This window comes from Flaviflexus salsibiostraticola (genome assembly GCF_003952265.1).
Taxonomy (GTDB): Bacteria; Actinomycetota; Actinomycetes; order Actinomycetales; family Actinomycetaceae; genus Flaviflexus; species Flaviflexus salsibiostraticola.
In genome coordinates, this window is sequence record NZ_CP034438.1 from 2,118,300 (window position 1) to 2,175,748 (window position 57,449).

Annotated in this window: 49 protein-coding genes and 1 riboswitch (2 of these 50 cut by a window edge); of the genes, 23 read left to right on the forward strand and 26 right to left on the reverse strand. The window is 63.1% G+C overall.

Features of this window, described 5'->3' with window-relative positions; translation table 11 throughout:
• Positions 1-89 carry the 5' portion of a 23S ribosomal RNA methyltransferase Erm gene (gene erm / locus EJO69_RS09850; RefSeq protein WP_126041418.1) on the reverse strand. It extends 730 nt beyond the left edge of the window, so the window shows 89 of its 819 coding nt (coding positions 1-89); the start codon lies at positions 87-89; its stop codon lies off the left edge, out of view.
• Positions 90-1,502: 1,413 nt separating this feature from the next.
• On the opposite strand from erm, the gene EJO69_RS09855 reads away from it, so the two are divergent.
• Positions 1,503-1,919, forward strand: a complete 417-nt coding sequence (locus EJO69_RS09855; RefSeq protein ID WP_126041420.1) for a hypothetical protein — start codon at positions 1,503-1,505, stop codon at positions 1,917-1,919.
• Positions 1,920-2,081: 162 nt separating this feature from the next.
• The gene (locus tag EJO69_RS09860) at positions 2,082-2,999 is read left to right on the forward strand and encodes a hypothetical protein (protein ID WP_126041422.1); all 918 of its coding nucleotides are present in this window, start codon (positions 2,082-2,084) and stop codon (positions 2,997-2,999) included.
• 976 nt (positions 3,000-3,975) lie between these two features.
• Here the strand turns inward: EJO69_RS09860 and EJO69_RS09870 are convergent.
• The gene (locus EJO69_RS09870) at positions 3,976-4,596 is read right to left on the reverse strand and encodes a peroxiredoxin family protein (RefSeq protein ID WP_126041426.1); all 621 of its coding nucleotides are present in this window, start codon (positions 4,594-4,596) and stop codon (positions 3,976-3,978) included.
• Positions 4,593-5,540 (reverse strand): cytochrome c biogenesis CcdA family protein, encoded by a 948-nt coding sequence (locus EJO69_RS09875; RefSeq protein WP_126041428.1) that lies wholly within the window; start codon positions 5,538-5,540, stop codon positions 4,593-4,595. Before EJO69_RS09875 ends, EJO69_RS09870 begins: the two co-directional genes overlap by 4 nt.
• 778 nt (positions 5,541-6,318) lie before the next feature.
• Here EJO69_RS09875 and EJO69_RS09885 point away from each other — a divergent pair.
• Positions 6,319-8,355, forward strand: coding sequence for a heavy metal translocating P-type ATPase (locus tag EJO69_RS09885; RefSeq protein ID WP_211331419.1), 2,037 nt, complete (start codon positions 6,319-6,321; stop codon positions 8,353-8,355).
• A gap of 187 nt (positions 8,356-8,542) precedes the next feature.
• Here the strand turns inward: EJO69_RS09885 and EJO69_RS09890 are convergent, their stop codons facing one another.
• From EJO69_RS09890 to EJO69_RS09900, 3 genes are all read right to left on the reverse strand, one after another.
• A complete protein-coding gene (locus EJO69_RS09890) occupies positions 8,543-9,163 on the reverse strand; it encodes a DUF305 domain-containing protein (RefSeq protein WP_211331420.1) in 621 nt (206 codons plus the stop codon).
• Positions 9,164-9,623: 460 nt separating this feature from the next.
• The gene (locus EJO69_RS09895) at positions 9,624-10,745 is read right to left on the reverse strand and encodes a sensor histidine kinase (RefSeq protein ID WP_211331421.1); all 1,122 of its coding nucleotides are present in this window, start codon (positions 10,743-10,745) and stop codon (positions 9,624-9,626) included.
• A complete protein-coding gene (locus EJO69_RS09900) occupies positions 10,742-11,446 on the reverse strand; it encodes a response regulator transcription factor (RefSeq protein WP_126041434.1) in 705 nt (234 codons plus the stop codon). Before EJO69_RS09900 ends, EJO69_RS09895 begins: the two co-directional genes overlap by 4 nt.
• 297 nt (positions 11,447-11,743) lie before the next feature.
• Here EJO69_RS09900 and EJO69_RS09905 point away from each other — a divergent pair, with 297 nt between their 5' ends.
• Positions 11,744-12,040, forward strand: coding sequence for a hypothetical protein (locus tag EJO69_RS09905; RefSeq protein ID WP_126041436.1), 297 nt, complete (start codon positions 11,744-11,746; stop codon positions 12,038-12,040).
• Between the two features lie 30 nt (positions 12,041-12,070).
• On the opposite strand, the gene EJO69_RS09910 is transcribed toward EJO69_RS09905, so the two are convergent.
• Positions 12,071-12,649 (reverse strand): DUF305 domain-containing protein, encoded by a 579-nt coding sequence (locus EJO69_RS09910; RefSeq protein WP_211331422.1) that lies wholly within the window; start codon positions 12,647-12,649, stop codon positions 12,071-12,073.
• 212 nt (positions 12,650-12,861) lie between these two features.
• Here EJO69_RS09910 and EJO69_RS09915 point away from each other — a divergent pair, with 212 nt between their 5' ends.
• Positions 12,862-13,260, forward strand: coding sequence for a four-helix bundle copper-binding protein (locus EJO69_RS09915; protein WP_126041438.1), 399 nt, complete (start codon positions 12,862-12,864; stop codon positions 13,258-13,260).
• Between the two features lie 37 nt (positions 13,261-13,297).
• Here EJO69_RS09915 and EJO69_RS09920 read toward each other — a convergent pair whose 3' ends face one another.
• The 6 genes from EJO69_RS09920 to EJO69_RS09940 all read right to left on the reverse strand — a co-directional run bounded on the left by EJO69_RS09920 (position 13,298) and on the right by EJO69_RS09940 (position 20,164).
• Positions 13,298-13,873 (reverse strand): DinB family protein, encoded by a 576-nt coding sequence (locus tag EJO69_RS09920; protein WP_211331423.1) that lies wholly within the window; start codon positions 13,871-13,873, stop codon positions 13,298-13,300.
• A complete protein-coding gene (locus tag EJO69_RS12460) occupies positions 13,804-14,007 on the reverse strand; it encodes a pentapeptide repeat-containing protein (protein WP_211331424.1) in 204 nt (67 codons plus the stop codon). Before EJO69_RS12460 ends, EJO69_RS09920 begins: the two co-directional genes overlap by 70 nt.
• Before the next feature lie 39 nt (positions 14,008-14,046).
• Positions 14,047-15,120 (reverse strand): IS110 family RNA-guided transposase, encoded by a 1,074-nt coding sequence (locus tag EJO69_RS09925; RefSeq protein WP_126042269.1) that lies wholly within the window; start codon positions 15,118-15,120, stop codon positions 14,047-14,049.
• A 381-nt stretch (positions 15,121-15,501) separates the two neighbouring features.
• Positions 15,502-16,557 carry a TerC family protein gene (locus tag EJO69_RS09930; protein WP_126041440.1) on the reverse strand — a complete coding sequence of 352 codons (1,056 nt, stop codon included), beginning with the start codon at positions 16,555-16,557 and terminating at the stop codon, positions 15,502-15,504.
• A gap of 222 nt (positions 16,558-16,779) precedes the next feature.
• The gene (locus EJO69_RS09935; RefSeq protein ID WP_126041442.1) at positions 16,780-17,373 is read right to left on the reverse strand and encodes a TetR/AcrR family transcriptional regulator; all 594 of its coding nucleotides are present in this window, start codon (positions 17,371-17,373) and stop codon (positions 16,780-16,782) included.
• Between the two features lie 10 nt (positions 17,374-17,383).
• Positions 17,384-20,164 (reverse strand): MMPL family transporter, encoded by a 2,781-nt coding sequence (locus tag EJO69_RS09940; RefSeq protein WP_126041444.1) that lies wholly within the window; start codon positions 20,162-20,164, stop codon positions 17,384-17,386.
• A 177-nt stretch (positions 20,165-20,341) separates the two neighbouring features.
• Here EJO69_RS09940 and EJO69_RS09945 point away from each other — a divergent pair, with 177 nt between their 5' ends.
• On the forward strand, positions 20,342-21,313 hold the full coding sequence (locus EJO69_RS09945) for a DNA topoisomerase IB (protein WP_126041446.1): 972 nt from the start codon (positions 20,342-20,344) through the stop codon (positions 21,311-21,313).
• A gap of 1 nt (position 21,314) precedes the next feature.
• Here EJO69_RS09945 and EJO69_RS09950 read toward each other — a convergent pair whose 3' ends face one another.
• On the reverse strand, positions 21,315-21,788 hold the full coding sequence (locus EJO69_RS09950) for a heme-binding beta-barrel domain-containing protein (protein ID WP_126041448.1): 474 nt from the start codon (positions 21,786-21,788) through the stop codon (positions 21,315-21,317).
• Positions 21,789-21,844: 56 nt separating this feature from the next.
• Positions 21,845-22,408 (reverse strand): hypothetical protein, encoded by a 564-nt coding sequence (locus tag EJO69_RS09955; RefSeq protein WP_126041450.1) that lies wholly within the window; start codon positions 22,406-22,408, stop codon positions 21,845-21,847.
• 219 nt (positions 22,409-22,627) lie between these two features.
• Between EJO69_RS09955 and EJO69_RS09960 the strand changes: the two genes are divergently transcribed.
• Entirely contained in the window at positions 22,628-23,269 is a 642-nt protein-coding gene (locus EJO69_RS09960; RefSeq protein ID WP_126041452.1) for a dihydrofolate reductase family protein, read from the forward strand.
• A gap of 311 nt (positions 23,270-23,580) precedes the next feature.
• Here EJO69_RS09960 and EJO69_RS09965 read toward each other — a convergent pair whose 3' ends face one another.
• The 4 genes from EJO69_RS09965 to EJO69_RS09980 all read right to left on the reverse strand — a co-directional run bounded on the left by EJO69_RS09965 (position 23,581) and on the right by EJO69_RS09980 (position 27,422).
• On the reverse strand, positions 23,581-23,793 hold the full coding sequence (locus EJO69_RS09965; RefSeq protein WP_126041454.1) for a hypothetical protein: 213 nt from the start codon (positions 23,791-23,793) through the stop codon (positions 23,581-23,583).
• A 4-nt stretch (positions 23,794-23,797) separates the two neighbouring features.
• The gene (locus tag EJO69_RS09970) at positions 23,798-25,513 is read right to left on the reverse strand and encodes an NAD-dependent epimerase/dehydratase family protein (protein WP_126041456.1); all 1,716 of its coding nucleotides are present in this window, start codon (positions 25,511-25,513) and stop codon (positions 23,798-23,800) included.
• A 247-nt stretch (positions 25,514-25,760) separates the two neighbouring features.
• Entirely contained in the window at positions 25,761-27,170 is a 1,410-nt protein-coding gene (locus tag EJO69_RS09975) for a glycosyltransferase (RefSeq protein WP_126041458.1), read from the reverse strand.
• 3 nt (positions 27,171-27,173) lie between these two features.
• Positions 27,174-27,422, reverse strand: a complete 249-nt coding sequence (locus tag EJO69_RS09980; RefSeq protein ID WP_126041468.1) for a hypothetical protein — start codon at positions 27,420-27,422, stop codon at positions 27,174-27,176.
• A 337-nt stretch (positions 27,423-27,759) separates the two neighbouring features.
• Here EJO69_RS09980 and EJO69_RS09985 point away from each other — a divergent pair, with 337 nt between their 5' ends.
• The 4 genes from EJO69_RS09985 (at position 27,760) to dhaL (ending at position 31,220) form a co-directional block, all read left to right on the forward strand.
• Positions 27,760-28,494, forward strand: coding sequence for a PIG-L deacetylase family protein (locus EJO69_RS09985; RefSeq protein ID WP_126041470.1), 735 nt, complete (start codon positions 27,760-27,762; stop codon positions 28,492-28,494).
• A gap of 101 nt (positions 28,495-28,595) precedes the next feature.
• Positions 28,596-29,348, forward strand: a complete 753-nt coding sequence (locus EJO69_RS09990; protein WP_126041472.1) for a YggS family pyridoxal phosphate-dependent enzyme — start codon at positions 28,596-28,598, stop codon at positions 29,346-29,348.
• A gap of 237 nt (positions 29,349-29,585) precedes the next feature.
• Complete coding sequence (locus EJO69_RS09995) at positions 29,586-30,584, forward strand: dihydroxyacetone kinase subunit DhaK (RefSeq protein ID WP_126041474.1); 999 nt, start codon at positions 29,586-29,588, stop codon at positions 30,582-30,584.
• A 3-nt stretch (positions 30,585-30,587) separates the two neighbouring features.
• Entirely contained in the window at positions 30,588-31,220 is a 633-nt protein-coding gene (gene dhaL / locus EJO69_RS10000) for a dihydroxyacetone kinase subunit DhaL (RefSeq protein ID WP_126041476.1), read from the forward strand.
• 222 nt (positions 31,221-31,442) lie between these two features.
• On the opposite strand, the gene EJO69_RS10005 is transcribed toward dhaL, so the two are convergent.
• The 4 genes from EJO69_RS10005 to EJO69_RS12800 form a co-directional block, all read right to left on the reverse strand.
• A complete protein-coding gene (locus EJO69_RS10005) occupies positions 31,443-32,729 on the reverse strand; it encodes a DUF2254 domain-containing protein (RefSeq protein ID WP_126041477.1) in 1,287 nt (428 codons plus the stop codon).
• 96 nt (positions 32,730-32,825) lie between these two features.
• Positions 32,826-33,875, reverse strand: a complete 1,050-nt coding sequence (locus EJO69_RS10010; protein ID WP_126041479.1) for a zinc-binding dehydrogenase — start codon at positions 33,873-33,875, stop codon at positions 32,826-32,828.
• A gap of 195 nt (positions 33,876-34,070) precedes the next feature.
• Positions 34,071-34,325 (reverse strand): hypothetical protein, encoded by a 255-nt coding sequence (locus EJO69_RS10015; protein ID WP_126041481.1) that lies wholly within the window; start codon positions 34,323-34,325, stop codon positions 34,071-34,073.
• Positions 34,326-34,646: 321 nt separating this feature from the next.
• Positions 34,647-35,702 (reverse strand): GmrSD restriction endonuclease domain-containing protein, encoded by a 1,056-nt coding sequence (locus tag EJO69_RS12800; RefSeq protein WP_425454730.1) that lies wholly within the window; start codon positions 35,700-35,702, stop codon positions 34,647-34,649.
• Positions 35,703-36,006: 304 nt separating this feature from the next.
• Positions 36,007-36,122: riboswitch (SAM riboswitch) on the forward strand.
• Between EJO69_RS12800 and EJO69_RS10025 the strand changes: the two genes are divergently transcribed.
• Positions 36,108-36,587 (forward strand): hypothetical protein, encoded by a 480-nt coding sequence (locus EJO69_RS10025; RefSeq protein ID WP_126041483.1) that lies wholly within the window; start codon positions 36,108-36,110, stop codon positions 36,585-36,587. (Overlaps the previous riboswitch by 15 nt.)
• Before the next feature lie 253 nt (positions 36,588-36,840).
• On the forward strand, positions 36,841-38,244 hold the full coding sequence (locus EJO69_RS10030; protein ID WP_126042524.1) for an IS30 family transposase: 1,404 nt from the start codon (positions 36,841-36,843) through the stop codon (positions 38,242-38,244).
• A gap of 42 nt (positions 38,245-38,286) precedes the next feature.
• On the opposite strand, the gene EJO69_RS10035 is transcribed toward EJO69_RS10030, so the two are convergent.
• Positions 38,287-40,089: a helix-turn-helix domain-containing protein gene (locus EJO69_RS10035; RefSeq protein WP_126041485.1), complete on the reverse strand. Its 1,803-nt coding sequence runs from the start codon at positions 40,087-40,089 to the stop codon at positions 38,287-38,289.
• Positions 40,090-40,189: 100 nt separating this feature from the next.
• Here EJO69_RS10035 and EJO69_RS10040 point away from each other — a divergent pair, with 100 nt between their 5' ends.
• The 4 genes from EJO69_RS10040 to EJO69_RS10055 all read left to right on the forward strand — a co-directional run bounded on the left by EJO69_RS10040 (position 40,190) and on the right by EJO69_RS10055 (position 44,123).
• Positions 40,190-40,993: an N-acyl homoserine lactonase family protein gene (locus EJO69_RS10040; RefSeq protein WP_126041487.1), complete on the forward strand. Its 804-nt coding sequence runs from the start codon at positions 40,190-40,192 to the stop codon at positions 40,991-40,993.
• Between the two features lie 51 nt (positions 40,994-41,044).
• On the forward strand, positions 41,045-41,449 hold the full coding sequence (locus EJO69_RS10045; RefSeq protein WP_126041490.1) for an FmdB family zinc ribbon protein: 405 nt from the start codon (positions 41,045-41,047) through the stop codon (positions 41,447-41,449).
• Between the two features lie 73 nt (positions 41,450-41,522).
• Positions 41,523-42,641 carry an alcohol dehydrogenase catalytic domain-containing protein gene (locus tag EJO69_RS10050; protein ID WP_126041492.1) on the forward strand — a complete coding sequence of 373 codons (1,119 nt, stop codon included), beginning with the start codon at positions 41,523-41,525 and terminating at the stop codon, positions 42,639-42,641.
• Between the two features lie 3 nt (positions 42,642-42,644).
• Complete coding sequence (locus EJO69_RS10055; protein WP_126041494.1) at positions 42,645-44,123, forward strand: NAD-dependent succinate-semialdehyde dehydrogenase; 1,479 nt, start codon at positions 42,645-42,647, stop codon at positions 44,121-44,123.
• A gap of 25 nt (positions 44,124-44,148) precedes the next feature.
• Here EJO69_RS10055 and EJO69_RS10060 read toward each other — a convergent pair whose 3' ends face one another.
• Positions 44,149-45,204 (reverse strand): CHAD domain-containing protein, encoded by a 1,056-nt coding sequence (locus EJO69_RS10060; RefSeq protein WP_164519943.1) that lies wholly within the window; start codon positions 45,202-45,204, stop codon positions 44,149-44,151.
• Positions 45,205-45,333: 129 nt separating this feature from the next.
• Here EJO69_RS10060 and EJO69_RS10065 point away from each other — a divergent pair, with 129 nt between their 5' ends.
• The 6 genes from EJO69_RS10065 to EJO69_RS10090 all read left to right on the forward strand — a co-directional run bounded on the left by EJO69_RS10065 (position 45,334) and on the right by EJO69_RS10090 (position 56,137).
• Positions 45,334-46,959 carry a hypothetical protein gene (locus tag EJO69_RS10065; protein ID WP_126041498.1) on the forward strand — a complete coding sequence of 542 codons (1,626 nt, stop codon included), beginning with the start codon at positions 45,334-45,336 and terminating at the stop codon, positions 46,957-46,959.
• Between the two features lie 400 nt (positions 46,960-47,359).
• Positions 47,360-48,928, forward strand: a complete 1,569-nt coding sequence (locus EJO69_RS10070; RefSeq protein WP_126041500.1) for a type I restriction-modification system subunit M — start codon at positions 47,360-47,362, stop codon at positions 48,926-48,928.
• Positions 48,925-50,103 (forward strand): restriction endonuclease subunit S, encoded by a 1,179-nt coding sequence (locus tag EJO69_RS10075; RefSeq protein ID WP_126041502.1) that lies wholly within the window; start codon positions 48,925-48,927, stop codon positions 50,101-50,103. Before EJO69_RS10070 ends, EJO69_RS10075 begins: the two co-directional genes overlap by 4 nt.
• Positions 50,100-53,189: a type I restriction endonuclease subunit R gene (locus EJO69_RS10080; RefSeq protein WP_126041504.1), complete on the forward strand. Its 3,090-nt coding sequence runs from the start codon at positions 50,100-50,102 to the stop codon at positions 53,187-53,189. Before EJO69_RS10075 ends, EJO69_RS10080 begins: the two co-directional genes overlap by 4 nt.
• 170 nt (positions 53,190-53,359) lie before the next feature.
• Positions 53,360-54,946: a hypothetical protein gene (locus tag EJO69_RS10085; protein ID WP_126041506.1), complete on the forward strand. Its 1,587-nt coding sequence runs from the start codon at positions 53,360-53,362 to the stop codon at positions 54,944-54,946.
• Between the two features lie 255 nt (positions 54,947-55,201).
• Positions 55,202-56,137: a restriction endonuclease gene (locus tag EJO69_RS10090; RefSeq protein WP_126041508.1), complete on the forward strand. Its 936-nt coding sequence runs from the start codon at positions 55,202-55,204 to the stop codon at positions 56,135-56,137.
• A gap of 144 nt (positions 56,138-56,281) precedes the next feature.
• On the opposite strand, the gene EJO69_RS10095 is transcribed toward EJO69_RS10090, so the two are convergent.
• Positions 56,282-57,449, reverse strand: the 3' portion of a protein-coding gene (locus EJO69_RS10095; RefSeq protein ID WP_126041509.1) for a M3 family metallopeptidase. The gene runs 860 nt beyond the window's last position; the window shows 1,168 of its 2,028 coding nt (coding positions 861-2,028); its start codon lies beyond the right edge, outside the window — the gene reads right to left on this strand; the stop codon is at positions 56,282-56,284.

Here is a 57,449-nt window from a genome sequence, read left to right on the forward strand (position 1 = left end):
GCCACGAGCTGGAGGATCGTGGCGATGGTGGATGGGTCAGTCAGGAAGTTCTGGCCGTGCTCATGACGGCCGCCTCGATAGGTAGGCACTGGTTGCTCCGTGGTTGTTGCGGAGCCGGGCACGCTGAAAGAGCCGCCCGGCCGTGATCACCGGGGGCGGGAGCAACAACGCGTGGAGTGTGCTCGCCGCCGTCAGCGGCTGCGCAGACGCAGCGAAGCAGTGCCGTGGAACAACATGACGACCAGCGTAGGCGACCCCACCGCCACTCGGCGACCCAATAACCCGTCCATGCGTCAAAGACGCGCAGATCCGTATCGCCACAGGCCAGAACCGACTTGCAGGCCGTCCGTGCCCGACGAACCTCCACCTCCGCGGGTGACCCCATAGAGCTGCCACGCGTCTTGCAGATCGAGGACTGGCGCCCCCTGGGTGCCCCGATGATGCTGCACCGGGTGGTCGCTGAAGATGGCTGCATCGACCGGAACCGACCTGGTCGGCACCTCGATCTGCAAGAGGCGTGGCGTTGCTGAGCTGAGAACGAGACGAAGAGCTGTATTGAGCTTCCTGCACACCAAGTCTGAGGGGATACTCCTCTTGGAACCCGCACAATGCCTGCAACGAAGTCGCCGGAGTGCCTGCTGGTGATGAAGCTGCACGTCTCCCGGGATGAACGTGACATCGAAGACGCCGCGGGGCTGTTCGTCCGGCTCGACTAAACCACCGCACAAGACTGTATCGACGTCCTACCGGCCACCAACCCGGTGGGTCAATTGCTGTTCAGGCCCGCTACGTCGCCGAAGACATCGCAGGCTGCGCCAAAGTTCCGCGCGTCGGCGAAGGCGATGCGCCACCGTTGACCGCGGGGCCAACCGTGCTCCAGCCCGGCAGAAGCCCGGACCGTCGTCCCCCCGTTGCCGGACTTCGTCCACGAGCCAGACCGGCTCCCGCGTCGCGATCGGAGGATTGGTCACTCTGGCCCGGTCCCTAGCCGGGGTCAGCCTCGTTTCAGCCATGAGGCGTAGAAGCGCCAAAGCTCATCGACGCAAACCGTTCGGGAAGCTCCCGAACGCGTCTTGGCGTGCACATCCGCGAGCGTACATCGAAGCTGTTGCAGCGTTGAACAGGGCAGCTGCTTCCTGCCTTCACAACTTCGGAGGGCACGATGACTCCTCCGTAGTTCGCCAGAACGCAATACTTCTTCTCCCATGGTTCTGTTGATCAGTGCACTGTTGAAACAATCAAGACGCTCCGAGTGGTCCGTCTCCTGACGGCCACCACAGCGATACCCCTGTTGCCAACTCTAACTCTGATGCTAGGCGGGCGTGAGATGTCACTGCTGGAAACCTAGCGTGTGCGCCAGGCAGAGTTGGTGACGCCTCGGCATGTCATGCCCTAGGTCGGAAGTTCGGATGTGCCGGATCGTGCGATAGAGAACTTCAAACACGTTGAGGCGGATCAATCTGTTAGACTCGGAACGTAATGACGACGAGAGGAGGGTTTTGATGGGGTTCGAGGTGTTCGACAAGCGCATGGCACCGCTGGCGAAGGCTCCAAGCGTGACGATCCAGAAGAGAGGTATCTTCTCGATCAATCGCGTAGCTCACAAGCTGATTGAAGAGCCAGAGACGGTGGAACTGTTGTTCGACAAGGAGAACAAGGTTATCGCTCTGCGCCCTTCAAAGGAGCCGCACGCGTACTCGATTCGTCCGCAGTCGTCGCGGGACACTGGCCAGGTCATCTTGTCAGCAACCGCTTTCACTCAGTATTACGACATCGACACAAGCGTCAGCCGACGGTACAAGCCGTATGAGCAGGACGGCATGCTCTGCATCGATCTGACGGGGCCGAGTGCGGAGGTGCGTGGCAACCGTGCCAAGCGTGTAGAGCCAGCGGACTCAGAGGAGCCCGATGCGCGCTAGCTATAGAAGACTCTGGCCCGACCCCGGTGGTGCGGGATCAGGCCAGTACCGGCCCGAGGGCGCGGTGATGACTTGCTCAGTCACCTCTAGCGTACCGAAGTTTCCTGAGACGCGCTGTCTCTGCTTCTTCCTCGGGCTCCAAACCCAAGGAAGGAGGGCGTCATGCCCACCATCACCACCCACTACGGGATCACGGGTCCCGTTCCGTTCGTCGATGTGGAGGTCACGGCTGACAACCGTCTCTACGTCGACCCTCATGCGATCCGGCTGCGGAGGACACCCCAGCCGTTCGCCAATCAGGCGCTGGAGTGCGTCGACACGTTCACCCACCAGGTGACTGACAGCATCATCAAGGGGGCCGGGGCTACCGGCCGTCGGGGCGAAAGGCTGTTGCAGCGTTTCGTCGAGCCATGGGAGACCCGGCTCGGAATGTCTGCAAAGGGCTTCCACGGCCACGGGGGCGCTGACGTCGTCGGCACCTGGATCTGGGACGTGCTCAACAACGACGTGGAAGCGTTGGTTCGCGTTGGGATCCTCAAACAGATCGAGGACCTTCCGCTGTTCGTCGAGGGCGTGGATCGCGACATCACCTCCGACATCACCACGCGCATCATCTTCGGGCCGCTCGCGCAGTTCACCCAGCTGATGATCGACACGTATCCACAGTTCAACTCTGCTGGACACAAGACCCAGGCGTACCGCAAGCAGATCTGGAATCCGATCATCGGTGACTGGGACGAAGCGGACATGACACTCCCGGTGGTGGACGGAAAGCCGCTCGTGCTCGTCCCCCGGGAGTGGGCCCGCCCGACTCTCCTCATGTCCGCTACGCGCTACTACGAGACAAGTGTGTTGTCGTTTGCGCAGTTGGAGCAGGCGGTGAGGGCGTCGGATGGCAGGTTGATCAAGACCCCCAAAGATCGGCTCAAGAAGCAGTCGGGTCTCGGCCGCGGACGTGGCACCAACATGCGTATCACCATGCGGGCCTTCGACAACGCCGAGGATCTGCTCGCCACATTCAAGGCGTTCGTGGCCGAGCGTCTGGATAAGAACGACTCCGACGGACGGTCGGCCGCGTAGAGCACAGTGGAGGCGGTGAGGGTGCAGTAGCCGCCGGCATCCTCATCGCCGATACCTTGTCGCCGCAGCCTGTTCGGTGCGACGCACCGCCCGCCCAGGCTTACGAGTTCTTCGTCTGCTCCCATACCGTCACCCGGTGCACGCCGAACCGCTTCGCGATCGACAGGACGCTCTCTCCGTTGGTGCGGGCGGTTCGGATTGCGTCCACTTCTTCCGGCGTCAGTGGTGTTCGGGACCGTCGCGTTGGGTTCGAGACCGCCCCCGGCTCGGGCTCAGTCACCAACGGCCGTGCGCTCACGATGCCCGGTTTCGCCTGCTCCCACGCGGCACTCAGTCGCTCCAGCCGCTCCCACGTGTTCGGGCTGAGTCCACCGGCGTCCACCCAGGAAAGTCAGATGTCTGCCCCGCTTCGGCGGGGAAGACATCGTTCTGCCCCGCCAGGATTCGGAATCACCTGCGCGGAGTGTGCTTCTCCGCACGCCGACGGCAGTCAGTCTTCATTTCGCGTCGGCATGGCAGCGCCATGTCGTTGCCGCGCTGGGTCGACATTCAAGCAGAGCGGGGTGTGCTCGACTTGCGGACGCCCTTTATGCATGGGGTGCTGGCAGAGTTGCCGCGGCTCCGGATCCTTGCTGGCTCATTCGTACGTCGGTGGGTGCCTGCGTGAGGTCTTCGCCAGGTCTCTGGCTGCCGACGAGCAGCCACAAGATTCGACACGCGAGGCATCGGAGCCAAGAGGCCGCGATGCTCCGGTGGCAGTGAGAAGGGCACCCCACGTGAATCGCCGGCATGAGCTTCCATGTGTGACTGCGTCGCAGGCATCGTCGGCCAGGACGATGTCGATGCTGAATGCGCCTGCACTGGACCACGTGAGGCTGGCCGAAGCGCTGCTGGGGCCGCTCTGACGACGAGACAGCTTGGCCCAGACCCGCGCCTTGTCGCGGGTCTGGGCCCAATGGGGAGGCTCCGGTGGTTGTCAGCCCAGCCTGGATTCGGCCTCGTGAAGCAGGTCCGCGGGAGCGAGCCACATTGAAGGATAGTCGCCCTGCCAGACCTGAGTGCCCTCGGCGTCGATAAGGACGAACCCGTGTCCGGGGACGCCTGGATGCATACCGGTTCCGAGGGTCCCGTACGCTTCCGAAACGGTGCCGTCGTCCAGCAGGTAAGGAGTGGTCGCCCCGTAGCGCTCCATGTCGGGACGTATCTGCTCCGCAGTGTTCATCACGATGGGCAGGACGGTGATACCGGATTCGGCGAACCCCGGGTGCTTTTCGATCTCAGCCATCTGCACGGTGCACGAGCCGCAGCCGGCGCCTTCGTTGAAGTAGAGGATGACCGGCTGCCCGCGGAGGTCGGAGAGGGTGACGGTGGTCCCGTCTGTCGTCGGGAGTGTGAAGTCGGGAGCTGGCCGGGCGTCCTCGCTGCTGGATGTGCCGGACGTGGCAAGAGCGTTCGCAATGGCCACAATCACTGCGAGGAGAGCGAAAGTCGCAATGATTCTTCGGCGACGGGCCCTGCGCGCCGCCGCCTGCGCCGCCTCCGCGCGCTTCTGCCGTGCCAGGTGGTTCTCGCCGGTGCGGACGGTGGATTTCGTCATGGTGTGGTCAGTCCTTCGTTGTCATGGCTGGTGCGTGAGGCGGAGCCTTGCGAATCGCAGTCGTGAGCGGCCGGATGGACGCGGGTGCTCCGGTCGCGAAGCGTGAAAAGTACGAATGCGGCCGCCAATCCCAGGAGACCGGCACCGAGGAGCGGCTCGGGCAGAGGGCTGAGCCACTCCTGGAGCTGTCCCAGCGAAGAGGCAAGCCATTCACCCATCGCGGCTGGCATTGCCCCGCCCCCGGTCATCTCCGCGCTGCCCGCCAGAGCGATGACCCAGATTCCCATGACGGCAAATGCGATCGCGACAGTGAGATTGACGGTATTGGTGGCGAGCGTGCGGGAACCGAGACGGATTCTGATCAGGCGTGCCCGGAAGAGTCTGCGTTCGCCCAGGCGAGCCTTGTCCCAGACGAGGGCCATGACGAAGAGCGGGAACGTCATACCGAAAACGAACGCGAGGCCGAGGAAGACTCCGCCGACCGCGGAGCCGGAGAGCGCAGACAGAGTCATGACGCCTGCGAGGACCGGGGCGCAGCAGCTTGAGGCGATCCCAGAGAAGACACCGAGCGCGAAGAAGCTGGCTCCGTCTCCGCGGGTCGTATCCGGTGCGCGCAGGAAGCGGGGCAGTGACCACATTGTCCCGGAAAGGGAGAGGCCCGCCAGGGCGATCATGAGCAGGCCGCCAGCCCAGTAGAGCTGGGTGTGGTACTGGTTGATCGCCCCGGACAGCATGCTGACCCCGAGGGTGATGGGGACGAGAACCAGCGCCAGTCCTGCGGCGAAGACAAATGTCAGAGGCAGTATGCGCCAACGGCGGTTCTTCACTGCTCCCGCCAGGTAACTCGGGGCGAGGAAGACGATGCAGCACGGTGCGAACAGTGCGACCCCGCCTGCGAAGAAGGCCGCCAAGATGCTGCCGGTTGCGAGGAGCTCGGTTCCCATGGTCAGGCCGTTCTTGCGCTGCAGGACGAGCTCTGAAGAAGCTTCTCAAGTCGACGCCGGGGGAGGCGTCCACTGCTGAAGAACTCTCCGTCGACCAGGGCGAGAGGCGCCATTGGGGGCCGATGTCTCAGGATCAGTCTCTGTCCCTCGTCAGAGTCGCGCTCCACAGTTCGCACGACGAACTGAAATCGGGCGCCGAGGTCGGTCAGGGCCATTGCTGCGTCATCGCAATAGTGGCAGGCAGGAGCCTGAACAAGTGTTATCACGGGTTTCACTGACAAAGGACCTCTTCTCGATTGGTTGCTGTGCAATCCACTCCCGCCATCATGGGTCTCCTGATCGGGACATTCGGTCGCCGTTCTATGAAGATTTGATGAAGATCTGCAGTGAGAGCCCCTCAATGGGAATGAAGGTGTGCCGCGGGCCATTGCATCCCGTACAGATACCCGGTAGGGGTATACTTATATACCCCCTGGGGGTATAACTGGATAGGGATGAGGAGAGACTGATGGGTACATCTGACAACACGCATGCACAATCTCGGAACGGTCGGAGCGACCCAGATCATCGTCACGCGAACCCGACGACGCACGGACAGGCGATGCCGGCCGGTGACGCGGAGGTGGTGGACGCGATGAGCGCCGCGATTCACGACTCGGCGGCGCATAGCGGACACGACCAGCACGCGGGCCATGATGGACATCGCTCAGATGTGGCCGGAGCGCACGATGCCCACGGTGGGCACGATGCTCACGGCGGGCACGGAGACCATGTGGGTATGTTCCGCCGACTGTTCTGGATCATGCTGATCCTGGCGCTGCCCACGGTGCTTCTGAATGGCATGTTTGCCGATTTCCTCGGCTACGAGCTGCCTGATGTGGCGGGGATCGAATGGGTCTCTCCGGCGCTCGGGACGATCATCTATGCGTGGGGCGGGCGCCCCTTCTTGAGCGGCGCCATCGACGAACTGCGTGCGCGTAAGCCCGGAATGATGCTCCTCATCGGGATGGCCATCACGGTCGCCTTCATCGCCTCGCTGGGCGCCAGCCTCGGGATCTTCTCCCACGAGCTCGATTTCTGGTGGGAGATGGCACTGCTCGTGGTCATCATGCTTCTGGGGCATTGGCTGGAGATGCGATCACTGGCGCAGACGACGTCTGCGCTCGACTCATTGGCCGCGCTTCTGCCGGATGTGGCCGAGCGTGTCGAAGGTGATGAGATCGTCCCAGTCGCACCGAGCGACCTGCGACTGGGGGATGTCGTCATTGTCCGTCCAGGCGGACGGGTGCCGGCCGACGGTGAGGTCGTCGACGGCGGTGCAGATGTCGATGAATCGATGATCACGGGTGAATCCAAGCCGGTGCTGCGCACCGTCGGAGATCATGTTGTCGCGGGCACCGTCGCAACGGACAACTCGTTGCGAGTGCAGGTGTCCGCCATCGGGGATGACACGGCGCTTGCGGGAATTCAACGTCTGGTCGCAGAAGCGCAGGCGTCGACCAGCCGCGCACAGCTCCTGGCAGACAAGGCCGCCGGATGGCTCTTCTGGTATGCGCTGATTGCGGCGATCATCACGACCGTCGTGTGGGCATCGCTCGGCGTGCCGGAGAGTGCGCTCGTGCGAGCGATCACCGTCCTGGTCATCGCCTGCCCCCATGCCCTCGGTCTCGCGATCCCACTGGTCGTGTCGATATCCACCGAGCGCGCTGCGCGCGGAGGGGTCCTCATCAAGGACCGCGCAGCGATGGAGCGCATGCGCTCCGTGAACTCGGTGCTGTTCGACAAGACCGGCACACTGACCAAGGGTGAACCCGCAGTCACCGATTTGGCGGCTGCGGACGGATTCGAGGTTGACGACCTGTTGCGTCTGGCGGCGGCGGCGGAGGCGGAGAGCGAGCACCCGCTCGCCCGGGCCATTGTGGCCGCAGCCGGACACCGCGGCCTCGACGTTCCCCGTGCGACGGAGTTCCGCGCCGCGACCGCTGTCGGCGTGCGAGCCACCGTCGAGGGCCACGAGGTCCACGTCGGGGGGCCTGCGCTGCTGGCGCAGCGCTCCGCTCGCCAACTGCAGGAGAGCGCCACGTGGGCCCAGGCAGGTGCGACGGTCCTGCACATTCTGATTGATGGAGAGGTCGCCGGAGCGGTTGCCCTCGCCGATGAGGTTCGAGAGGAGTCCCGACAGGCGGTGGACGCACTGCATCAGCTGGGCATCCGTGTCGTCATGATCACCGGCGACGCAGAACCAGTCGCGCACGCGGTGGCGGCCGAGCTGGGCATCGATCAGGTCTTCGCCCAGGTTCGGCCCGAGGATAAGAGCGACAAGGTTCTGGAACTGCAGAAGGAGGGTCGAATCGTGGCCATGGTCGGCGATGGCGTCAATGACGCTCCGGCACTCGCACAGGCCGACGTGGGGATTGCGATCGGCGCTGGCACTGACGTGGCCGTCGGCTCCGCCGGGGTCATCTTGGCCTCAGACGACCCGCGTTCAGTGCTGTCGGTCATCCAGCTTTCGCGTGCGAGCTACCGCAAGATGAAGCAGAATCTCTGGTGGGCGGCCGGTTACAACATTGCTGCCGTTCCGCTTGCAGCAGGTGTGCTGGCGCCAGTCGGCTTTGTGCTGCCCATGGCGGTCGGTGCGGTCCTCATGTCGCTGTCCACCATCATCGTCGCCCTCAACGCGCAGCTGCTCCGCCGCCTGGACCTCAATCCGCAGGCCAGCACGGCAGCTGCGTACGGCGCCTGGAAGGCTCCCTCTGGTGACGTTGCAGAGACCGCACTGGAACATACGGAGGAGGTTGCGGTGCAGAGCCGTTGACTCCGGACCGCAGGATCCGACGTCTCTCGACAGTCTTAGCTGCTCGATGCTGGAGTGCCGACCTGCCACTGGCAGGTCGGCACTGGGGGCCATGCGTCGTCGAGGTCGGCATCATAGGTCACGCGCGTATCGGACGTGCTGATGCGGGATGTTCAATCCTCGGTATGGCCCCGCCGCAGGTGGGCGATCACAGAGACTTGAGCAGCTCCTCCATCTCGCCGATCTCTGCCTGCTGGTCATCGATGATCTTCCGTGCCAGGTCGAGCGCTTGAGGGTTCTGTCCGTCGGCGAGCTGATCCTCTGCCATGGCAACCGCACCCTCGTGGTGGGCGATCATGAGCTCCAAGAACCGGCGGTCGAAATCGGATCCGGTCCGTCCCTCGAGTTCCGTCATGGCCTCGTCCTGGCTCATTCCGCCCATGTCCATGCCGCTGTGGCCGCTCATATCCTCGTCCGCCGTGGTCTCTTCATCCCACGCCTCCAACCAGGCGGTCATCTCCGCGATCTCGGGCCCTTGGGCTGCGGAGATGCGCTGGGCGAGGTCTCGGACCTCAGCAGAGTCCGCCCGCTCGAGTGCGAGGTCGGCCATCTCGATCGCACCCTCGTGATGGATGATCATCATCTGCGCGAACATGGCGTCGACGTCATTGTGAGTCTGATCCACCTGACCATCCTGTGGACCGGTGGTCTGGGCAGCTGTCGTCTCGCTGGGTGTATCGACCGCGTCCTGCTGATCTCCGCAGGCGGCCACGAGCAGGGCGATGGAGAGGACGCCGGCACCGGCGGCGCGGCGGGTTGTGATCTTCACAGAGCGACTCCTTGAGTGTGGTGGTTGAAGCCGAGTTAACCAGCAGGCCAGCGACGCCTCCAGCTGAGCCAGACATCTTCATCGAATCTTCACAGAATTTCGTTGACGCCCTTGGGATGTCAATGGCTGAGGTTCGCGTGCCTTCAGAGTTTCTTCGTCAATCTTCTACCGAACGCTCCGGGGACGTGCGCGAAGGTTGGTGGCGAAGGAAGGGACGGACATATGACGGTCATGATCTGGGCCGCGCTTGCTGTCGTCATCCTGCTGTATGTCACTCTCGGCGTGTGGGCTGTGGCGGTGATTTTCCCTGTCCGTGCGGGCGACAGTGGGAGTGAACCCGATGCATGCGGACCCCCGCTGGGAGCTCCTCACCCGCCTGGTGAAGATGATCGGCGTACCGTCTGCCGTGACGGTCGGAGCGAGGTGGTGAGTCAGCGCTGACTGTTTTTCCACAGAGCGTTCACTGGACGTCTGGACGTGACCGAAGCGCAGGCAGAGTGACGGTGAATGCCGCGCCCTGGCCCGGTCCAGGACTGGAGGCGGAGACCATCCCCCCATGGGCGCGGACGATGGCGTCGACGACGGCGAGTCCGATTCCGGACCCGCCGTGGGCGCGATCTCGCGCAGCGTCGACTCTGTAGAACCGATCGAATAGGTGTGGCATATGTTCGGCGGTGATGCCGGCTCCGTTGTCCGTCACCCGAAGCACAATGTCGGGGCCCTCTTGGTCAGCGGTGAGCGTGACCTCGCCGCCTGCAGGAGTGTGCCGCAGAGCATTGTCCAAGAGGTTGGTCAACACCTGCGCGAGTCGGTCAGGGTCGGCCAGCACGCGCGCCTCCGACGCTGCCGCTGAGACTGCCCAGAGCAGTCGGACATCGTGTTCATCGAAGCGGCTCCGGGATGCCGCATGTGCGGCCGCCAGTTGGTCGGCGACATCGAGCTCTCGGCGGTGGACTGCAAGCACTCCCTCGTGTGCTGTCGTGACAAGTGCAATGTCCTCTCCGAGCCGAGACAGGCGAGAGACCTGGTCGCGCAGGATCGCGATTGTCTCCTCGTCGGCGTCTTGCACACCATCGAGAATTGCCTCGAGATAACCGTCGAGAACGGCCAGTGGAGTGCGCATCTCATGCGCGAGGTCTCCGAGCATCCGTGTACGGGTCACCTCGACCTCGGCGAGATCAGCCGCCATCGCGTTGAACGCCTGCGCCAGCTCATCAAACTCGCGTCCAAGCCCAACCTCCGGGACTCGGGCAGAATGATCGCCCGCGGCTACCGCGCGGGCCGCATCAGACGCTGCTGTCAGAGAGTGATTGACCCGCCGCGCCAGAAACAGAGACACCACGACTGAGGCGATTGCGGCTACCAGCAGAGCGCCCGCCCAGGACAGAGCGGAGGCAGATTGGAAGGCCTCCTCGGCATGTTGGACCACCGCCGGCTCGCTCGGTCGGCCCTGAACGAGATGGTCGTGGAAGATGGCGGGACCGATGACAGCGACGACGACCCAGGCGGTCACCCAGCCCACGAAAACAACCACTGCCGTGGCTGCAAGCAGCCGTGCAGCCAGCCCCGACAGCCGAGTCACTCGCCCGTCCCCATCCGGTATCCCACCCCGCGCACGGTCTTGATGAAGATGGGATACGCCGGGTCGTCGCCGAGCTTGCGCCGCAGATGGCCGACGTGAACGTCAACCAGGTGATCATCGCCCACCCAGCCCTCTCCCCAGACGGTCTCAATAAGCTGGCGTCGCGCGAACACCATGTGAGGCCGTGCTGCGAGGGCAGCCAGAACATCAAATTCGGTGCGGGTGAGGTGGACGGGCTCCCCGTTCACGCCCACTTCACGGCCGTCGACATCGATCGTCAGAGGGCCGAAGCGTTTGACGTCCGCGACTGGATCCACGTTCGAACGGGGTCGGCGAAGCATGGCTCGCGCCCTGGCAAGGAGTTCGCGCGGGCTGAACGGCTTTGTCATGTAATCATCGGCTCCCACGGAGAGGCCGATGAGTTTGTCCACTTCTTCCACCCGTGCCGTGAGCATAATAATGTAGCAGTCAGAGAACGTGCGTATGGTCCGACAGACCTCGACTCCATCCATTCCAGGCAGACCCAGGTCGAGGATGACCAGGCCTGGATCGAGCTCTCGTGCGAGGCTGATCGCCTCCCGACCGTTTCCTGTTGTCGTCACTTCGAATCCGTCTCTTTCGAAGTAGCTTGCAGCCAGTCGTGCCAAAGGTTCTTCGTCGTCGACGACTAGTACGCGCGGGAGCGTATCCACCGAATTCATGCCTCCATTCTCGCAAAACGCCCTGACTTTCGGTGAGCAGCACTCCTGAGGGACCGAGTCATGCAGAACTGGCTGAGTTTGGCCTGTCCTGAACTGGACCGGCAGTGCAAGGGCTGACTGCAGGTCCATCTTCGACAGTCGACCTCGTGGCAAGGGACGCGAGCTTTCTCGAACTCTCCTCGTGTGCGCTCAGCAGTGAGAGCGAACAGAATCAAGACATGCACATCCGAGGCGCCGTATGTTGAAGAAGAGCCGCGGGTTCACTCGAATCCGCCTGCGACTCTAGAAGGATCAGTCATGAATGATAACCGCCGCTCGACATCGCGTACACTCACGATCATTGCTTTACTCGTCATCTTCACCGTCGGCGCATGTGCCGCAGGGCAGAACGTCCAAGAGGTCACTGACGGTCTCGGATTCTGGTGGGGGCTGTGGCACGGGATCATCCTGCCCATCACCTTCATCGTTTCCCTGTTCGCGGACACCGTGAGCATTTACGACGTCAACAACAACGGCAACTGGTACGACTTCGGGTTTGTGCTGGGCTTGGCGCTCTTCTCGGGGCCGGCGATGGCCCTGCGCGGGCGTGGATGATCGTCTGACAGCGACTCCGCCAGACCCGACCTACTGCCCGCAGCGGCGATCAGCCGGCTCGCTGTAGTCGGGTATGGGTCGCGAGTCCGCTTCGTCGGCGGTGGATGCAACTCCGTTGCGCTCGATGTCCTCGATCAACCAGTCCATCTCGAAGATCTCCCTGCGCTGTGCCTCGCTGATCTCTACGGCGAGCTCGCACACCCGCACATCCTCCAGATTGGCGCGCTCGGATCGGGTGATTGCCAGAGAGTGATGCGGAATCATTCCGCGCATGAATGCCGTGTCACCGACCGTGGCCTGGCTGCGGTCGAGGAAAGCGCCACCAGCAAGAAGAAGGGCGGAAATCGCGACGACAGCGATGTTCGCCTTGACGTTCTTGTACATGTTGAGCATCCAGGCGAGCATGACGAGACCCATGGCGCCGCCCATGGTGAGTGCCATGAAGATACGGCTCTGGCTGAAGCGGATGTGGCTCAGCTCCCACGAGCCGACGAACATGATTGCATACATGACCACCATCCCGGTGAGGATCATCGCTGCGAATCGGAGATACATCTTGGCCTCCTGGGAGAGGCCTTGGTTATCCTTTTCCTCGTTGTCGGCACGCATGAGTTCAGCTCCTTCTGGTCACGGATTCAGGTTCCTATCTTTATACCAGCGTGAGTGCCGTCCGTCACATGGGAGGGGTTGTTTGGCCCCGACCTGCGACGACTCGAGCCCGCCGAGCCTAGGGAGCTTCAAGCATCCTGCCAGGCCCCGTCCGGACGACGCTGTTTACTATGGTCACCCGCGCTATGGCGCTCGACTGAATGGAGAACGCAATGAGAACGACTGACATGCTCGAGACCTACCCAGGAACCATCAGCATCGACCGCGAGCTTCTTGCGCGGGCGATCGACTCGCTCGTCGCCTGTTCCCAGACATGCACGGCCTGCGCCGATGCCTGTCTGGCTGAAGACTCCGTTGCCGACTTGCGGGACTGCATCAGCTCGGACCTCGTCTGCGCGGAGATCTGCGCGACCACGGCCAGCGTCCTGTCGCGCAGCACCGGCTTCAACGCGGAGGTCGCGGGGGCCCTCCTCCATGCCTGCATTGAGGCATGCCGAGCGTGTGGCGACGAATGCGAGGAGCATGCCCACCACCACGATCACTGCCGGATCTGCGCCGAGGCGTGCCGAGAGTGCGAGAGGGCGTGCAGCGAACTCCTCGCGTCGCTCTAGCGATAGAAAGGCGCAGCCGGCTCGGGACTGCGCCTTTTCATGCCATAAGGATGGCGAGGTCCCGCACCGCGTAGCGGTGATGCTCCCATTCCTCCTCGAGGATGGTGTGAAGGCACGAGCGGACGGGCTTACGCGTGCCGGAGCCGTGGGGGTTGTCCCGGAGCTCGTCGAGCTGCTCCTCGGTGACATCCTCCAGGTAGTCCCGCACGCGGGCCTGCCGGTCGCTCCGTGCCGTGAGGATGTCATCGAAGGACACGCCCTCATCGTCGGCAACGACGTCGTCGACGGGCTCGAGCCCGAGCGGATGGAAGTCATCGCTGCCGAGGATGGCTCTGCCGAGCCAGATATCGGTGGCGAAGACGAGGTGCCGGAGGGTCTGGCTGAACGACCATTCATCGTCGACGCTCTCGGCCAATGCGGACTCGGGCAGAGACAGAGCCTGCGCGACGGTGGCCGACCACGTTGCCTCGAGGGCCGCCCATGCCCGTCGCAGGTCCTCGGGGGCGTGTGCCCGCGTGAGCTCCCGGCCGGGGAAGCGCCGATTCAGCTCCGCGTCGACGAGCGGAATGACGTCAACGCCGTTGACGAGGTGTTTCCCGCCTTGATCAGCCACGGTGAATCGATCTCAACGCTGGCGATTTCGCTGCCGCGCACGACGACGCCGGTGAGGTCGCACGAGACGAATCGTGCGCCGGTGAAGCTCGCGTCGCGAAAGGTCTGCCCCTCGAAGGAATGTTGGCTGTCCATGCCGTCATCGTCCGGGTGACTCGGACGCCCTTCTAAGTGTCAAGCAGCAATCTGCGTCTGATTGATTACCTGGGTTCTGGTTTTGAGCGCGTAGAACATTTCCCGTGCGAGGTATCGTTTCACGCACCTGAGGGCTTCCATTTTGGAGTGCCCTTCGGAGAGTTTCTTCGCCACATAGTCCTGGGTTCTCGGGTCGGTTCTGAGTCTGCCGATCGCGATGATGTGCAGGGCAGAGTTGGCTTGCCGGTCACCACCCCTGTTGAGCCGGTGACGGTGTGTTTTGCCTGATGATGCCGGGATCGGGCTCGCCCCACACAATGCTGCGAACGCGGCTTCTGAAGTCAGCCGGTCGGGGTTGTCTCCCGCAGTGATCAGCAGCTGAGCTGCAGACTCATAGCCGACCGCTGGTTTTTTGATGAGGTCTGGGGCGAGATGATCAACAATGTTTTTGATCATGACATCAAGATCAGCGATCTCATCAGTGAGTTCCAGGTACCTACGTGCAAGGGATTTCAAAGCGATCTTGTACGCGCCAGTGACATCGCGATACTTCGTGAGATCTGGTCGCCATGCGGCTAGGGTGCGGATGAGTTTCATGCGAGTCAGGGTGCGCAGCTGGTCACGGAGTTCGTCTGGTGCTGACACGATGTTCATGCGGATCATCTGTAACGCGACTCGTCTGGCAGCGACCGCAGTTTTACGGGACACTTTCAACACCCGTAGGGATTCAACCAGCCCGTCACGGGTTTTCGGGGTCACGGCACGCACCCGGGCATAGGCTGCGTGAGCAGCATTCTCTGCATCGAGGGTGTCGTCTTTGCCTTTGCGCCTTCGGAGGGCTTGGTCGGGGCCGGTGACTTCGAGTACTTCGATATCTTGTGCGTGGAGGTAGCGCAACAGGCCCGCCCCATAGGTGCCGGTGCATTCCACCCCGATCCTGGCGATCTGTCCGAAGGAGCGTAACCAGTGCACGAGCAGCTTGTACCCATGCCTGGTCGTAGGAAAGAATTCGGTTGCGAGTACCCGGTCGTGCTGATCAACTACCGCAGCAACATGCAGGTCTTTGTGGGTGTCTACGCCACCAACGACAGTGATGAAAGGTTGTGAGGTCATGAGGTTTCTCCAATCGATGTGCATTGTTTGTGGTGCTTTCGTATCGACCGGTAACCTGGACAAGACAGTAAAGAGAAAAGGTGTTCAGGCCCTTCTTGAGTCACATGATCACGGCGAGGCGAAAGCCTCGCCGTGAGTGTTCTCGAATGGTCGACAGGTCCGGGGAAAGACACGCTGGTCGATCAGAGTGTGAGTCAGAACCTTTCGGGAACACTCACGGCACCTGACCGACTGTTCAGGGGTCGATCGCTGTGTGGGTCAAACCATTCGAGAAGATCAGGCACTTCTATTCTTACTATCCGAATGGAGAGGAGAGCAGTGAAAACCCACCGCCCTCCTCGCCGCTGGGCTCCCGAATTCGTAGTCGCAGGACCCGAGCACTCAGCCGTCGCCGGAACCAGGCCCGGTTTCAGCAGGTGTCGCAGCCGCGTTGCGGCGTCTCCACACGGGCTCGACGGCGGCGAGCTCGTCATCGGATGCGACGCGGAAGGGTGCCGTGGCGGGTGCGGGCGGGGCCTGGCGGCCCTGGCCGCGGGTGGCTCGCAGGCTCAGGGCGATCGAGACGCCGATGATCGTCGTGACGACGGCGAGCGAGATCGTTGTGGGGATGTAGAGCAGGTCGACCTTGAGCATCATCTTGATGCCGACCCAGATGAGGACGAGGGCGAGGCCGGTCTTGAGGTAGATGAAGCGGTGGATGAGGTCGGCGAGGAGGAAGTACATGGCTCGCAGGCCGAGGATCGCGAAGGCGTTCGCCGTGAACACGAGGAAGGGCTCGCTCGTGACCGCGAAGATCGCGGGGATGGAGTCGACGGCGAAGATGATGTCGGTGACCTCGACGAGGACGAGGACGGCCAGCAGCGGCGTGGCGACGATGACGCCCGCCCGGCGGACGAGGAAGCGCTGTCCGTAGAACGCATCGGTCATGGGGACCCATCTCCTGAACAGCGCCAGCGCCCGGGATTTCTCCGGGTCGAGGTGCTCGTCCCGCTGGCGGATCATCCGGTACCCGGTCACCAGGAGGAATGCCGCGAAGAGATAGAGCACCCAGGTGAAGTTGGCAATGAGGACGGCGCCGAGGGCGATGAAGATGCCGCGGAACACGAGCGCGCCGAGGACCCCGAGGAAGAGAACCCGGTGCTGATATTCGCGCGGGACCGCGAAGTAGCTGAAGATGATCGCCCAGACGAAGACGTTGTCGACGGCAAGCGACTTCTCGATGAGGTAGCCGGCGAAGTACTGCTGGCCGAATTCCGCGCCGTAGGCGGTCCAGATGATGGCGCCGAAGGCGACTCCGAACGCGACCCAGACAGCCGACCAGAGCGCAGCTTCTCGCACGCTGATGACGTGGGCGCGGCGGTGGGCAATCAGGTCGACGGCGAGCATGACGAGAATGAAGCCGATGACGGCCGCCCAGACCCACAGTGATACTTCCATTGGAAAACCTTCCGATCGATTCGATCGGAGGTCTCTCCCGGCCCATGGGACCCGCTCGCCGGACCCTACTGAGGGACGGAATGACGACGAGGCGTGTGGGGATACTCCCCTCCTGCGCACCAGTTAAACAGACACCCCGCGCCGCGCGCAAGACTCAATTTCTCACCGGTTGCGCACCTCTCAAGACCCTCGGGGCCAAGGACCGGATTGGGTTATCCCGATTCAGGATTCGTGGGGCTGTGGCAGGGCCTTCAACCACGTGAGTGCTTCGTCCAGGCTCTCTCGGACGATGTCGGCGGGGACCGCGCTGGGTGCAGGGTCCTGGAGGCGGCTGGAGACGAGCCCGTAGGCGGCGCCCATGATCATCGCCAGGCGCTGGCTCTCCGGACCCTCGACGGCGAGCTCCTCGCGAACCCGGTTGCTCACGCTGTCCCAGACGGTCCAGAGGACGTCCCTGCCGTAGGGGCCGAACGAGGCGTGCTCGCGGCTCAGTCGGAAGATCGTTCCGAGCATGTCGGGCATGCCGCCCTCGAGGAGGTGGTGGACGACCGAGGTCACCGCGGTGAGCGTGTCGCCGTCCTCAGGCGGGACCCAGCTGGCCAGCCGCTCGCGGACCAGGTCGACCGGACGGGCCGCCACCGCCTCCTCCTTGTTCGCGAAATAGTTGGAGAAGGTGCGCCGCGATACGGGGATGGCGGCCGTGATCTCGTCGATCGTCACGTGATCGAAGCCCCTCGCGAGCACCAGGTCATAGGCGGTGCTCGCGAGGGCGCGGCGGGTGGCCGCGCGTTTGGCTTCTCTCAGGCTGGGTGTCATCGCGTCGATTTTACCGGACAGGCTGCAGTTCGGAATCGCCCTTAGGCACGTTCGCCTCGAGGTCCTGGTCGAGCGTCGAGCCTTCGACGTCGAGGTCGGGGAGGATGCGATCGAGCCACGCCGGCAGCCACCAGGCGGCGCGACCCGCGACGCTGATGACGGCCGGCATGAGCGTCATCCGCACGAGGAAGGCATCGATGAGGATGCCGACGGCGAGCGCGAAGCCGAACTGGCGGACCATCATGTCGTCGGTCAGGATGAAGACCCCGAAGACGGAGACCATGATGAGTGCGGCCGCGACGACGACTCGGCTTGAGTGGGTGAAGCCGGAGATGACGGACTCCCGTGGTGCCGCGCCGTGCACGCGGGCCTCGCGGATCGACGTTCCGATGAACAGCTGGTAGTCCATGGCGAGGCCGTAGAGGATGCCGGCCGCCATGATCGGCAGGAAGCTGAGTACGGTGCCCGGCTGGTCGACTCCGGCGATTCGGCCCAGTTCGGCCGTGCCGAACACGGCGGTCGTCAGCCCGAACGTTGCGCCGATCGTGAGCAGGAATCCTGCCGTCGCAGCGATCGGGATGACGAGTGACCGGAACACGAGAGTGAGCACGATGAGGGACAGGCCCGCGACGACGGCGAGGTAGACGGGGATGGCGTCGGCGAGGCGTTCTGAGAGGTCGATGTTGATGGCCGTCAGTCCGGTGACTCCAACATCCTCCGCACCGATGATGACACCCGGCTCGCGGAGCGTGTTGACGAGGAGTTCCGTCTCCTCCGACATGGGCCCGGATTCGGGAGTGACCTCGTACATCTCGACGCTCCGATCGGCGCTGGTCCCCCTGAGTGCTGCGTTGGCGACGCCGTCGATCTCCGTCAGTCCCGCGAGGGTGGCCTGGAGCTGGTGGGTGTCGGGGTCGCCGCCGGACCGTTCGACGGCCACGAGCAGGGGGCCGTTCGCTCCTTCGCCGAGTGCCTGAGCCGTGAGGTCGCTGTTCGTGCGCTCGGGGGAGCCGACAGGCGAGGCGCCGCCGGTCGGCATGCCCAGCCTCATATCGGCAGCGGGGACGGCGAGCAGTCCCAGTGCGACGGTGACGCCGAGCACGGCGATCCAGGGGCGGGCCGTCGTGGCCTGCGCCCACCGCCTGCTCGCCCTGGGCCTGCTGTCGTCCCGTATCATCGCCCGACCGCGGTGCTTGAGGCTGACGATCCTCTCTCCCACCAGCCCGAGGAGGGCAGGCAGGGCGGTGATGGAGATGAGGACCGCGATCGTCACGGTCGCGGCTGCGGCGAGCGCCATGGTCGACACGAAGGTGATGTCGAGGATGAGGAGCCCGAGAAGGGCGATGACGACAGTCAGGCCCGCGAATACGACTGCCGAGCCGGAGGTGCCGACGGCCCTGCTTGTCGCCTCCCTCGCGCTCATCCCTCCAAGAATGAGGGCTCGCTGCTTGTGGAGAATGAAGAGGGCGTAGTCGATGCCGACCGCGAGACCGAGCATGAGAGCGAGGACCGGCGTTGTCGACGTCATTGGATAGAACTCAGACAAGCCGAATGCTCCGCCGACGCCGATGGCGACGCCGACGAGGGCTGTGAGGATCGGAAGTCCGGCGGCCACCAGCGAGCCGAGGGTGAGGACGAGGACGACCGCCGCGACGAGGACGCCGACTGCCTCGTGCCCGCCGATCGGCGGTTCGATGGGAAGAAGGGATGAACTGGGGCTCGCGACGAGCCCGGCGGACCCGACCTCGGACTCGACGAGGCTGATGATGCCCTCGGTCGTTCCGCTCGGCAGGTCATCGAGCTGAGCCGTGAGCTGGAGGGAGTAGACGGCGATCGTGCCATCGTCGCTCACAGTCACCCCGGGCACTGCCTCGCCATCGACGATGAGCGGCTCACCCGTCGGCGCGACGCCCCGCTGCAGATTCTCGAGTTCGGCTGTCATTGTCTCAAGGCGCTCGCGGACGGCCGCGTCGACCTCCGCGATCGGGTCGCTCGAGCTGGCGAGCATCGCGGCCGTGTCGGGTCCCATCGCCTCGTGCAGGAGCGCGGCCGCCTCGGGATCGTTCGTCATACCGTCGAGAGAGGCCATGAGGTCGGAGACCTGCTCGAGCTTCTCCGCCGGGGCGGCGGACTGTGCCGCGTCGACCTCGGTGCGCATCTGTCCCACCTGCTCCATCTGAGAGGAGAGGCCAGTCTCCAGCTCAGGGAGGGCGGTCAACATCGACTGCGGATTCTGGGCCGAGCCCATCATCTCCGCCTGCCACGGCTCGGGCTGCACGGGCGCACCCTGGTCGAGCGCGGCGATCTGGCCGACAACTGTGGCGTGGCGGTCGGCAAGGGTCGCCTCGAGCGTGCTCAGTCCGTCCTCGACCTGCGCGAGCTGCTCATCCATCTGCTCGGCCGCCTGCTCGTAGGCGAGGTCGGTGATCGTTGATTCGAGCTCGGCCATCTGATCGGCGCGCATGGCCATGCGGTCGACGACGTGGTCACCGCTCTCGACGGTGCGGACGGTGCGGGCGATGAGGGCCCGGTCGTCCTCGCTCAGGACGCGGCCGTCGGCCGCGTTGAATGCGATCGACCCCTGTGTGCCCGCCGCCTCCGGCATCTCCTGCTGGATCTCATCGAGCACCTCCTGGGCGGGCGTGCCATCGACTTTGACGCTCGTCTCGATTCTCGTGTCGGACGTGAGCACGAGTCCGATCGTGCCGACGAGGACGAGGAGCCAGACGGTGAGGACGAGGAGCGGTCTCCGGAAGGAGAACGCGCCGAGGCGGGCGAGGAGTCTGGACATGGTGGGGCCTTTCCACAGAGTGACTCCGCCATTGAAACACGCTTGTTGCTCATTGTGCAAACTTGCCGACTGGGCAGAATGGGGATTCCGGGGGCATCTCTCTGCAGATGCAGGGCGGAGACGTGCCGCGTAGATTGTTCCCAGCCGCCCGGGCGGGCGGATTCGAAGGCGGTCACCATGGAGAAGCTTGTTCGAGTCGAGCCGGGTCGCGGCGGCATCACCCGCCGCCGCGCGGGGAGGGGATTCACCTACCTGTCCGCGAACGGCCGGAGGGTGAGGTCCGAGCGGATCCTCTCCCGAATCGAAGCGCTCGTCATTCCGCCAGCGTGGACGGACGTGTGGATCGCCTCCCAGCCGAACGGCCACATCCAGGCAACGGGGGTCGATGAGGCGGGTAGGAGGCAGTACCTCTACCACCCGAAGTGGCGGGAGATGAGGGACAGCGAGAAGTTCACGCGCTCGCTCTCGTTCGCGCAGAGCCTCCCCTCGATCCGCAGGGCAGTGACCCGCGACCTCAAGCAGACGTCCGACGGCCGGACGAGGGCGCTCGCGGCCGCCGTCCGCCTCATCGATCGGGCGGGCCTTCGAGTGGGCGGCCAGGAGTACGCCGATGAGAATGGATCCTTCGGCGCATCAACGCTCCAGCGCCGGCACGTGACCATCGAGGACGACACGGTCCACCTGCGGTTCAAGGGCAAGTCGGCTGGCGATTGGGATGTCGTCCTCGACGATGATCTGCTCCTGGCGTTCTTCGAGGAGATACCGAAGAGCCCTCGCGGCGCGCCGGCGATCTGTTACGCGGTGACGTCCGGGCGCCGCAAGGAATGGAAGGGTGTCTCGGCGGGGGACATCAACAACTACATCGGTGACCTGGCGGGGCCGCACTTCACCGCCAAGGACTTTCGAACGTGGCAGGGAACCGTCATCGCCGCGCGATCGCTCGCGCAGGCGTTCCGCCGGGGCCTCACCGCGCCCGAGGCGCAGCGCGCCGCGATCAAGGAGGCGGCTGAGAGGCTGCACAACACCCCGGCGGTCGCTCGGGATTCCTACATCAATCCGCGGGTCGTTGAACTCTTTGAGAAGGGTCGAGTCGCCGACCTCAAGCGGCAGTCGGATCAGGCGGTGGTCCGGCTGCTCATGAGTGGGTGAGTCAGGAGTCGCGGGTGAGCTCGGAGACCAGGTGGTTGCTCATCGGCTGACCGACGGCCGACATGTCGAGACCCGTCACCAGGGTGTCCCCGGTGAGGCGATACTCGCGCATCATCGCGTCGACCGTTTTCGCTGTGCCTGAGTTGAGCACCCGGGAGCGCAGCGAGATGACGAGGCCACCCTCGGTCTGTTCCAGCGAGCCCTCGGCCATCTCAGACTGCCCGGTGGGCAGGGCGATGACGAACTCGATGACGCCGGGTGCCGGGTGGCGGAGATAGCCCGTCTCCACGTGCATCGGCTGACCCGCGGGCGACCAGGATCGCTGCTGGTAGGCGAGGAAGGGCTTGCCGATGTTCGTGAACGTCAGCTCTTCGGTGTAGCTGAAGGTCTTGATTGTCGGGTACTGGCCGGTCGCGGGTCCCCGCCAGACGCCGATCAGGCCCGCGAGCGGGGCCAGCTGTTCGTGAAGTTCCATACCCTCACTCTAAGTCGAGGGCATGGCTGGCAGGGGTGGAACGGCTGTCGGTGGACTCAGGCGATCGGCTCGGTCGGTTCCGGGGGCAGGGGGATCTGGATGCGGCCGGTGAGGTTGAGTCTCCTCATCTCCACCATCATCTCGCCCGTCACCTCGAACGGCTCTTCCCAGGTGAACGACCATCCGTGGGGGACGATGTCCATCGTGCACGCCCGGCCGGGCTCGGCTGGGTCGAAGTCGATTTCGATCCGCTCGCCATCCGTCCACGCCTCGGTCGGGACCGGGTAGCAGCCCTCGGTGCTCGACCCCTGTGTGTAGACGTGGAAGGTCTCGCCGGGCGTCTCCCACGTGACGATTGCGGGTGACTCCGACATGGGGAGCTCGACATCCGCCTTAAGCTCCTCCGGTTCAGCGGTCTGGCCGTCGGAGCGCCCCTCACCCGCGTCGTCCGTTGGTTCCTCCGAGGTCGGCTCCTCGGTGGGCTCGTCCGAGGTGGGCCTTTCGGTGGCGGGGGCCCGCGATGTGTGGGTGTCGCGATAGTCCTGCACGTTGTTGTCCGAGCACGCTGACAGGAGCATGGCGGCGGCCGCGAGGCCGACTGCTACAGTTCTGATTCTCATCCGTCCCTCACCCCTCTCCGGCGCCCGCCGGTATGGTGACAGAGATTACCAATTCAACCTGCGAAAAGGCAGAGCGAGAAAGTCGCTGCGGCAGGTCTCCTCTCCCCAAGAGCGCTCGTGGTGTGTCGATGGCGGGGCGTTCGGATTCGGCTTCGGACGATATCTGTACAGGTCACAGCCGTGGGAGTAGTCTCGGTCACTACGGCGATAGGGGATGCGATGAAGCTGAGCGTCAATCTATTCATGACCCTGGACGGCGTGAACCAGGCTCCCGGAAGCCCCGACGAGGACCGTCGGGGCGGGTTCCATGAGGGCGGCTGGCTCATGGCGTATTTCGATGAGGGCTGCGGCCGCGAGGTCGATCGCTGGTTCAGCAGGTGCGACGAGCTGCTGCTCGGGCGCAACACCTTTGACGCCTTCTCCTCCTACTGGTCGCAGGTGACCGATGAGGGGGATTCGGTCGCGCGGATCCTCAGCGAGCGGCCCAAACATGTCGTCACCTCGAGGCACCTCGAGGGGGAGTGGGCGAGTACGAGCCATCCCCTGAGCGGCGACTTCCTCAACGACATCCGCCTCCTCAAGAAACAGGAGAGTGAGAAGGAGCTTCAGGTCCACGGCAGCATTCAGCTGGCCCGGGAGCTCCACGAGACCGGCATGATCGATATCTACCGACTCCTCATCGCCCCCGTCGTCGTCGGCGAAGGTGCGGGAATCTTCTATGGATCGGGCCCGGCGTATTCGATGAGGGTCACCCACCACGCGGTCACCGACAGTGGCGTCACCTCGCTCGAGCTCGAGCCCGGTGATTTCGTCAGCGATCGCAGCCCAGCCATTCGCGAAGGCCGAAGCATAATCGAGTAGTCCGCCGCTGACAGAGCGAGCGCCACTCACACGCGAGGGCAGCTTTCCCTTGGCCTTGTCAGCGGTCATGCATCCGCTCGGGAATTCAGCGCCCAACGGTGTCATCGGTCGGGGATCCACGCGTCCATTTGAGCTGACACCAGTGTGCGGCAGAGTCGCGATACGCTGCCAGTGGGCGAGATCGGGTGGATGAGCGACCGTGTCTGCCTCGACGGACTGAAGGGTGCTGTCGCGTCGGCACAGTTCTGGGGCCAGCCGTCAGGCTGGCCCCAGGGTGTCCCCGTCAGCTCGGCTGGCTGGGGTTCGTGGTCTCAGTAGTGGCCGGGCGGGTCGCTGGCAGGGAAGGATTCCTCGCCCCACTCGTCGATGATGTCGTCGGCGTCGTGGCGCAGCTTCTCCCGCTCCTCCTCGAGGGCGATGGCCTTCGCCTCGTCGTCGGCGACGTCCGATGCGTCGGCCGTGCCTGATTCGGGCTCGTACTTGTTGGTCGACTTCATGACGAAATCGGCTGGATCGGTCTCCATGTCCTCACTCCTCATGTCGCTCATCTCCTTCAGAACCCTCCGGGGAGAACGTCGGCACGTCGTCCCGGAAAGCTCTGCCTCGAGCATACTCGTGCACCTCGTCCAGCGCTCTGACCTGCTCCCACACATCCTCCTCGAGGCTTGCGAAGATGTTCGGGTCCAGGCCGAGATCCTCCGCGTTGTCGTGGAGCACCTGCCAGCCGCCGAGCTTGCCGACGACGGCTGAGCGCATGAGCTCCGCCTCGAGGACGAGCGTCATGGGGGAGCGGGACAGGACACGATTGTTGAGCTTGAGTCGGCCCACGTGCTCGCCCACCCAGGCGGCCGCCTGGCGGTAGGGCTTCTGCTTGAACCCGAGATCGTGGATGATCTGCTGGAGCAGGGCGCGCTCGCGGCGGATCTTGTCCGCCACCTGGGAGATCTGCGGATAAACGGGGGTGTCGACGAAGTCCTTCTCCATCCGCTCGATCCGCTCCGTCCCCGCCGTCGCACCCGTCAGGTGATCGGAGAGGTAGAGCTCGATGAGGTCCTTCGTTACCCGGTCGGAGATCCCGGACGCGCCGCGGCCGAACTCGCCCTGGGGAGCATCTCCCCGAAGCGACACATCCTCATCCCCACTCGGTGTCTCCTCCGAGGCGCCCTCACCGACGGTTGTGCGCATGCCCGGCACGGTCGAGTAATCGCGATCGCGGGGCCGCAGCGGGACGGAGTCGCCGCCCTCGCCCTTGATCATGGCGGCGATGAGTTCGCGGAGCGCGTCGGCCGCGGAGTGGGTCGGATGCCAGCCGAGTTCGGTCTTGGCGCGGCTGTTGTCCATCATCGGCACAGACAGCGCCATGTCGATCCAGCCCGCGTCCATCGCCACCATGTTCGTCTTGTGGCTGCCCGCGATCGCGGCGCGAACGAGGCCCGCGGGAAGATGCACGTAGCGGCCCTGGCCGACGATGTCGGCGAGATCCTGCGGGGTGAGAATATCGTCCGCGCAGATGTTGAACGCACCGCCGGCCCGCTTGACGGCAGCGAGCGCGTAGGCCTCGCCGATGTCGTCCGCGTGGACGGCCTGCACTCCTGACAGGCCCTTCGGCAGCGGCAGCACGGGCGGTGTCATCTTGTCGAGCGCCTGGACGGGGACATGGGTGCCGAGGAAGTAGCGCTGGATCTCCGAGGCGGCCGGGGCCTGGAAGATGAGGGCGGGGCGGATTCGGGTAACGGTGATGTTCGGGTAGGCGGCCGAGAAGTCATCGAGCACGCGCTCCTGCGCCGCCTTGTCGACGCTGTAATGGGAGGTCTGAATGCCCTCGGTCGGCCACTCCTCGTCGCGCACAGCCTGCTCGGAATCGGGCGAGTAGGCGGCGACGGAGGAGGCGACAATGAGGTGCTTGACGCCCGCCTCGACGGCGGCCTGGGCGACATGAGCGGTGCCGTGCACATTGACCCTGCGAAGCAGGTCCCGCTCGTCGTTCGGCTGGATGAGCCACGCGAGGTGGATGACGGTGTCGACACCTTGGAAGGCCTCCCGCAGCCGGTCGAGCGCATCCTCCTCATGAATGGCGGCGCCGACATCAATCGACTCCCACTCGCACCCGACATAGGGTTCCGCGTCCATGTCCGGCATGCGGCGGGCGATGCCGAGGATCGAATCGACCTCGTCCTTCTTCTTCAGCGCCCTGAGCACGGATGTGCCGGCGTTTCCGGTTGCTCCAACAACTGCGACTCGCATCTGTCCACTCCTTCACACCCCGGCGCTGCGCCGGGGATTCGTCACGCTAATGCCACTTTCTGGGAATACCTGCAAATACCTCTGGTCCTCTACTGCACCGCCGGTTCCTCTCCGTGAGATCCGGGATGCGCCGCGCCTGGCCGTTTTCTGACGGGGGCCGCGCGGGTGCTGCCACGGAGACGTTCCGGTGCGGAGTGAGGGTCGCTCGCGAGTCGCATCTCCGTCGGGTCGGCCGGGGTTAGGGTCGCTACAGCTGGGTGCGCCTAACGCGGATGTCCTCGCCGGCGCCCCGCAGGCGCACCTGGCGGGCGCGGGCCTCCTCGACGCGGGCGGCGAGGCGGATTCTCGTCTCCTCGTCCTTGAGCGCACGGTCCCGTCTTCGCGCTCGCTCGATACGATCGAACTCGACGAAATCGTCGACCGGGGAGCCGACTTCTATGTCCTTCTCCGCACAGAGCCTCTCGTAGACCTGCTCGGTGTCGCGTGCGACCTGCGGCCACGCGTACCGCTCGCGGGCTCGGGTGATGCCGTGCCGACCGAGTTCGCTCGCAAGGCCGGGATTGTCGAGGAGAAGGGCCGCTGCGGTGGCGATGGCCTCGGGCGCGTGCGGCGGCACGAGCAGACCCGTCAGTCCGTCGACCACCGTGTCGGCGAGACCGCCGACCTTGGCGGCGACGACCGGGACACCGCACGCCATCGCCTCGAGGGGGACGATGCCGAAGGGCTCATACCAGGGCGTGCAGGCGACGAGCGAGGCGCTGCGGAAGATGGCGGGCATGTCTGCCCGCGGGACGTGGCCGCGCAGGAAGACGCGGTCGGCGACGCCGAGCTCCTCTGCCACCTCCGTCAGGCGCATCGCCTCATTGTCGCCGCTCAGGTCGCCGGAGGATCCGCCGCCTATGATGTGCAGCTCGACATCGTCATACCCACGGCGGACAAGGTGGGCGAGGGCGCTGATGCCGAGATCCATCCCCTTGCGGGCGACGAGCCGGCCAACGGAGACGATGCGGCGGGCGCCATTCGTCGCCTCCGGAGTGACATCTGCCCGGAACAGCCTTAAGTCGACGCCGCTCGGGACGACGGTCGTCTTGCCGGCGTCGATGCCCATCGCCTCAAGCTCCCGCACCTCGTCGTTGCAGGTCGCGATGATGTGGGTCGAGTCGAGCCCGACCTGGGGTTCGAGGTGGACGCGATCGGGCGGGCTCGTGTCGAGCGCGCCCTGGTGGCGCCGCTTGACCGTGCCCAGCGCGTGGAACGTGTGGACGAGGGGGACGCTGAGTCCGGCCTGGTCCAGCGCCTCGCGACCCGCGAGGCCCGACATCCAGAAGTGAGTGTGGACGACGTCGGGGATGGTGTCAGGATGCTGACCCCAGTAGGCGGCGATTCCCTGGCCGAGGGCGGGCATGAAGGGAAGCATGTCGTCCTTCGAGATGGAATCGGCGGGGCCGGCGGCAACGTTGACTACCCGCACCCCCTCGGCGAAGGCGACTGTCTCGGGTAGGTCTGCCCGATCGCGCCGCGCGAAGATAGTGACGTCGTGGCCGCGTTCGCCGAGGGCTTGGGCGAGCGCCGCCACGTGGACGTTCTGGGCTCCTGCATCGACCCCGCCCACTGTGGCAAGCGGGCTGGCGTGCTCCGATATCATCGAGATCTTCATGGCCTATCGCCTTTCGTGGCTGCCGCCGGCGCCGCCGGCATGCGGTGAGGTGAGGAGTCGGCTGAGCACCCTGTCCCAGTCGGCGAGGACGCGGTCGAGATCGCGGCGGGCGAAGGCGAATGAGTAGGCCGCCTCGCTCATGCGCCGCGTCTCATCGGCGATGAACCCGCAGACCGCATCGCAACGCGCGGTCGTGGAGAAGTCATCGGTCGCGGGCGGCACTGCCCGGATTGAGATCTGCCGCAATCCCATGGGCGCCCCTCGGGGTCTCTGGATGGCCGTTCGCACGACGGAGTGCTGGCTGCGTACCATGGCCATCCACTGGTGGTGTGATATGGCTCATGGTCCATCGTGACCTGCAGGTTTGCAAGTGGAAGGGGCTTGAATGGGAGCCCGGTTCGTGGAGCCGAAGAGCGCTCTTCTAAGCAATCTGCGGTTTTCGCCGTGAAATATCGGAATAAAGTCTTTCAGGAGGCTCCCAGGACGCGGACCACGTTGGTGCAGGGGCCCAGTGATCGCCGTAGGTGGGGCATGTCGTGGTCCCCGCGTCCGAGGCCCGCCTATGCTTGATGAGGAGAGGAGCGCAGTGATGAATGATCGACTGGCAGTGCTGCCGGACAGCGGGTGGGAGCGGGTGCTCTGCATCGTCGCCCACCCCGACGACATGGAGTACGGGGCCTCGGCCGCGGTGTCCGCATGGACATCGCGAGGCATCGAGGTCATCTACGCCCTGCTGACAGCCGGTGAGGCCGGCATGGCCGAGCCGCCGGAGATCGTCGCACCGCTGCGCCGGGCCGAACAGGAGGCCGCGTGTGACACCGTGGGCGTCAGCGACCTCCGGGTCCTCGACCATCCGGATGGCATGCTCGTCGCCGACCTCGACCTCAGGCGGGACATCGCGACCCTCGTGCGCGAGACGAAGCCGGATGCGGTGCTCACCGCCAACTTCGACTTCGAGGCCTACGGAGGACTCAACCAGGCCGACCACCGGGCCGCCGGCATCGCCGTCATCGACGGCGTGCGGGACGCCGCCAACCCGTGGGTGTTCCGGGAGCTCGGCAGGGACGGACTGCGGGCCTGGAAGACGAAGGCGATCCTCGTCGCCGGGCACCCGGAACCCACCCATGCCGTGCCCGTCAGCGGGCGAGACGTTGAGCGTGCCGTGCGGTCGCTCGAGTGCCACGAGGCCTACCTCGCGCACATCGGAGATCACCCGGAGCCTTCCGTCTTCATCCCCGAGATCCTCGCCGAGGGCGGCAGGGCCAGCGGCGCCGAGCATGCCGTCGTGCTCCGGGTCTACGATCTCGGCGGACTCGGCGACTGAGTCGCGCGGCCTGCTGCCGCCTGGTACGGGCCCGGGGCGCGCAGTCGGCCAGGCGTAGAATGGTTCGGTGCTCCCGGGCGGTGCGCGGAGGAGGAGCTGGCATGGCATTCACGACTGCGAACACGGTCGAGGAGTTCAGGAGGAACCTGGACGACGTTCAGCGGCGGATCGATGCCGCGGCGATGCGTGCCGGCAGGGACCCCCAGAGCATCCGCCTTCAGCCGGTGTCGAAGACCGTCTCGGAGGAGCGGATCCGCAACGCCATCGCGGCGGGCTGCACGCGGCTCGGTGAGAACAAGGTCCAGGAGGCGAAGTGGAAGCACGCCGCCCTCCTCGACACCGGGGTCGAATGGTCGATCATCGGCCATCTCCAGAGGAACAAGGCCAAGGATGTTGTGGCCTTTGCCAGCGAGTTTCACGCCCTTGATTCCCTCCGCCTGGCGGAGGCCCTCGACCGCCGTCTGCAGGCGGCCGGCCGCAGCCTCGATGTCTACGTCCAGGTCAACACCTCCGGCGAGGAGTCGAAGTACGGCATCGATCCTGACGATCTGCCCGAGCTGCTCATGAGCCTGCGGGGCCTCGATTCACTCAACGTACGCGGTCTCATGACCCTCGCGATCTTCACCGACGATCAGGAGGCGGTGCGCCGCTGCTTCCAGATCCTGCGGCGGCTGCGGGACGAGATGAGGGACCTCGATCCTGAGCTGGTCGGGCTCGGCGAGCTGTCGATGGGCATGTCGGGCGACTTCGAGACCGCGATCGAAGAGGGTGCCGATGTCGTTCGGGTTGGGCAGTCGATCTTCGGCGCGCGGCCCACTCCTGACAGCGACTACTGGCCGACTGCCGCGCACTGACGGCGCGCCCGCTCCACTCGGCGTCCATCTTCGTGCGCGGGTGGTCCATGCTCGATGGTCACGCCGGGACGGTTCGAATCGAGGCAACCGGTCGCGCGAACAGCTCCGCACGGGTGCGGATGATCGCCATAGGGTCGCAGGAACATCGCACCCAGAGTAATGTGAAGGGAGACACGTCGAAAGCGTGCCGTGAGTGCGTGAGCCATCGCGCTAGATCCTGACAACAACGAGGTAGTCATGTCACAAGCAAAAAAGATCATGAACGATCCCGAGAATCTCGTCGATGAGACTCTCGATGGACTGGTCGCCATCTCGAACGGGCTGCTGGCCCGCGAACCCGGCTCGAGGGTGGTTCGTTCGACCAAGATCGAACAGGGTAAGGTCGGCCTGCTGGTCGGCGGCGGCTCCGGCCACGAGCCGATGTACGGAGCCTTTGTCGGCCCCGGCCTCGCCAACGCATCCGTTTCGGGCGACATCTTCGCAGCGCCCGCACCCCAGCACGTCCAGGAGGCCATCGAGGCCGCCGACGCAGGGGCCGGTGTCCTCATCGTCTACGGCAACTACGCCGGCGACGTCATGAACTTCGACATGGGTGCCGAGACGGCCGAGGAGGACAGCGACATCGAGTCGAAGACCGTCCTTGTCCGCGACGATGTCGCGACCGACGACTACGAGGGCCGCCGCGGCATCGGCGGCGCCTTCTACGTTGTCAAGGCCGCGGGTGCCGCCTGCGCGAAGGGCATGTCCCTCGAGGAGGCCGCCGAGGTTACTGAGCGCGTCCAGTACAACACCCGCACGATCGGTGTGGCCGTCCGCGCCGGCATCCTCCCCGACACCGGCAAGCGCACCTTCGAGCTCGGCGATGACGAGATGGAGATCGGCCTCGGCATGCACGGCGAGGTCGGCGTCGAGCGGTCGAAGATGATGACCGCCGATGAGGTGGCGAAGAAGATGGTCGACATGGTCGCCGACGATCTGCCCTACGAGTCGGGCGACCGGGTTGCCGTCTACATCAACAACCTCGGCGCGACGACGCAGATGGAGCTCCTCATCGTCTACCGCAAGGTTGCCGAGCTCCTCGCGGAGCGGGGGCTCAAGGTGGAGCGCACCGACATCGGCGCCCACTTCACCTCCCAGGACATGGCGGGCTTCTCGCTCACCCTCCTCAAGCTCACGGACGAGATCGCCGAGCTCATCGACGCACCCTGCGAGTCCGTCCCGTTCACACAGGGCTGAGGCATGGCAGAGACAGTCAACGCTGAACAGCTCCGCCAGATCCTCTCGGCTGCGTGCCAGGCGATCGTCGACGCCCGCGAGGAGCTCGGCGAAGCCGACCGCGCGACCGGCGACGGCGACCACGGCACCGGCATGGCCCGAGGGTTCGGGGCGGCGCTCGCCGCCCTCAAGGACGCCGAGCTGCCGACCGTGGGAGAGGCGTTCAAGACCGTCGGCGCGGCCGTGCTCAACACGAGCGGCGGAGCCTCCGGCGCCGTGTTCGGGACGATGTTCCGGGCACCCGCCAAGGGCCTCGACGGGGACACGCTGGACGATGCCGGGTTCGCCGAGGCCCTCGAGGTCTCGGCCGAGAAGGTCCGCTCACGAGGCAAGGCCGAGCCGGGCCAGAAGACCATGCTCGACGCCCTCATCCCCGCCGCCGAAGCCGCCCGCGGAGCGGTCGGCCAGGGCCTGCCGGCGGTCGCCCGCGCAGCGGCCGAAGCGGCCGAACGCGGATCCGAGGCGACGAAGGACATGGTCGCCAAGGTCGGCAAGGCCAAGTCGCTGGGGGAGCGGAGCCTCGGCCACCGTGACCCCGGCTCGATCTCGGTCACGATCCTCCTCAACGCCATTGCGGAGGGCATCGAGGCCGCATAAACCTGCCGCACACGCCATGAAGGGATGGCGCTGCGGCAGACAGGCGGGGGCAGGTCAATGACCTGCCCCCACCGCTGTCGTGGTGGCTATTTGCACGGGCCGTTGCCACACTGCTGGCTGACATGCGGTTGGTTCTTGCGCGGCTGGGTCTCGCGCGGCCGGTTCGCAAGCGGCTGGTCGCCAAACCGCTCTCTGTGCCGGAGACCGTCCGGGCGGACGTTTCTACGCCGGAGGCTCTGTCTTCTCCGCGTCGAGAATGCGCCGGGCCCGCTCGACCGACGAGTTCACGTGATCGGCTGCAGCGGTCCCGAGGTCATCGACCATGTCCCGCAGCAGCCCGGGAATCATGGCGGAGTCCTTGCCATAGAAGTGGACCTCGCGCACAACCTCCTCGAGCATGTCGGATACCGACTGGGGTTGATGAACGACGCGAACCTCGCCGTCGCTGTTCGCCATGTAGGGGCTCGGCTCGACCACGGTGACGAGGTACCGGAAGATCCGGTGGAGTTCTTGGACTGCTTGAACTGCGGTCGCGGGATCGTTGATGCCGGGGGAGAGGGCTCGGTCCGCGATGTCGACGAGCTGGCGCAGGCCGAAGGCGATGTCCTGATGGAGCTCCCGTTCGGTACGCAGCTCGAAGGCGGAATGGATGTGCCTCAGGTCGGACTCGCTCGGGTCCCCGTCCCACCAGATGCTGAGGAGCGGCTGACCCTCGACAAGGAAGTCACCCACAGGGCGGTCGATGGTCATGACTGCCTCGTTGCGATCGGCCCATGCCATGAGCCTCTTGTAGTTGATCCACACGAGCGAGCCGTGACCGGTTGCCGTGACCTTCGTTCTCGGGTCGCCCGGGCGCGGTGACCATCCCGGACCCTGCGTCAGCCCAGTCTCCTCCTCGGTCACCGGGTACAGGCGTCTCGCGAGCGCCAGCGTCTCCTCGCCGATCTCCGAGATAGCCTGCGACACCTTCATCGACGACGTGATGAGGTGGATGAAGGCGAGGAATAGTCCGATGCACCCGAGGACGAGCAGGAAGGACAGCGTGACAGCGGCGCGCGGGACGAAGGCGGTGATGTCCTCGTCCTCGCTCCAGACATAGCGGAGCACCGTGAGGGAGTAGATGAACGTGCCGAGGAAGATGCCGAGGGTCGCCTGGACGACCCTGCTGGCGAGGAACCCGGAGAGCATGCGGGGGCTGAACTGGCTGCTGACAAGCTGAAGGACGACGAGCGTGATCGAGAAGGTCAGGCCGGTCACCGAGATCGTCGAAGCGGCGATCGTGCCCAGCACCTCCCGAGCCGCATCGGGGCCGCCCTCGAAGGCAAGCGGAAGCGGCTCAGACAGCGCCCGCTCCCACCGCGGCAGGAGGAAACCGACGAGGATCGCGGCAATGACGCTTGCCGCGGGAATCGCCCAGAACCGCGACCACAGGCGGCCCCAGCGGGTCCTCTTCGGAATGTCCGGAATCGATCCGCGGATCCGGTGCGTGTCATCGTTCGCGTCGCTCATGGGGCGATTCTGTCATCCGATGGGAGCGGGATGTGGAGAAACGGCTCCGCCGCTGTTCAGACAGCGGCGGAGGGAATCAACGCAGTGGGGTGACCGTCAGCGGCGGGGTTCGATGAGCACCTTGAGGTGCTCGCCGCCCTTGGCGGCCTCGAAGGCCCTGTCCGCCTCCTCGAGGGGGAAGCTGGCGGTGATGAGGGGAGCGAACAGATCCGGTTGGCTTGCAAGCAGTGCGAGTGCCTCCTCGTTGTCTGCGTTCGTGTTCGCGGTCGATCCGGTGACGATGAGCTCGCCATAGTGGATGAGATTCGCGTCGAGCGGGATCTCGCCCTTCCCAGAGGGAAGGCCCGCGAAGAAGCTGACCCGGGCGCCTTTGGCCGCTGACCGCAGAGCATCTGTGAACACCTGGCCGACGGGGGTTGCGACCATGATCGCGTCCGCCCCGGCACCGTCGGTGAGCTCCATGACCTGCTCGGACATGTCGCGCTCGCGGGGATTGATCGTGTGGTCAGCGCCCAGCTGCTTGGCGATCCTCCTCCGGTGCGGTGACGTCTGACTGACGATGACCTGTCCGACGCCGCGGTGCTTGGCCACGAGGAGGGCGATGAGGCCGATCGGGCCCGCACCGCAGATGAGTAGCGTGTCATCCGACGTGACGGTGAGAGGGCGCAGACCGCGGACGACTGCGGCGATGGGCTCTGTCAACGAGGCGATCGACAGATCGAGTCCATCTGGGACCACCATGACGTTGCCGTTCGCCACGGCTGCGGCCGGGATGAGGAGCTGCGACGCGAACCCGCCATCGAATGTCAGCCCAACCGACTCGTAGTTCTCGCAGAGGTTGCCGAGCCCGCGACGGCAGGGCCGGCAATGCCCGCAGGCGATGTTGGGTGCGACCGCGACCGGAGTACCGGGGGCGAAGCGATCATCGCCGCTGCGATTCTCGGCAACGACGCCGACGGTCTCGTGGCCAGGGACGCGCGTCGTGCCCGGGGGATAGAAGCGGTGCTCGCCGCGTGCGATCTTCAGATCCGTTCCACAGATTCCTGCGGCGGCGACATCGATGAGGAGCTCGCCCTCCTGTGGGCGGGGATCGTCACGCTCGACGACCCTCATGACTCCATCGCTCTGGTACTCGTATGCCAGCATGTTGCATCCTTCCGGCTTGACCTCATCTCACCCTACTCGGCACAGAAGTCGGCTGCCGCCCGGCATGGCGTGAAGGTCGCAAGCAGGGTGAACTCAACAGTGTGTCAGGCCAATGCCATCAGCCCGCCGGACGCGAGAGTACCGGCGGGCTGATGTGGCAGTCGCGCAGGGCCAGGACCCTGCGTGACTGAGCTGCTAGAGCTTGAGAGCGAAGTTCGCGCCCTCCCAGATGGCGGAGACGGCGTTGCGCGCCTCCTTCGCATCCCCAATCCGGAACACCTCGGGTGCGAGGTTTTCGGCGCCTTCGAGGACGACCTTCGGCTTGACGCCAGCCGCGAGGACGACCTTTTCTTGCTCGTCGAGGGCTGCGGCGACGCAGCCCAGGCGTCTGGGCAGGTCCGTGATGCTTGAGCGGCAGTGCCTCGGCGATGGACTCTCCGCCGGGTCCATTCCCGCGGAGTATCCTCGCGATTGGTTCGCTGCGCTCCTGTGACCTGATCTTTTTCGACGTTATGACGGGAAATCCCGGACGTTGAGGGCACTTGGCCCCGCGGGACTTTCGACCCCGAACTTCCCAATTCGGACATGAGAGTGCCCCATCCAGAAAGCCGTGGGGCCGGGCAATTCCACGCCGGGTGGGCGCGTGAAATTAGACTGGCAGATAACAGGAACCGCAGGTCAGTCGGGGTGCATCGGCGGTGGACTCTCAAATGGGGCGGAAGCTCGAGATAGGTCCCGCCCAGATGGCGAAGCCGGGAACAGCGGGGTCGACTATTCGCAGGCGATGCCGTCGCGGTCGCCGTCCATAGTCGTCCGGTAGCCCGGCTGGCCTTCGTAGAGAGGCGCCGCTCCGGCGGCGCGCGCCGCCGTGCAGTTCTCGTAGTACACGTCCGCGGGCGCAGGGGCAGGGGCTGGCGCGGGTGCGGGAGCAGGTTCAGGTGCCGGAGCCTCCTGGGCTGGGGCCACCGGGGCTGCCTCGACCGGCACAAAAGCTCCCGACTCGGGGATCGTCTGATTCGGGCAGTCGGCGAGGATACGGAGAATGGCGTCCTTTTCGGCCGCCGTCACCCAGAGGCCGTACTTGGCTTTGACTCCGACCTGGCGTGCGACGTAGTCGCACCGGTAGGACTTATTGCTCGGAAGCCACGTCGCGGCATCGCCCGCGCCCTTCTGGGCGTTGCTGCGGCCATCCACCGCGAGGAGGTTGAGCGGGTCGTTGGCAAACAGCTCGCGATCGCCGGCCGACATCTGCTGAGCACCCTTCTGCCAGGCGTCGGAGAGGGCGACGACGTGGTCGATCTGAATCTCTGAGGAGGTGTCCTGGCCGCGCTGGAAGGAGATGATCTCGGCCGTGTAGGGGCTGATGAGGGTGCCGGTCAGGACAACACAGTTCCTCGTGCCGGGCTTGTAGGTCTTGTCTGTGAGATCTCGGTCGAGAATGTCATTGCGGGTGTCGCAGCCGTTTCGGTCCGTGTCTGCCCACCGCTGGCCGAACTGGTCACGGTCATACCCGGTCTTCGGCGCGCGGCCCTTGACCTCGAGTGTGAGCACGACGTCTGCCGCCAGCTGGCCCTCGGCATTCGCCGGTGCAGTGAGGGGTTCAGGCTCCACCGGTGCGGGAGTGGTCTCGACCTCGAGCTCGATCGAGGTGGAATCTTCCCTCGACTCTGGCGACGGCTCCGGCTCCTCAGTCGTCGGACCCGGCTCAACCACTGCCACCGAGGTTTCGTCGCTCTCGTCGGCGGCCTCAGTGATGTCATCCGAAAGGATTGCGGGTCCAGCGCCAACGACGAAGATCGCACCCAGGATCCACCACAACTTCTTCACGCTACGTCCCCAGCCTTCTACGGGTGTGAGTTACCAACAAGTCAAACGTAGCCGCACGAGGGGGCAGAATCGGGCGGCGCCCAATACCCGAGAGCCGTGAACTCTATGAACTCCGTGTTGTTCTGATTGAGTCGCTGGGGGATCGGGGTCAGTGAGTAAACGTGCGCGGTTCCCGAGAAACTCCGTACGGGAGTGTGGATCTCATGGACTGATGGATCTGCGTGCCGCGCCCATTTGCAGGTGAGTCCAACGTGAAGCCAGTTCACGGTTGCTAAGTTTGTGAACCGCTGATACGATCGCATCAGATCAAGAAGTTCGACGTGAAGCCTCTCAGCTTGTCGACTGGCAACCGCTTATCGCACACGGTGCCCCTGAGGGAAGATCTGCCCCCGAGCATGAGCTCGGGTGGAATTCAGCGAGTATAAGGATCAATTCATGGTGGACCACAATCCCCCCACTGAGCGCGAGGCTCAGTCGGACAGCGGCACTGAGCCGACCGCTGTCCTCGTCACTGCCCAAGATGGAACCAAGGTGGGCATCGCCCCTCTCGGGACGAGATGCACGAACTACCGGCCCGGCCACACTATTCACGCGATCCATGCACGACACGCTGGGCTGAGCACGGACTGGGTGCCGGCGCGTGTTCTCGCGGTTGACGGCAACTACATTGAATTTGTGACTGAGTCAGGCACGTGGCGCCGCTGGAACCACAATGCCGCACAACTGGGAAAAATCGCCGAAGTGCCCGACCTCTTGCCCGACGCTGAAGCGGAGTGGTGTAAGCGGTACTGGCTGCTCAGGGTTGAAGTCGATGGCGTGGGTTACCTGCTGTCGCTGGCGGAAAGCGGCGATAATCCCTGCAGTTTCAGGTGGCGTTCGGAATGAGCGGCTGATGGCCGCGTCTGCCGGTTTCTTCATCTAACTCCTGTCTCTGCTCCCCGCGTCCACATATCGGGAGCAGAGACAGTCACCTGCCATCCGTCCAGCATGCGACGGCCGCACTGCTGACGGTGCTCATGGTGATTCACTGCACGCTGGGGAGTCTGGGCGGATTCAATCGATTGTCGCAACACCTTGATGAAAGAGGTGTAAGACGATGGCTACTGCGGACTGGAGTAAGAAGACCAGTGATATGCCAATGGAGGTGCGTCGTCAGTGGCGTGCGGATCGGGCGTTGCGTCCACCGATGCGGTCCCCAGGGCGGCCGGCCCCGTCGCGGGCGGTGCAGCGTCAGTTCTGGACGTTGATCGCTACTGGTATCACTACCGCGGAGGCTGCGGTGCGGGTGGGGGTGTCAGTGCCGGTGGGAACCAGGTGGTTCGGCCATGCTGGTGGGATGAGACCTTTGAGCCTAGATGAGCCTACGGGGCGGTATCTGTCATTTGAAGAGCGTGAGGAGATCGCCATCTTGAACGCGAAGGAGACGGGGGTGCGCGAGATCGCTCGCCGCTTGGGGCGAGATCCTTCGACGATCTCTCGGGAGCTGCGACGAAACGCCGCTACCCGCGATGGTGATCGGGGGTATCGCGCTGTGGTGGCCCAGTGGAAGGCCCAGGAAGCGGCGAAGCGCCCAAAGGTAGCTAAGCTCGCCACCAACCTACGCCTTCGACAGTACGTGGAGGATCGGCTTGCCGGGATGCTCCACGACGAGGACGATCAAGTCGTGCCCGGTCCGCACACCCCGGCGTGGAAGGGTGTGGGCAAGCCGCACCGGGCGGACCGTAAGTGGTTCACTGCGTGGAGTCCGGAACAGATATCGCAGCGCTTGAAGATCGATTTCCCTGATGATGAGAGCATGAGAATCAGTCATGAAGCGATCTATCAATCCTTGTACATCGAGGCACGTGGGGCACTCAAACGAGAGCTCGTCGCGGCGTTGCGCACTGGGCGGGCAGTTCGTAAACCTCGGGCACGGACCCAGCGGAGGAACAAACCCCACGGGCACGTCACCAAGGCGGTGATGATATCCCAGCGCCCTGCCGAAGCCGAAGACCGCGCTGTGCCAGGACACTGGGAAGGAGACTTGATCATCGGCACTGGACGCTCGGCCATCGGCACCGTGGTGGAGCGACGCTCTCGCAGTATCCTGCTGGTGCACCTGCCCCGAGACCCCCGGTGGGGCAAAGTTGCTCCCACCAAGAACGGACCCGCTCTGGGCGGATACGGAGCCGAAGCGATGAACACAGCCCTGCAAACCTCAATGACCCGTCTGCCGCTGCAATTGCGCCGCACGCTGACGTGGGACCGAGGTACCGAGATGGCTGACCACGCTGCCTTCACCCTCGATACCGGCACCAAGGTGTACTTCGCCGATCCGCACTCGCCCTGGCAACGGCCCACGAACGAGAACAGCAACGGGCTCCTGCGCCAGTACTTCCCCAAAGGCACCGACCTATCCAGGTGGGACGCCCACCACCTCGAAGCCGTCGCTCTAGCGCTGAACAACCGACCCCGAAAAATCTTGGGATTTCGAACTCCCACCGAGGTACTGACCGAGCAGCTACAATCAACCCTGAACAGCAGTGTTGCAACGACCGATTGAACCCACACTGTGCGCTGCGGGTCCTGGACGACGTTCAAGGGGTCAGAGTGTGCGACTCCAGCTCGTTGGTTTGGAATGCTCCACGGAGGGGCCTCGAGACTTCAGGGACCATATGCGCAGCCCGAGCTGAATATCGAGGGAGCGAGGCGTCTCCTGCCAGTCCGAGCCGAGGAGATCGCCGATGCGGGCGAGTCTCTGCCGGACAGTGTTCTCGTGGACGACAAGGTTCTGAGCTGTTGCCTTAATGTTCTCGCGCTGCTCGGTATAGACCCAGGCGGTCCGTGTGAGCTCCGTACCGTGCTTGGAATCGTAGGAGATCAGGGCCTGGATCTCTGTCAGTGGCGAATACGCGTGGGGATCGTCCCTCTGGGCGGCGAGGATGACTCCAAGGGAGCCGAGGTCATCTGCTCTGTAGATGCGGTGGGAGGGTCCGAGCGCTTGGAGGGCAGCCATGGCAGTAAGGGCGAGTGCGTGCGCAGGGGCGAAGTCGCCTCCATGGGCCACCTCCCCTCCGAGCGCGCATTGGATCTGCGCAGTCCTTGACCCGGAGCGGGCGATGAAACTCTGAAGGACGGCTTCCGATGGGACTCTCGGAAGAAGGATGCAGAGATGGTCGTGGTGTTCAACGGCGAGGATCTGGTGGCTGCTGACCCCGTGCTCCCTGAGGCTCAGTGTGAGGGCATCTCGCATCGCCCTGTCGAGGTGGGTGCCCGTCGCGTCGTCGGTCTGTACAACTGCGACTGAAGCTGGGCCGCCCAGAAGCAGGGAGTCGAGCCTCTGAGATCCCGACGATGTGAGTCGCCTGCCCTGGAGGAGGTCATCGAGCAGTGCCTGGTCACGCTGCCGCTCCTCTCCTCTCTGGGTTCGCTCGAAGAGGAGGAGTATTCCGAGGAACACGGCCGTTCGCGTCACCCGTGGCAGGAGCTGGTCCGGAACTGCTTCGAAGACGGCAACGGTGCCCAGGTGCTCGGAGTTTGACGTGGCGGCTGCGGCCGTCAGTTGGTTGCGGATCACCGGTCGCCCTGAAATGTAGGCTTGGCGCCCGACGTCGGCAGCGAAGGTTGGCAGGTCGGGCATTGCGTGGACTGTGCCCCTCGCCACGACGGAGCCCTGGGCGTCGAGAATGGCGAGGTCGGCCCCGAGAGCCTTGGCCGCTGTCTGGGCGAAATGCTCGACGCCCTTTCTCTGGGCGAGGCTCTCGCTCAGGAGCGCGTCAAGATCGACGACGGTCTGGAGCGCCTGCAGGCGCTCGGCGCTGTCATCGAAGCTCACTCTGAGACCGGCAAGCGCGGCGCTGACTCTCCTGAACCGGCGGGATTGATCGAGAGCGACGGCTGTGTGGCGGGCGATGGTTGACACTGTGTCGACGATCGTGGGGGAGAAATTTCCGGGCCGGCGGTTTGCGATAAGGAGAGCGCCGTGCAGCGTGCCGTGGACCATGATGGGGACCCCGAGTATGGCGCGGACTCCCTCCCGGCGGACGATCTCATCGATGACTTCCAGGTGAATGATTGCCGGATCGATCAGGTAGTCAGAAGTCTGCACGGTCCCGTGGCCGACTGCAGCCTTCCCAAGCACGCCCGTGCCGAGCGGCATTCGGATCTGTTGGTACTCCCGTGTGCGCACGCCGGTGGAGTACTGGATGAAGGTCTCCTTGGCGTCGTTGAGAGAGATGTAGGCGAGGTCGGATCGAGTGAGATCTCTGGTGAGGGAGGTGATGCGGTCGAGCACCATGTCGATGTCGTGGTTCGCCGCCATGAGGGAGGCGATCGCGGTGACCGCGTCAAGAACGCGGTTTCGGTGCTCGAGCCACCCGAGCCGAGTGGAGAATTCTCTATCGCCCATATCGAAAGAGTGTAATTGTCTCTATGGAGTGTGCGCCACTTCACGTTTAGGGTCTGAATCATGGTTCGCTGTCTGCGACCTTCGATCAGAGAGGATCACCATGAAGCTGCATTTCCTATCAACAGGAATCATGGAGTGCGACCACACGTGGCTTTTGCTCCAGGCTGGTAATACGATCAAGGACCGACACCATAAGCATGAGCCCGCAGCGTGGGGAGAATGTCCGACGCATGCCATCCTCATCGAAACCGACGACGGCAGGATTCTGTGGGACACCGGCGTTCCGCGCGACTGGGAGTCGCGGTGGGCGCCAACCGGCTTCCAGGACTTCTTTCCCGTACAGGAGGACCCCGCGGGTCCCGGCTTCATCGACTCTGCTTTGGCCGATCTGGAGCTGACCCCAGACGACATCGACATTCTGGTCCTATCGCATCTGCACTTCGACCACGCGGCCAACGCGAAGATGTTCGACAACGGCAAGACTCGGATCCTCGTGCAGTCGGATGAGATCGAGGGTGTTAAGACGATTGACGGCGCGTTCAAGGGAGCCCACCTCGTATCCGACTTCGATGGTCTCAACATGGAGGCAGTCCACGGGGACACGGAAATCGCTCCGGGAGTCTCCGTTATCTTCACCCCGGGCCACACGTGGGGCACGATGAGCCTTCGTGTCGATCTGCCGAACGATGGAACCAAGATCTTCACTTCCGACGCGGTGTACATGGGTGCTTCGTGGGGGCCGCCCGCCATCGGCGCCGGCATCGTGTGGGATTCTGTCGGCTGGCTCGAATCAGTCGAGAAGCTTCGCCGCATTCAAGAGCAGACAGGAGCAGAGGTCATCTTCGGCCACGACTCTACACAGCGGGAGTCGATGAAGATCGCTCCGAACGGCTTCTACAGCTAGACCGACCAGGTGCGTGCCGCGGCTGCGACACGCACGCATAAGGAGCAGGCCATGATCAGGTACGACCTGAAGTGTACGGGCGGGCATCGATTCGAGGCGGTGCTGCCCTCGATGTTCTCCGACAATCCGGAGTGCGAATGCGGGGCTGCCACAGCCCGCATTCCCGCCCGGGTCGCCATCGGGGGCGCCGCCTCGCCGGGTCCCTCGCGCGACGACATGCCCACCACCTGGCGGGGAACCCGCAACGGCGACAAGGAGCTGATCCGCTCCTGGCACACGAAGATGGTTGAGCGGGAGAAGCTGGAGGAGAAATACCCTGAGCTCGCGGGTGACCGCAGGCCGGTGCTCGCCCACGAGGGAGCCTTCGCCTCCGAACCCGTGCGAGCGGGTGATGCCATTGCCGCCCAGCTGGCACAGGAGACCTTCGGAACCACCTCGCCCACCGACAATCCCTGACGCCAGCCCATAGCCTCCACCCCTCGTGGGGTCATCAAGCAAGCCCACTACCAGCCCCATGAAAGGCAGAGCGATGAAAATCCGCGGAGCAGTCCTAGAAGAGATGGGTCGCGAACGTCCGTATGAACGGTCGGAACCTCTCGCCATTGTCGAACTCGATCTCACCGGCCCTGGCGCGACAGAACTCCTGGTGAGAATGGATGCGGCCGGGGTATGCCACTCCGACCTCTCCGTCGTCGAGGGTAACCGTCCGCGGCCCGTTCCCATGCTGCTCGGCCACGAGGCCTGTGGCACGGTCGTAGAGATCGGCTCCGACGTGACGGGCTTCAGTATTGGGGATCAGGTAGTGATGAGCTTCCTGCCCCGATGTGGTGAGTGCAAGGCCTGCCAGACCGACGGTAAGCTGCCGTGCTCGGTGGGCTCGAAGGCCAATAACGATGGTGTCATGATGTCGGGAGAGATCGCCCTCGAGCGCAACGGTGAGAAGGTCTACCACCACCTCGGAGTGAGCGCGTTCGCCACACACGCCGTGGTCGACTACCGCAGCGCCGTTGTCGTCGACCGTGAGGTTCCGCCGGAGATTGCGGCGGTGCTGGGATGTGCGGTGCTGACCGGCGGGGGCGCGGTCCTCAACGCCGCAAAGCCCTCGCCAGAGGACACCGTTATGGTGGTCGGGCTCGGTGGGGTCGGCATGGCAGCCCTTATCACTGCACTCGCCCAGGATGTTCAAGAGGTCATCGCCGTCGATGCACTGCAGTCGAAGCTTGAGCGGGCGAAGGAGCTCGGCGCCCACCGGGTGTACACCCCACAGGAAGTGGCGGAGCAGGGCATCACCGCCGACCGCGTGATCGAGGCTGCCGGACATGTCAAAGCTTTCGAGACCGCCTATAACGCCATGGGTTTCGGAGGAATGCTCGTCACCGTCGGGCTGCCGCCCGCACATGCAAAGTCCGAGATTGCCCCGCTCAACCTGACGGCAGCTGCTCGGACCGTCGTCGGAAGCTATCTTGGCTCAGCCGTTCCCTCCCGCGACATTCCGGAGTATGCGAAGTTGTATCTGGAAGGAAAACTGCCGGTCGCCGAGCTGATCTCGTCCATCATCCGGTTTGAGGACATCAATATGGCGATGGACGAGCTCGCCGATGGCAACGCTGTCCGCCAGGTCATCCTTTTCGACAGTGAGGGAGAGTAGACCATGCCACTGACGCCACCAATCGACGCCGCCACAATCGACAGCCTGATCGGGAGGATGCCGACCAGCTCGTTCATCAACGGAGACTTCATCGGCGGTGAGAAAGACTTATCCGTCGAGAATCCAGCAACGGGGGAGGAGATCATCGCCATCGCGAGCGCCAATGCCGCCGCGGTCGGGATGGATGCTTTGGACGCGGCCTGCGCCACCGCCGCTGACTGGGCCGCGACCACCCCACGGCACCGGTCAGAGATACTTCGGCGCGCATACGAGCTCTGCCACGAGCGTGCCGACGATCTTGCATTGACGATGACGATGGAGATGGGCAAGCCGCTTGCCGAAGCCTACGGTGAAGTGAACTACGGAGCAGAGTTCCTCCGCTGGTTCTCGGAGGAGGCGGTGCGGACCACCGGACGTTTCCGTCCCGCCCCCGCTGTTCCTGACCAGGATGTCCTCGTTTATTCTCAGCCGGTTGGCCCCTCGCTGCTCATCACCCCATGGAACTTCCCGTTTTCGATGGGCACTCGGAAAATCGGTCCGGCGCTCGCGGCGGGATGCACAGTGGTGTTGAAGCCCGCCAGCCTCACGCCGCTCAGCTCGCTTCTCCTCATGGAGATACTCAGAGATGCGGGGGTACCGCCCGGAGTCGTCAACTGTGTGGTGACAAAGGAATCGTCGACTTTCTCCCGCACCCTCATGGAGGACCCAAGGCTGCGGAAGATCTCGTTCACGGGCTCCACTCCTGTAGGACGCACTCTGCTGTCACAGGCGAGCAGACATGTGCTGCGCTCGTCGATGGAGCTCGGCGGCAATGCCCCCTTCCTCGTTCTGGAGTCCGCCGACATCGACAAGACCGTTGCCGCGGCCATGGCAGGCAAGTTCCGGAACAACGGAGAGGCTTGCACCGCCGCCAACCGCATCTACGTTCATACAAACATCGCCGAGCGGTTCACTGCAGCATTCACGGCCAAGGTGGAGGCGCTCGTCCTCGGTAACGGCCTTCACGAGGGAACAACGCTCGGACCGCTGATCGACAATGATGCGGTCACCAAGTGTCAGGAGCTCGTCGATGACGCGACAGCGAAGGGCGCGGAGGTGCTCCTCGGCGGCCAGGTGGAGGATGGGCCAGGACACTTCTACCCGGCGACGGTCCTGTCGAATGTGCCGCGCGATGCTCGAGTCAACAGGGAGGAGATCTTCGGCCCCGTCGCACCGATCATCATCTGCGACACCGTCGACGACATGGTGGAGGCGGCGAACGATACAGAGTTCGGTTTGATGTCCTATGTGTGCGGCCAGGACATCGACGAGGTCCGGGATGTCGTGGGTCGGATTGAATCGGGCATGGTCGCCGTCAACGTCGGCGTCGCATCCGATCCGTCCGCACCCTTCGGAGGCGTGAAAGAGTCCGGCATCGGCCGAGAGGGCTCGCATGAAGGCCTCGCTGAGTATCTGGAATTGAAGTATGTGCGAATGGGCTGACATACGAGTAGAGCGCCTGCAGTCTCTACTTCACTGACTGGTCGCCTCGCCAGGCGGCCGAAATCGTGGCCACGATGCTCTTCGTATCACCCAGCTTCTCGCCGACCTCGAACGCTTTGGCTTGGAGCTCTCGACGGAGCTGCGTTAACTCCCAGAAGAGATGGGCTGCATTAACGCTGTCGGGGAGAAGAAGTGGATCCCTGCCGAGCGTCTCGATGAGGACCGCGAGGTCGTGGTCATCGCCGAGCAGGCTGCCGAGCTGCGAGAGGAGCTCGTGCAGCTCAAGTAGTGGATCTTCTCCGTGCCCGTTTCGCGCCGACTGGCTCCGAGCGCGCGCGATGTCCGAGTCGCTCGGCTCAACGTGAAGCAGGCTGGTCAGATACCCGAGATACTTGGCTGACCTGCGCCAGGCGTGGAGGCGTTCAGTGGTTGGCTTGGCTACGGCCTTATCTCTGCGCCGCACGACGCGGCGCGCGAGGAGAGAGATGCCAGGCTCGATCGAGTCCCAGGTGTCCGGTATGGAGCCAGGTCCCTCTGTGGGGACGGCGTAGATCCTGCCGGCGAAGCCATGCAATGCGACCGCCGTATCGGTGAGTCTCTGTTCGTCAAGCCGCGCGGCCCGAGTGCTCGCCTCCGCCCGTATCCGCAGGGTCGTGACGATGTCGTCCTTCACATGGTCATCGAGCTCGAGCTCCGGGAACACCTTCTCCGCGAGCTTGGCTAGGACGACGGCATCCCGCGTCGGCCCCCACATCCGGGCCGTATCCCGCAGGAGAGTGTTCTCGTGCCGGTACCGTTTCTCCCCGATCTCGCTGCGGACGAGTCGCAGAACCGCACGGGCTCGCTTGATCGACTTGCGGAGCTCGTGGACGGACTGGTCGAAGCCATGGTCCCTGTCATTGCTGTTGCCACGACCGGGATGTTGGATCTGCAGACCGTGGAATACCTGCTCGAGTATGACCCGGCGAACGGCGAGCGCCAATGGCTCATCGCTCTGGATATGGAAGTGGGGCCGAGTGGCAATGCCGGAGGACCAGCTCAGGGCCTCCGGCGGCACAGTGTGATCATCGAAAGCGCCCATACGTAATTCTAACCCGCATGAGCGGGACGTTCTTGAAAGGTCGCCGAACCGTGGCGGTGTCATGGGATCCTGTTGCGTACGAGACGTCGTTCTGTAGGGTGAGTCCCCTGCGGAAGAAGGGATCAGACAGTGAAGGTGAAGTACGTGGCCGCGATCGCGGCGAGCTCCCTGGTGCTTGCAGGATGTTCGTCTGTCTCGGGCGATGGAGCCGACGGGGACTCGGAGGGCGCCGGAGTTGCTGGCACAACCACCCCGACCGCGACTCTCATCAGCGGCGATAGCCCCGTCGATGCATCAATCGAGGCGAGCCAGCAGTTCTTCGAGTCCTCACCCGGCGCGATTGTCACCGACGAGGACTACCAGCTCGAGGCTGCATCACTGTCCGCCGCGTATTCCGTTCCAGCACTCGTCAATGGCGAAGGAGTCACCGCAGAGCTCGAACGCCTCGGCGTCTCGTGGGTAATCGCAGTCGGCACCGAACTTGAGGATGATAACGCAGAAGGAGACAACGAAGAATTGCTCGATGACCTCGACATCATCGGGACCGTGCCGGAGTTGGGCGGCGGTGTGGAGGCTGACTCAGGTCAGCAGGACTCTGGCGAGTCGGATGGCGAGTCGGGTGGCGACCCCTCCGTCACCGTCGTCGAGCCCGCGGGGGAGGGGCTCGACGCGCTGCTCGCCCTTGGCGAGGGCGAGGCTTTCATCGCCCCCGAGCGCAGCGATCTCGAACTCAGTCAGGACATCGACCCGCTTGAGGGAGTCTCAGTGCTGACCGACGGCGCCCACCTTGCTGCGCTCGGCACAGCCCGCGCCGCGGGCGCCGAGATGGTCTCCTCGCCGACTGATCCTCGCGCATCAAGCGAGACGATCGCGGCCGCCTCATCAGCCGATGTCGTCCTGGGGATCTTCGAAGGCGAGCGGGAGGACTTCGAGTGGCAGCTGTCCGCTGCCTCGACGGGTGTTGAGCTTCCCGGTGGAACTCAGCTCGTATTCGGAGGCAAGCGCTACATAGCGCTCTACGGCTCGCCAGTCACCCCGGCTTTAGGGGTTCTCGGCGAGCAGGATGTGCCAGCCACCGTTGAGCGGGCTGAGGAGATGGCGGAGCCGTACCGTGCGCTGACCGAGGACACGATCGTTCCCGCCCAAGAGATCATCGTGACAGTCGCGGCGGGGCAGGCTGGGGACGACGGGAACTACTCCAACGAAGGCCCCATCGACTGGTTCATTCCACTTATCGAGGCTGCCGGTGAGGCCGGTCAGTATGTCATCCTCGATTTCCAGCCGGGCAGGTCAGACTTCCTCTCCCAGATCCAGCAATATGAGGAGCTCCTTGCGTATCCCCATGTCGGCATCGCCCTCGATCCCGAGTGGCGTCTCGGACCGGACGAAATGCCGCTGACCCGCATCGGCCATGTCGAGATCGAGGAGGTCAACGAGGTCGTCAACTATCTTGCCGACTATGTGCGGGAGAACAATTTGCCGCAGAAGCTGATCATCCTCCACCAGTTCCAGCTGCAGATGATCCGCGATCGAGAACAGCTCGACCAATCGCGTTCCGAGGTTGCACTCCTTATCCATGCTGACGGGCAGGGCAGTCAGCCAGCAAAGGCCGAGACGTGGCGAACCCTCCACCAGAATGCTCCGGAAGGGGTGGCCTGGGGATGGAAGAACTTCTTCGATGAAGACCTTCCGATGCTGACGCCGGAAGAGACCTACGCGGTGGAGCCGATGCCGGAATTCGTGTCGTACCAGTGACGTGCACTGACTGTGTGGCGCCCACAGATGCCTCGTAGCTTGGGTACGGAAAAAGTAGAACGCGGCATCGTAATCAGACCAAAGGACTGTCCGAACGACTGAGGTTCAGATCCGCCTGTCTTGTATCTGAAGTAAGGAGTCGCTCTTGATGCGGTCGGTCGAAGTCTCGCGGGAGTAGAGTCCTTTCCGATTTCGCATAAGAGAAAGCTCAGATTCGGAATTATGCCCGAGATTTTGACCATGGCGATGCGATAATCGCATGTGTCACCTGGATTAATGTCGAGATTGCGCGCCGTAGGGCAATTTCAGGTTTGTTGCGCCGTGCGGCTTTGCGTCGTTCCAAATGATTCGGCGATGTAGTTGGATCTGAGTGCGCTTTTGGCGTAGGAGTTGATTGTTTATGGTTCCCACAACGCGGGAGGCTCAGCGTGCTGAGCTGCATAAGTCGATTTGGCGGGTTGCGAATGATCTTCGCGGTTCGGTGGATGGGTGGGATTTCAAGGCCTACGTTCTGGGCACTCTGTTCTATCGTTTCGTGTCAGAGAACCTAACGTCGTACATCAACAGGTGGGAACACGACGCTGGGGACCCGGGTTTCGATTACGCCAAGCTCAGCGATGACGAGGCTGAGGGCGTGCGGGCCGACATTGTGGCGGAGAAGGGGTTCTTCATTCTCCCGTCGCAGCTGTTCGCCAATGTGCGGGCCGGTGCTGAGCGTGATGAGAATCTGAACGAGACGCTCGAGGGCGTGTTCCGCAGTATCGAGGGATCGGCCGTGGGAACCGAGAGTGAGAACGACCTGAAGGGTCTGTTCGACGACTTCGACGTCAACAGCTCTAAGCTCGGCCCCACCGTCGCCTCTCGCAATCAGAACCTGGTCAAGCTGTTGAACGCGATCGGTGAGCTGCCGTTGGGGGACCTGCAGGACAACTCGATCGACCTGTTCGGCGACGCCTACGAGTATTTGATGACCATGTATGCCTCCAGTGCCGGCAAGTCCGGGGGTGAGTTCTTCACCCCGCAGGAAGTGTCCGAGCTGCTGGCTCGGATCACCGTGGTCGGTAAGACTGAGGTCAATAAGGTCTACGACCCCGCCGCTGGCTCCGGCTCTTTGTTGCTGCAGTTTGCGAAGGTGTTGGGCAAGGACAACGTGCGTGAGGGGTTCTTCGGTCAGGAGATCAACCTGACGACCTACAACCTCGCCCGAATCAACATGTTCCTACACGACATCAACTATGAGAAGTTCTCCATCGCCCACGGCAACACCCTGACCGAGCCGGCACATTGGGATGATGAGCCGTTCGAGGCGATCGTGTCCAACCCCCCGTATTCCATTCGGTGGGATGGGGATGCCAACCCGCTGCTCATCAACGATCCACGTTTCGCACCCGCCGGTGTGTTGGCGCCGAAGTCGAAAGCCGACCTGGCATTCACCATGCACATGCTGCATTGGCTGGCCGTGGACGGCACCGCCGTCATCGTCGAGTTCCCCGGCGTGCTCTACCGCAGCGGGGCCGAGAAGAAGATCCGCAAATACCTCATCGACAACAACTACGTCGATGCTGTGATTCAGTTGCCGCCGGACCTGTTCTTCGGCACCACCATCGCCACGTGCATCATCGTGTTGAAGAAGTCCAAGACCGACAACTCAGTCCTGTTCGTCAACGCCTCAGCCGAGTTCGTTCGTTCCGGTAACAAGAACAAGCTGACCGAAGCGAACCGGACAACCATCCTGAACACAGTGATCGCGCGGGAGGGCAGTGAGTACTTCGCCGAACTCATCCCCAACGAGCAGATCGCCGACAACGACTATAACCTCGCCGTCTCCTCCTACGTCGAAACAGAAGACACCCGCGAGGTCATCGACATCACCGAGCTCAATGCCCGCATCAACGACATCGTCGCCCGCCAAGCCGAACTCAGAGCCTCCATCGACCAGATCGTCGCCGACCTCGAGGCCACCAAATGACCCAAACCATCCACACAACCAGCATCGACGACCTCATCCAACAACACTGCCCCAACGGCGTAGACCATAGAGCTCTAAACGAAGTGGGAACCTTCACTCGAGGTAACGGAATGCAGAAGTCCGACCTGAAGAGTGAGGGCCACCCTGCGATTCACTACGGCGAGCTACACACGGTCTACGGTGCATCTACTCGGTTGACCAAGTCGTTTGTCGACGCGGAGTTCGCAGTGAAGTTGAGGCGAGCGCTGCCCGGCGACCTTTTGATCGTGACGACCAGTGAGGATGACGAGGCTGTTGCGAAGGCGACTGCCTGGCTGGGGGAGACCGAAGTTGCGGTGAGTGGGGATGCCCTGATCTTCCGGCACGAATTGAACCCCACATTCATGTCCTACGTCTTCCAAACCCACGATTTCCGACGACAGAAACAGCGATTCATTTCGGGCACCAAGGTGCGCCGCGTATCGGCCAAGTCTCTGGGAGAGATCCGGATTCCGGTTCCGCCGTTGGTGGTGCAGGAGGAGATTGTGCGCATCCTGGACACCTTCACCGAGCTGGAAGCAGAGCTGGAAGCAGAGCTGGAAGCAAGACGCCAACAATACGAGCACTACCGTGCAAAGATGTTGAGTTCCAGAGATTCTGGCGGGAGAATGGTAATTCTGGGCGACATTTTAGGCCTCAACTTCGGAACCCGTATTACCAAAAAAAGCCATTCAGGTAGTCAGTACCCCGTGTATGGAGGCGGAGGGGAGAGCTTTCGGACCGACAAGTTCAATAGGGAAAATGAATGGGTAATTTCGCGCTTCGCAATGTCTGCGCAGTGTGTGCGTCGTGTGCAAGGCAAGTTCTGGATGCTGGACTCCGGGTTCACCTTTGATGTGAAGGATGACTCAGTCGACAAGGAGTTTGTTGGCTACGCACTGCTAAATATGCAGCCAACAATATTCCGAACATCCACGAAATCCGCCCAGAAAAACATCGACATCGCCGGGTTCAAACGCCTTCAGATCTGGTTGCCGCCCATCGGGAGACAGCGGGAACTTGTAAGAGCTCTCAGTGCTTTCGACGCCATGGTTAACGATTTCTGTGTGGGTTTGCCGTCTGAGATCAGAGCGCGTCGTCAGCAGTATGAATATTACCGTGACCGGTTGTTGTCGTTTGAGGAGCTGCGGGCGTGAGAGATGGGTTGGTGCGTCGGTTTGATCCGGTTGCGGTGTCGGCTGAGTCGACGGTTGTTGCTGAGTATTTTGCTGAGCCGGTGTCGGCGCGGTCGTTTCAGTCGGAGGCGGAGCTGGAGCGGGCTTTTATCCGCCAGTTGGAGTCCCAAGCCTACGAGCGGCTGAGAATCAGCTCTGATGATGATCTGAAGGTGAATCTGCGGGCTCAGTTGGAACACCTCAATGGTGTGGTGTTTTCGGATGGGGAGTGGGAGCGGTTCTTCACCCACAAGATCGCAGGGGCGAATGAGGGGATTGTGGAGAAGACTGTGCGGGTCCAGGAGGATCACGTGCAGTTGTTGGAGCGTGATGATGGGTCGACGAAGAACATCACGCTGATCGACAAGATCAATATTCATAACAACCGGCTCCAGGTTCTCAACCAGTACGAGGTCGAGCGCGGTGAGGGCGGTGCGCGCTACGGTAATCGCTATGACGTGACGATCCTGGTCAATGGTCTGCCGATGGTGCATGTGGAGTTGAAGCGCCGCGGGGTGGATATTCGTGAGGCGTTCAATCAGATCGACCGTTACCAGCGTGATAGTTTCTGGGCCGGGTCAGGCCTGTTTGAGTATGTGCAGCTTTTTGTCATCTCGAACGGGACGCTGACGAAGTATTACTCGAACACGACCCGCATCCATCACTTGGAGGAGGCCTCGAAGAAGAAGCGCAGGGCGAAGTCCTCGCATAGTTTCGAGTTCACCTCCTGGTGGGCTGACGCAACCAATAGGCCGATTCAGGATTTGATGGCATTCGCGAAGACGTTTTTCGCCAAGCATGCCCTGCTCAACATCCTCACCAAGTATTGTGTGTTGACCTCGAACCGTCAGCTGTTGGTGATGCGCCCGTATCAGATCGTGGCGACCGAGCGGATCGTCCAGAAGGTTCAGGTCTCGACCAACTACAAGAAGCTCGGCACCGTCGAGGCGGGTGGCTATGTGTGGCATACGACGGGGTCAGGTAAGACGCTGACCTCGTTCAAGGCCGCCCAGCTGGTGGCGGACATGCCTGAGGTGGATCGTGTGCTGTTCGTGGTCGACCGCAAGGACCTGGATTATCAGACGATGGTTGAGTATGAGCGGTTCTCACCGGGGTCGGTCAACGGCAGCACGAACACCGCCCAGCTGGCAAAGCAGCTGTCCACGCCGGTGGGTGCGATGTTGGGCACGCGTGGCGGGCAGACTCTGGTCAATAAGAAGATCTCGGTGACGACGATTCAGAAGTTGGCGACCTTCATCAAGGCCAACCAGGGACATGAGGTCTATCAGGGTCATATTGTGATCATTTTCGATGAGTGTCATCGGTCCCAGTTCGGGGATATGCATGTGGCGATCACGAAAGCATTCAAGAAGTACAACCTGTTCGGCTTCACGGGCACCCCGATCTTCTCCGCCAACGCCGGCTCTGGTGGGAATGCTCAGCTGAAGACGACCGAGCAGGCATTCGGGGAGAAGCTGCACACGTACACGATTGTGGACGCGATTGCGGACAAGAACGTCCTGCCGTTCCGGATGGACTACCTCAACACGATCAAGGTCGGCCACGTCATCGATAAGCAGGTCCCTGCGATCGACACCGAACGAGCCTTGCTGGCACCAGAGCGGCTGCGCCAGGTCGTGGACTACATCCTGGAGCATTTCGACCAGAAGACGAAACGCAACGAGCGCTACACGCTCGGCGACAAACGTCTCAACGGGTTCAACGCCCTGTTTGCGACGGCTTCGATCGACGCCGCACGCCTGTACTATCAAGAGTTTAAGAAGCAGCAGGCGGACCTGGTGCCGGACAAGCGGCTCAAGGTGGGATTGATCTATTCCTATGGCGCCAACGATCCGGTCGAGGACGGGATCTTGGCTGAGGAGGACTTCGAACCCAGCGCCTTGGATGGGGATGCTCGCACCTTCCTCGAGGAAGCGATCGAGGACTACAACGCCATGTTCGGCACGAGCTATGACACGTCCTCGGATAAGTTCCAGAACTACTACAAAGACCTCTCGCAGAAGCTGAAGAAGCGTGAGATTGATCTGGTGATTGTGGTCAACATGTTCCTCACAGGTTTCGATGCCACGACCTTGAACACCCTGTTCGTGGACAAGAACCTGCGTGCACATGGTCTTATTCAGGCGTATTCGCGGACGAATCGGATTTTGAACTCGGTCAAGACCTACGGCAATATCGTCACCTTCCGCAACCTGCAGGAGGAGACGAATGCTGCCCTGGAGCTGTTCGGGAACAAGGACGCCAAGGGAATTGTCCTGCTCAAGCCGTATGGGGAGTATTACAGCGACTACGCCGAGAAGGTCCACGAACTCTTGTCCACCTTCCAGGCTGGTGAACCGATCATCAGCGAGAGCGCGCAGAAGGACTTCATCCAACTGTACGGTGCGATCCTCAAACTGCAGAACATCCTCACCTCTTTCGACGAATTCGACGGTCAGGCGTTGATCAGTGAGCGTCAGGAGCAGGACTACCGCAGCATCTACCTGGACCTGTGGAACGACTACAAGCGGCTGCGTGAGGCGGATAAGGAGCCGATCAACGAGGACGTGGTCTTCGAGATCGAGCTCATCAAACAAGTCGAGATCAACATCGACTACATCCTCATGCTCGTCGAGAAATACCAAGAACAATATGGCAACGGTCAGGACAAGGAGATCCGCTCCCAGATCAGCCGCGCCATCGATTCCTCGCCCAGCCTGCGGAACAAGAAAGACCTCATCGAGGACTTCGTCGACCAGGTCACCATCAACAGTGACGTTGAAGAGTCCCTACGCGAGTACATCGCAGCCCGCTCCGAACAGGAACTCACCACCATCATCACCGAAGAGCGCCTCAAACCAGACGAGACCCGCTCCTTCGTCACCACAGCCCTCCGCGATGGAGAAATCCAAGACCTCGGCACCCAGATCATGACGATCCTGCCACCCGTCTCCCGCTTCGCCCGCCCCGGCAACGGCGACAACCACGGAGAAAAGAAGAAACGAGTCCTCGAACGACTACGCGCATTCGTCGACAGATTCTTCGGACTAGTCTCTGTGGAGAAATGACACGATCGGGGAATGCGGATGACTTGGAACTCGCACGCGCTTGCTGGGACAAAGATCCGGACAATGAATCTCCACTCAGAGAAACCTCTGGCTGCGCGATGCGCGCTGAACCGAATAGCGCATGGAAGACTCCGGAACGCCCCTCTCGTCGGGAAGGCTTAGGAGAATAAATGCTCGATGAAGTACTTGCGCGTCTGGGCCCCGGTGCGACGGGGTACTTGCTCAACTGTTCTGCGAGCGAGTTGGAACACGGAAAGTCGCCCACGCTGACTCCGCAGCAGCGCGGTGCCCTCGAGTTCATGAATGCACTCGAGGACGAGTTTGCTCCTAGCCCGTTCGGTGAGGGGGCAGTCGACTCTAGGTGGACTGCCACTCTCGCTTCTCCGGGATGTCATGGGATTAATTCCCTAGCGAATGAGGTGAGACTGCACTGCGGGGGTGAATTACCCAAGGCGCCGACTACCTTTTCCGAATTGGAAAGAACGTTGGCGCAGCTTGCACTGCGCGTGTACCCCGCTTTACTTGTGAAGGGCAAGGGGACGGAGCGAAAGTCGCGCCCAAGTTTTTCTGTCTATAACCATGATCTAAATGGAATTTTTCAGAGCATGATACTTAATGACACTATGCTCAGCGAAGCCTTTTTGCACTCTCGAAACGACGGAAGCGACCAAAAATGTATGGTCACCCCGTCGATGGGGGGACGACGACAACTTATGAGCTTTGCCGACACTCTCATTTGGGCAGGCTGGAAGTTGGCGAAGGCGCACAATAAAGCCCCGAGTGCTGAACAGCTTGCTGAAGCTGCCGTTTCGTCGCTGAGAGTCTTACGCAAGGCCATATCCGGTGAAGGTGTCCAGGTCCCCGTCCGAATTGGTCTTGCGGGAGCATTACTGCCCGCTGGCACGGCAAATCTTGATTTTCCGTGGGGGAAGCTTCGCCGTGTAGACGAGACGGATCAGATCTTCATCGGGGCCACGCCACTGAAGGGGTCTCTTGCTCGGGGCAGCGAGGACGGCGAAGGCCTCGCGATCGCTTATAGCGGCGACCTCGTTCTTGAGACGACATGCTCTTACACGGTCAACGTCGTGGATTCGGAACAAATGCAGGGCATCGAGTTCAACAGAGACCCGCAACAAGAGATTCAGCGCAAGTTCGAGAGTATCGCACTCGGAATTCTCCTGACTTCGCCTGAGGCTCGCCCAGTTGTCGTACGCGCATGGCAGTCCGTATTTGATCCCTTAGATGATGGTATTTCAGTCAGTTGGTCAGAGGTTGACCGGAATTGGCAAATTTCACCACGTCGACTAACTGAAGAGGAAGCGTTTAGCTGGCAGCTCTGGTCGGCCCGGGTCCAAGAATTTCGCATTCCGGAGATTGGCATTGCGATCCGACGGGCGCTCGCCGCCACCGCCCATCGTGAAGCACCGGAAGATGCGCTTATCGATGCCGTAATTGGATGGGAGAATCTTGTGGGCACGCGAGCTAACATTGTTTCATCTGTCACCGGGGCGCTCGCCAGGCTACTGAGCGAGCAAGGTGACGTCGAGATGGCAAAGAGAAAACTAGGCAATGTCTATGACGCACGTAGCCGCTTGGTGCACGGAGATCCGAAGACCGAAGAAGATGGGGTCCGAAAGAGTTCGATCGACGCAGTGATGACATTGCTTCGCGCGTTACGAAAATTCTTTGACACGGATCGGCACCTCTTGGACTACTCGAAGAGCTCGGATCGTGCCCGGATATTGTTGAACGAGTAAGAATGGGACGCGATGGCGCGAGCTGTGATCGTTTCACGATTCTGTGCTGCGGTGATTTGGGCTTCGGGAAACGGGCGTTTGACTGAGCATTGTCTTGGTATTCCGGGGCTCTCGGATGCCCGACGCTGGTTATGACAAAGGATCGGCAATCAGCAACATTCCGGGGCCGGGAGATCTGGGGGTGTTGCCAGCCAACGCTTCGATAGAGTTGCTTGGCAATTATTGTGACGACTCGGAAGGGCAAGGGAGCCGACCATGACCGTTGATAACACTCCGACAATCGACCAGTTCCGTCCGGTGGTACTTCGCGTACTCAACGATGGGCGGGAGCGCGCTATCCGGGAAGTGCGAGAGCTGGTCGCGAACCACATGCGGCTATCGGATGAAGTGAGAGCGGAGAAGATCGCGTCGGGCGAGTTCCGCTATATGAATCGGATCAACTGGGCATGTTCGGCTCTCGCAACGGCGGGGCTGCTTGAGCGCCCTAGGCGTGGACACTATCGGATCACTGAGGATGGGCGGGCGGTTGACGGGCGCAACCTGGCGTCGTACTCCGAAAAAGACATGCTCGAGTGGCCAGTGTGGGTTGCTTACCAGGAAGAGATTGCGGCCAGAAAAGAGGACCGCGTACCAGCGGATAGCGCTCGTGCCGAGGAAGAGACTAATCCCGTAGAGGTCATGGCCTCGGCCGAGAGCACTTTTAACGCCCAAACCGAGACTGCTCTGCGCAGACGTCTGCAAGAAGCCTCCCCGGAGTTCTTCGAGAAGGCAGTTATCGACCTGCTCTGGGCGATGGGTTACGGCGGCACTCACGGGGAGAAGCAGTATGTAGGGCGCTCAGGTGACGGCGGAATCGACGGCATAATCCGCCAGGACGCGCTCGGGCTGACCAACGTTTATATCCAGGCCAAGCGCTACGCCGATCACAACAAGGTAGGTGATCCCGAGATCCGCAACTTCATTGGCGCTTTGGACTCACGCGGTGCGAACCTGGGCGTATTCATCACCACCTCGAGCTTTCAGCCCTCCGCGGTCCGCACGGCAGCCGGATATCGTCACGGCAAGATCGTGCTAATCGACGGCGTCAAACTTACGACGTTGATGCTGGCCTACGGGGTCGCTGTTCACAAGACACACGAGTTCACTCTCTACGAGATCGACGATGATTTCTTCGACGAGGAGCACGCCTAAACCGAACAGATCTCCGACCTGCGGACGGCCCCGAACGAGCGCTGCAGCCCATCAGCCTCACTTATTCTTCGGCTTGGGCGAGGCACGTCTTAAAAATGGAGTCGCCCCCGCTGAATGCGAAAGGCACCTCCCGCATGGCGCCGGCTAGAGACCTCTTCGTTCGAGCAGCGCCTCCGCCCGGGGTTCTCTCCCGCGCACCGCCGCAAAGGACTCCATCGGATCCCGTGACGAGCCTCGCGAAAGGAGCTCTCGACGCAGCTTCTCGCCGGCCTCCCGGTTCAGTCCGCCGTCGCTGCCCTTCGCACCCTTGGAGGCGAACCACTGCTCGATGTCGGCGACCAGCACCTCCGCCCACATGTACGAGTAGTAGCCGGCATCATATCCGCCGCCGAAGGTGTGCTTGAAGTAGGCGGTGCGGTAACGCGGCGGCACGAGCTCATGGTAGACACCGAGATCCTTCAGTGCCTTCTGCTCAAACTCCTCAATCGCAGCCGAGTCGGGCACCTCCTCGGCGCTGATCTGGTGCCAAGCCTGGTCGAGAAGCGCCGAGGCGACGAACTCGGTTGTGGCGAAACCCTGGCCGAACGTCTTCGACGCCGACAGCTTTGCCGCGAGCTCTGTCGGAAGCGGCTCGCCGGTCTCGTAATGGACGGCGAACTGCGCGAGAACCTCGGGGTGGTAGCTCCACATCTCGTTCAGCTGGCTCGGCAGCTCGACGAAGTCCCTGGGAACAGCTGTGCCTGAGGTTGAGACGTAGTACGTGTCCGAAAGCAGTCCATGGAGCGCGTGCCCGAACTCGTGGAACACGGTCTCGACCTGATCCCACGTGAGAAGGGTTTCCTGTCCCGCGGGCGGCTCTTCGAAGTTCGAGTTGTTCATGATAACCGGCTTGGTGCCAGCCCGATGCGACTGGTCGAGCAGCGAGTGCATCCATGCTCCGCCAGACTTGCCCTTGCGGGCGTAGAAGTCGGCCTGGAACAGGCCGATTGCCTTGCCGGACTCGTCGAAGACCTCCCAGGTCTGGACGGTGTCGACGTAGCCGGCGATGTCCGGCCTCGGGGTGAAGGTGATGCCGAAGAGCTTCTCGGCGGCGTAGAAGATTCCCTTCTCCACAACATTGCTGAGGGCCAGGTACGGCTTGAGGGCGGCGTCGTCGACCGCCACCTGACCGCGGAGCTTCTCCTGATAAAAGGCCCAGTCGCCAGCCTCGAGACCATCGCTTGCGGGATCCTCCTCGACGAGCGCGCGAAGATTCTCCTGCTCGCGATCGACAGCCTGGACGGCGCGTGAGGCGACGGAGGTGAGGAGATCG

What these genes read in the sequence shown, in the direction of transcription:
- EJO69_RS09855 (WP_126041420.1), top strand. Translation starts at nt 1,503, where the DNA reads ATGGGGTTCGAGGTGTTCGACAAGCGCATGGCACCGCTGGCGAAGGCT.
- EJO69_RS09860 (WP_126041422.1), top strand. Translation starts at nt 2,082, where the DNA reads ATGCCCACCATCACCACCCACTACGGGATCACGGGTCCCGTTCCGTTC.
- EJO69_RS09870 (WP_126041426.1), bottom strand. Translation starts at nt 4,596, where the DNA reads ATGACGAAATCCACCGTCCGCACCGGCGAGAACCACCTGGCACGGCAG.
- EJO69_RS09875 (WP_126041428.1), bottom strand. Translation starts at nt 5,540, where the DNA reads ATGGGAACCGAGCTCCTCGCAACCGGCAGCATCTTGGCGGCCTTCTTC.
- EJO69_RS09885 (WP_211331419.1), top strand. Translation starts at nt 6,319, where the DNA reads ATGTTCCGCCGACTGTTCTGGATCATGCTGATCCTGGCGCTGCCCACG.
- EJO69_RS09900 (WP_126041434.1), bottom strand. Translation starts at nt 11,446, where the DNA reads ATGAATTCGGTGGATACGCTCCCGCGCGTACTAGTCGTCGACGACGAA.
- EJO69_RS09905 (WP_126041436.1), top strand. Translation starts at nt 11,744, where the DNA reads ATGAATGATAACCGCCGCTCGACATCGCGTACACTCACGATCATTGCT.
- EJO69_RS09910 (WP_211331422.1), bottom strand. Translation starts at nt 12,649, where the DNA reads ATGCGTGCCGACAACGAGGAAAAGGATAACCAAGGCCTCTCCCAGGAG.
- EJO69_RS09915 (WP_126041438.1), top strand. Translation starts at nt 12,862, where the DNA reads ATGAGAACGACTGACATGCTCGAGACCTACCCAGGAACCATCAGCATC.
- EJO69_RS12460 (WP_211331424.1), bottom strand. Translation starts at nt 14,007, where the DNA reads ATGGACAGCCAACATTCCTTCGAGGGGCAGACCTTTCGCGACGCGAGC.
- EJO69_RS09925 (WP_126042269.1), bottom strand. Translation starts at nt 15,120, where the DNA reads ATGACCTCACAACCTTTCATCACTGTCGTTGGTGGCGTAGACACCCAC.
- EJO69_RS09930 (WP_126041440.1), bottom strand. Translation starts at nt 16,557, where the DNA reads ATGGAAGTATCACTGTGGGTCTGGGCGGCCGTCATCGGCTTCATTCTC.
- EJO69_RS09935 (WP_126041442.1), bottom strand. Translation starts at nt 17,373, where the DNA reads ATGACACCCAGCCTGAGAGAAGCCAAACGCGCGGCCACCCGCCGCGCC.
- EJO69_RS09940 (WP_126041444.1), bottom strand. Translation starts at nt 20,164, where the DNA reads ATGTCCAGACTCCTCGCCCGCCTCGGCGCGTTCTCCTTCCGGAGACCG.
- EJO69_RS09945 (WP_126041446.1), top strand. Translation starts at nt 20,342, where the DNA reads ATGGAGAAGCTTGTTCGAGTCGAGCCGGGTCGCGGCGGCATCACCCGC.
- EJO69_RS09950 (WP_126041448.1), bottom strand. Translation starts at nt 21,788, where the DNA reads ATGGAACTTCACGAACAGCTGGCCCCGCTCGCGGGCCTGATCGGCGTC.
- EJO69_RS09955 (WP_126041450.1), bottom strand. Translation starts at nt 22,408, where the DNA reads ATGAGAATCAGAACTGTAGCAGTCGGCCTCGCGGCCGCCGCCATGCTC.
- EJO69_RS09960 (WP_126041452.1), top strand. Translation starts at nt 22,628, where the DNA reads ATGAAGCTGAGCGTCAATCTATTCATGACCCTGGACGGCGTGAACCAG.
- EJO69_RS09965 (WP_126041454.1), bottom strand. Translation starts at nt 23,793, where the DNA reads ATGGAGACCGATCCAGCCGATTTCGTCATGAAGTCGACCAACAAGTAC.
- EJO69_RS09970 (WP_126041456.1), bottom strand. Translation starts at nt 25,513, where the DNA reads ATGCGAGTCGCAGTTGTTGGAGCAACCGGAAACGCCGGCACATCCGTG.
- EJO69_RS09975 (WP_126041458.1), bottom strand. Translation starts at nt 27,170, where the DNA reads ATGAAGATCTCGATGATATCGGAGCACGCCAGCCCGCTTGCCACAGTG.
- EJO69_RS09980 (WP_126041468.1), bottom strand. Translation starts at nt 27,422, where the DNA reads ATGGGATTGCGGCAGATCTCAATCCGGGCAGTGCCGCCCGCGACCGAT.
- EJO69_RS09985 (WP_126041470.1), top strand. Translation starts at nt 27,760, where the DNA reads ATGAATGATCGACTGGCAGTGCTGCCGGACAGCGGGTGGGAGCGGGTG.
- EJO69_RS09990 (WP_126041472.1), top strand. Translation starts at nt 28,596, where the DNA reads ATGGCATTCACGACTGCGAACACGGTCGAGGAGTTCAGGAGGAACCTG.
- EJO69_RS09995 (WP_126041474.1), top strand. Translation starts at nt 29,586, where the DNA reads ATGTCACAAGCAAAAAAGATCATGAACGATCCCGAGAATCTCGTCGAT.
- dhaL (WP_126041476.1), top strand. Translation starts at nt 30,588, where the DNA reads ATGGCAGAGACAGTCAACGCTGAACAGCTCCGCCAGATCCTCTCGGCT.
- EJO69_RS10005 (WP_126041477.1), bottom strand. Translation starts at nt 32,729, where the DNA reads ATGAGCGACGCGAACGATGACACGCACCGGATCCGCGGATCGATTCCG.
- EJO69_RS10010 (WP_126041479.1), bottom strand. Translation starts at nt 33,875, where the DNA reads ATGCTGGCATACGAGTACCAGAGCGATGGAGTCATGAGGGTCGTCGAG.
- EJO69_RS10015 (WP_126041481.1), bottom strand. Translation starts at nt 34,325, where the DNA reads ATGGACCCGGCGGAGAGTCCATCGCCGAGGCACTGCCGCTCAAGCATC.
- EJO69_RS10030 (WP_126042524.1), top strand. Translation starts at nt 36,841, where the DNA reads ATGGAGGTGCGTCGTCAGTGGCGTGCGGATCGGGCGTTGCGTCCACCG.
- EJO69_RS10035 (WP_126041485.1), bottom strand. Translation starts at nt 40,089, where the DNA reads ATGGGCGATAGAGAATTCTCCACTCGGCTCGGGTGGCTCGAGCACCGA.
- EJO69_RS10040 (WP_126041487.1), top strand. Translation starts at nt 40,190, where the DNA reads ATGAAGCTGCATTTCCTATCAACAGGAATCATGGAGTGCGACCACACG.
- EJO69_RS10045 (WP_126041490.1), top strand. Translation starts at nt 41,045, where the DNA reads ATGATCAGGTACGACCTGAAGTGTACGGGCGGGCATCGATTCGAGGCG.
- EJO69_RS10050 (WP_126041492.1), top strand. Translation starts at nt 41,523, where the DNA reads ATGAAAATCCGCGGAGCAGTCCTAGAAGAGATGGGTCGCGAACGTCCG.
- EJO69_RS10055 (WP_126041494.1), top strand. Translation starts at nt 42,645, where the DNA reads ATGCCACTGACGCCACCAATCGACGCCGCCACAATCGACAGCCTGATC.
- EJO69_RS10060 (WP_164519943.1), bottom strand. Translation starts at nt 45,204, where the DNA reads ATGGGCGCTTTCGATGATCACACTGTGCCGCCGGAGGCCCTGAGCTGG.
- EJO69_RS10070 (WP_126041500.1), top strand. Translation starts at nt 47,360, where the DNA reads ATGGTTCCCACAACGCGGGAGGCTCAGCGTGCTGAGCTGCATAAGTCG.
- EJO69_RS10075 (WP_126041502.1), top strand. Translation starts at nt 48,925, where the DNA reads ATGACCCAAACCATCCACACAACCAGCATCGACGACCTCATCCAACAA.
- EJO69_RS10085 (WP_126041506.1), top strand. Translation starts at nt 53,360, where the DNA reads ATGCTCGATGAAGTACTTGCGCGTCTGGGCCCCGGTGCGACGGGGTAC.
- EJO69_RS10090 (WP_126041508.1), top strand. Translation starts at nt 55,202, where the DNA reads ATGACCGTTGATAACACTCCGACAATCGACCAGTTCCGTCCGGTGGTA.